The sequence below is a fragment of the Urbifossiella limnaea genome (genome assembly GCF_007747215.1).
GTDB lineage: Bacteria > Planctomycetota > Planctomycetia > Gemmatales > Gemmataceae > Urbifossiella > Urbifossiella limnaea.
Genome location: NZ_CP036273.1, coordinates 7,682,386 through 7,738,115, shown reverse-complemented (window position 1 = coordinate 7,738,115; position 55,730 = coordinate 7,682,386). Strand labels below are relative to the sequence as shown.

The window sequence follows — 55,730 nt, the reverse complement described above, 5'->3', positions numbered from 1 at the left end:
CGTCGTACCTCCCCGCGAACCGCGGCCGCAGCAGCACCCGGCGGACGAGGTCGGCGAGGAGCAGCGCGGCGGCGACGTGGGCGGCGAGGTTGGCGAGGTGGTAGCCGCGCGGGTTGGTGCCGTCGAGCCAGTAGTTCGCGGCCAGCGACCAGCCGATCACCGGCCGCGTCCACAGCGCCGACTTCCACGGCCGGCTGAGGTTCGGGTCGGCGAGGAAGACGTTGTCGTCGAACACGAACGCGCCGTGGAGCGAGTTGAAGTACGCGAACAGGGCGCAGAACGCGACCAGCGTGACGGCGCGGGCGAACCCGGGGGCGGCGGTCGGCGGGGCGGCGGACATGGCGACTCTCGATCTCGTTCCGGGTCGAAGCGCGGCGGCGTTCGGCCCCGCCGCTACAGCGGCTTCACCCGCACCGCCACCAGGTGGCGCGTCAGGGCGTTCGGCTTCGCCGCCGCGTCGCCCGTCTCGTCCACGACGATCTTCCAGCCCGGGGTCTTCCGCAGCTGCTCGCGCAGGCCGCCGGAGTACTCGGCCTCGACCACCAGCAGGTTCACCCGGTAGCGGTCCAGCACCTCCCACCAGCCCGGCGAGCCGCGGCCCACCACGCCCAGCTCCTCCCAGTAGTCCGGCGGGAACAGGTGCATGTGGGCGTACGTCACCGGGATCTCCGGCCCCACCTCCCACATCAGGTAGTCGCCCATCATCGGCGTCGCCATCACGGTGCCGACGAACCGCCCGCCCGGGTAGCCGCGCAGCACCGCCCCCAGCTCCGCGTTCCACTCCGCGGCCGGGTCGCCCGGGTGGCGCAGCTGCCGCGCCAGCTGCCACGGCGTACCCGCCGACACGGCGGTTTCCGGCGGCATCGGCGCCCCGCCCGTGGCCCACGCCCCCAGGCCGGTCCACATGAAGAACGCCCACGCCACCAGCACCGCCAGCGCCGTCTTCCGCAGCGACGGCACCGCCGGCTCCGCCGCCGGCCGGCCGGCCCGCCACTCCGCGATCAGCTCCGCCCAGCGCGGCACGAGCACGAACGGCACCAGCATCGCCCACCAGATCACGAACCGCGTCTGCAGCGACACGCCGAGCCCGAACGCCAGCAGCAGGAAGGTGTGGCCCGTGGGGAAGGCCCGCGGCGCCGCCAGCTGCGTGAGGCCGATCGCCACCAGCGACAGCATGAACACCCAGTGCCAGCCGGCGGCCCACTCGAACCCGAGCGGCCGCCACTCGCTCACGCCGCCGATCAGGGTCGGGTGCGAACTCAGCTCCAGCGTCCGCTTGAACAGCCCCGGCCCGTAGGGGTTCAGGAACGCCACCGCGGCCACGCACAACACCCAGGCCAGCGCCAGCCGGCGGACGCCGTCGTCGTTCCACGGCAGGACCCGCGGCGAGGCGGCGAGCGCGTCCACGACGCGGCCCGCGAGCAGTACCGCCGGCACCACCAGTCCGACGACGTAGCTGCCGTGGCTGTTCGCCCACACCGCCATCAGGAGCGGCAGCCCCACCAGCGCCGCGGTGCTCAGCTTCTCCCGCGCCAGCGGCAGCAGCAGCAGCGCGAAGTACAGCTCGGCAAAGGTTTGGGGCCGGAACACGGCCAGGTTCGACAGGCTCAGCGCCGTCACGAGGCCGATGCCGCCGAGGGCCAGCTTCCACGACTTCGTCTGCCGCAGGAACACGGCCAGCAGTACGACGTACCGCGCCGCGGTGAGGAAGCCGTGCTCGATGCGGAGGAACTCGACGCCGCCGGCGAGGCGGTTCACCTCGTCGCCGCCGGCGAGGTTGGCCCCGGCGGCGTAGGCGGCGTACATGGCCAGCTGGGTGAGCGTGTAGAACTGCGTGAACGGCTGGCGGCCGTCCCACCACGGGCTGAACGGCTCGCGGTCCGGGATGCGGCCGTGCTCCACCATCCACTGCCCGTACTTGAGGTGGCCCCACACGTCGGTGTGCCACAGCGGGAACAGCGCGGCGGCGGCGAAGACGGCGGCGATCGCGGCGACGGCGACGACGTGCGAGGTGCGGAGGTAGAACCGTGCCAGCGGCGAGTCGGGGTCGGAGAAGTCGAAGCCGGCCCCGACGTTATGGCCCTGCTGGGACTGCCCAGTGCCCAGTGCTCCACCAACGACCAAGGGCGGAGTCGCTTCGTCTTCCTTGGTCATTGGTGGGTCATCGGGCATCGGGCGTTCCCCGGGTCATTCCTCACGATCCGGCCGACCCATTCAGTTACTATACCCGCCCCGTCCCCCGCCGCCGCCGCACCCCGCGGAATCCGCGCCGCCGGCGCGTCGGTGGGGGGCGCCGCACCGCAATAAGTCGCCCGTTCGATACACATGATACAGGTGGGTGTTAAGTGGCGCCGGGTGAGCGAGTCGTGGCGGTTGGGAGGATCGTGTCGGTTAATCGGACGGTCGGTGATGGGGAATTTGGGAAACTCTTTCCGATTACGGTTGCTCCTGCGGGTTAAGACAGGTAGTTTGCCTGCGAAGTTTCTTCCGACTGCATCAGCTTTCGCACTGGAGCCTGGCTGCCGGCGGTCGGTCGATTGGCCCACTCCTGTCTCCTTTCAGAGAGGTACTCGCCGTGAGCAACCTGTTCGCCCGCCTGTGGGACGACGACCAAGGCGCCGTGATCTCGAGCGAGCTGGTGCTCGTGCTCGGGATCCTCATCTTCGGTCTGATCCCCGGCCTCGTGGCCCTGCGGAACTCGGTCAACTCGGCCCTGACCACGATCGGCAACTTCCTCGGTCGCATCACGCCCTCGTTCACGTACTCGGGCTACGCGGTCATCGCCAGCGGCGGCGGCAGCACCATCGCCCTCGTCGGCGGCCTGCAGATCAACTACACGACGGTCACCCAGCTGTCGGCCGCCCAGGTCACCCCGACCCTGGTCAACTACCTGGTGGTCCCGCCGGCTCCCTGATCCCCCTTCGTCCCCGGTCCGGACGGCGCCCGGCGCCGTCCGGTCCCACCCGTTCTCGCAGTTATTCCGGTCGTACGGCCTTGGCCGGCTCCGGGAGATGATCCGGTTGCGGTTTCTCGCGCGGTTGCGTGGACCCTGCCGGCGCTACCTGTTTACAGTGATCGCGGGGTTGTGCCGCGAATCCTGAAAGCACCGACGAGGTGACACCGTGACGACGCTTCTCTGCCGCCTGTGGGACGACGACCGCGGGGCGGTGATCTCCAGCGAACTGATCCTCGTGCTCGGCGTCCTCGTGATGGGTCTGATCCCGGGGCTGGTTGCCCTGCGGAACTCGACCAACTCGGCGCTGACCACCATCGGCAACTTCCTCGGCCGCATCACGCCCTCGTTCACCTACTCCGGCTACATGATCCTCCCCGAGGGCGGCATCAGCACCGTCGCCGTCGTCGGCGGGCTCCAGGTCGACTACACCACGGCGAACCAGCTGTCGGCCGCCCAGGTCGAGCCGGTCGACACCGACTTCGAATACCCCGGCCCGTTCGTCGTGTCGCCCGCGCCCTGACGGCCCGGTCGTGCCGCCCGGCGCGGATGCGCCGCGCGGCCGCGCCGTCGGCGTGCTCGTGCGGCCCGGCAGGACCGCCCCGGCCCCACCCTGATTGGCCCGGATTCGTTCACTTTCCCGCAAGTCGGGGGCGGCGCCGCCACGGGCCGCGGTCATAGTGACGGGTAGACACCACCGGCGCAACCCGCCGGGGGCGAGCCACCCGCGAGACCGCCCCGATGCCCCGACTCCTCCGCCGCCTCTGGGCGGACGACACCGCCGCCGTGATCTCCACCGAGCTGGTGCTCGTCCTCGCCATTCTGGTGTTCGGCCTGGTCCCGGGCCTCGTCGCGCTGCGGAACTCCGGCATCGCCGCGCTCACCAGCCTGGCCAACATCGTCCGCGTGATCTTTCCCAGTGTCACGTTCTCGCAGGTGAACCCCGGCAACGGCAACGGCAACGGCAACGGTACCGGCAACGGTATCGGCAACGGGTACGTGCTGGTGTTCAACCCGAACACGAACATCGTCCCGTATACCGCGGCGGCGGTGATGCCGACGGTGGTGACGGTGAACGCGGTCGCCCCGGCACCCTGAGCAGGCGACTATGACGTTCCCCGCCCCCGGATTCGCCTGGGCCTTCGCCGCCCTGCTGCTCGCCGGCCTGTCGGCCGCCTGCTGGCACGACCTGCGGACCCTCCGCGTCCCCAAGCCGGTGACGCTCGGGCTCCTCGCCGGCGGCGTGCTGATGAACCTGGTCCGCGGCGCCTGGGTCGGTGCCGACGGGGCGGAAGCCTGGAGCCTCGGCCCGAACGGGGCGGCGGTCGGGGCGCTCGACGGATTCCTGTTCGCGCTGGCCGGGTTCGCCGTCGGGTTCGGGGTGTTCTTCGTCTTGTGGGTGTTCGGCGTCGGCGGCGGCGGCGACGTGAAGCTGGCGGCCGCGGTCGGCGCGTGGGTGGGGCCGAAGCTGTTCCTGTTCGTGCTGGCGGTGGCCCTGGTCGCGGTGACCGTGCTGACGCTGGCCCGCATGGCCGGGGCGCTGCTGCGGGGCCGGCCGGGTCAGGGGCTGCGGGCGAAGGCGGCGCCGTGGCGGCTGCTGAGCTTCTCCCTGCCGATGACGCTCGGCGTGATCGTGCTGCTGGCGCTGCTGGTGCTGCCGGTTCAGGTGCGGCTGGTTCCGGCGGGCGGGTGACAGTTCCGTTGCCGCTCGCGGCGTCGCGCCGCGGGCGTACGTTCCACGGAGGGACGGGGTTCGACCGGGTTCGTGGCTCTCGGGGGGTCCGCCATGCGCGGGTCGCTGTTGGCGGTGGTGGCGATCGCCGTCGTTCTCGGGCTCGGGGTCGTGGCCCTGGTCCGCACCATGGGCTGGCTCAGCCCGCCGGCCGCCGTGGCGCCGCCGCCGGCCCCCGCGCCGGTCGTCGTCGTGCCGCCGCCGCCGCCGCAGGTCGTGGTCTACAACCTCCACCTCACCCCCGGCGACTCGCTGGACGGGCAGTACGTGAGCGTCCGCCCGCTGCGGGCCGACGAGCTGAAGGAGTACGACGCGAACAAGGCCGACTACCTGCCGCCGTCGCGGGCCACCGCGGCGTTCCGGTACGCGGCCAAGAGCGTCGTCGCCGACACGCCGCTGAAGGCGTCCGACCTGGCCGCGGTGAAGCGGCCGGAGCCGCTGGCCGCCCGCCTCGCCCCCGGCACCCGGGCCATCGACCTGGGCCTGCCGAAGGAACTGGCCGCCGGCGGTCTCATCGCCACCGGCGACTGGGTGGACGTGCTCGTCCTGACGGACGTGGCCCGGACCGACAGCCCGGCGAAGGTGCCGCAGATCGGCGTGCTGGTGCAGTCAGCGCCGGTCATCGCCAAGCGGTCGTCGCTGTTCACCATCTTCGCCCCGCCGCAGGACGGCCTGATCGGCCACACCCTGGCGGTTAACCCGTACCGCGCCGCCCTGCTGGACTACGCCCGCTCCGTCGGCACGCTCAGTCTGTCGCCGGTGTCCGCGGCCCAGAAGCAGCGGCTGGACGACCTGCGGGCGCGGGCGATGGAGGAGCCGACGAAGACGCTGCTGGCGATCCCGTTCGCCGAGCCCGGCAGCCCCGAGTACCGCGAGGAGCAGGACCGCATCGCCAAGTACGCCCGCGGCGAGCTGTCGGTCGGCCGGGCGGACCTGGCCCGGGTGCTGCAGCTGGCCCCGCCGGCCCCGAAAACCCCGGCCGTGCAGATCGAGCTGTTCCGCGGCACGGCCCGCGCCGGCAACGCCACGTTCTCCCCCGCCGACCCCGGGTTCGAGTACGTGTTCAGCAGCCCGACCGGCCCCGGCAACGCGCCCGCCCCGGGCACCACGGTGCGCCCGGTGGCGGCGCCGCCCAAGAATTGAAGGGGTGAAGGGGTGAAGGCGTGAAGGGGTGACGAGCCAGGGGTTCTTCTCACCCCTTCACCCCTTCACCCCTTCACCCCTTCACGCGGCCCCAGTCCCCTGTCCCCTGTCCCGGGTTTCCCGATGCCCGCCGCCGACACCCGGTTCCTCACCTTCAAGGACGAGCTCCACCGGGCCGTGGTGGACGTCGCCGACCTGTCCCGGCTCGACACCTGGGACCGCCCGCGCCTCCGCCGCGAGGTCGAGGGGCTGGCCCGCCGCCTCGCCCCGCAGGTGGACCGCGACATCCCCGCCGCCGACCGCGAGCGCGCCGTCGAGGAGGTGGTGGACGAGGTGTTCGGCCTCGGCCCGCTGGAGCCGCTGCTGGCCGACAAGAAGGTCACCGAAATCCTCGTGAACGCCCCCGACCAGGTGTACGTCGAGGTCGGCGGCAGGCTCCGCCAGACGCGCACCCGGTTCGTGGACAAGGCCCACCTCACCCGCGTCATCCAGCGCATCGCCTCCCGCGTCGGCCGCCGCGTGGACGAGTCCAGCCCGATGGTGGACGCGCGGCTGCCCGACGGGTCGCGCGTCAACGCCGTGCTGCCGCCGCTGACGCTCGACAGCCCGGTGCTGTCGATCCGCCGGTTCGGCGAGGCGTTCACCCCGGACGCGATGCTGGCGAACAGCACGCTGACGCCGGAAATCCTGAACTTCCTCGCCGCCGCCGTCGCCGCCAAGACGAACATCCTGATCTCCGGCGGCACCGGCGCCGGCAAGACCACGCTGCTGAACGTGCTGAGCCAGTACATCCCCCGCTCCGAGCGCCTCGTCACGATCGAGGACGCCGCGGAGCTGAAGCTGCGGCAGCCGCACGTCGTCCGCATGGAGACGCGCTCGGCGAACCTGGAGGGCGAGGGCCAGGTGACGCAGCGCGACCTGCTGCGGAACGCCCTCCGCATGCGGCCGGACCGCATCATCCTCGGCGAGGCCCGCGGCCCGGAAGCCGTGGACATGCTGCAAGCCATGAACACCGGTCACGAAGGCTCGCTCACCACCGTCCACGCCAACGACGCCCGCGACGCGCTGAGCCGCCTGGAGCTGATGATCGGCCTGGCCGGCGTGGACCTGCCGGCGGGCGTGACGCGCGGGTACATCGCGTCGGCGTTCAGCCTGATCGTCCACGTGTCGCGGCTCGCCGGCGGCGCCCGGCGGGTGACGCGCGTCGCCGAGCTGCGCGGGCTGAAGGGCGACAAGTACCGCGTCCGCGACATCTTCCGGTTCGAGCAGACGGGCGTGGTGGACGGCGACGCGGTCGGCTCGTTCCGCGCCACCGGGTACGCGCCGACGAAGCTGCTGGACCGCCTTGCGGCCGCGGGCAAGGGCGTGGACGGCCGGCTCTTCGACGACCGGCCGCTCCTGGAAATCCTGCCGACGGCCGGCGACAACGGGTTCCCCGACGACGTGGCCCCCGACATCGAGCTGACCCGCGAGGTGGAAGGTGAGTGACCTCGTCCGCCCGGTGTTCGTGCCGCTGAACGCCATGCCGCCGTGGGCCGCCGCCGCGCTCGTGGTGCTGGCCGTGGTGCTGCTCGCCGTCGTCGTCTACGTACTGCTGGCCGGCGCCGGCGGGCTGGTGCGGCGCCGCGAGCCCGACGACGGCCCGAGCCTCGCCGACATGGCCGAGCCGTACCTCCGCGCCCGCCGCGGCGTCGGCCGCACCGACGCCGACTTCGACCGCCTGGCCGAGGGGACGCAGCTCGGCCTCACCGGCGAGAGCGCGGCCGGCTGGATTCTGCTCGGCGGCGCCGCCGCCGCGGTGCTGGCCTACCTGCCGACGTTCGACGAGTTCTACGCCCTGATCGCGGCCCTGCTCGGCGGGCTGGCGGTGTTCCTCGTGCTGTGGACGATGAGCAACCGCCGCCGCCGCGCCATCCAGGAGCAGCTGCCGGACGGCCTCTTTCAGCTGTCGCGCTCGCTGCGGTCGGGCCTGAACCTGCCGGCGTCACTGCGGGAGACGGCGAGCTACATCCCGACCCCGCTGAGCGGCCTGTTCACCCGGCTGGCGGCGGCGCTGTCGCTGGGCGAATCGACGCGCCACGCGGTGCGGCGCGTCGCGGACACGGCGCGGGTGACGGAGTTCGACCTGTTCTCGGAGGTGCTGGCGCTGCACGCCGAGAGCGGCGGCAACCTGCCGGCGATGCTGGACCGGCTAGCGGCGTCGATCCGCGACCGCAACCAGTACCGCGGGTACTTCCGGTCGGTGACGACGCTGGCGCGGATCGGGGCGTACTTCGTGGCGCTGTCGGCGCCGGTCGCGTTCGTGCTGTACCTGGTGTTCCAGCCGGAGATGCTGGAGCGGTTCGTGAACGAGCCGGTGGGCCAGAACATGCTGATCGCGGCGGTGGTGCTGGAGGTGCTCGGGCTGGTGTGGATCACCCTGCTGTTGCGGCGGCAGGACGACTATTGAACCAGGAGTCCGGGGACAGGACACAGGAGACAGGAATCAGCCGCCCTGTCCCCTGTGTCCTGTCCCCGCGCTCCTGTCCCCTGACTCCTGGCTCCTCATGGCCGAATACGCCCTCCTCGGACTCGTCTTCGCCGTGACCGCCTCGGCCGCGCTGCTGGCGCTGGCCACGATGGCGCTGTTCCGGCGGCGCGAGGTGATGCCCGACGACCCGCCCGCGCCGCGCGTCTTCGGCCCGTTCACGCCCGTGGTCGCCGCCCTCCTGCCGCAGACCCGCGCCGGCCGCGACGCCGTCGCCGCCGACCTCGTCCGCGCCGGCTTCTTCGAGCCGACCGCGGAGGTGAACTTCACCGCCGTGCGGGCCGTGCTGACGTACCTGCCGATCCTCGGCGGGCTGGCCGGGGCGCTCCTGACCGACGGCGAAATCTCGCTGACGTACCTGCTGTTCGCGGCCGTGGCCGGCGTGCTCGGGTACGCCGTGCCGCGGCTGGCGCTGTCGATGGCCGCCGACGCCCGCAGCGAGCGCATCCGCCGCGGCCTGCCGATGCTGATGGACACCCTCGGCCTGACGCTGTCCACCGGCGCGACCCTCCCCGCGGCGCTAGCTTCCAGCGGCGAGGCCGTCCGCCGCGGCTACCCGGAACTGGCCCACGAGGTGCGCGTGGTGCTGGCGCAGGCGGAGCTGCGAAGCCTGTCCGACGCGCTGGACCGGTGGCGCCGCCGGCAGCCGATCCCGGAGCTGGGGAGCCTGGTGTTCCTGCTGAGCCAGGCGGACCGGCTCGGGGCCGACATCACGCGCGGCCTGTGGGAGCTGTCGGCGAGCCTGCAAGTCACCGCCCGGCAGCGGGCCGAGGCGGCGGCGAACCGGGCCAACTTCTACATGTCGTTCCCGACGGTGCTGTGCCTCCTGATCGCGGCGGCGCTGGTGATCGCGGGCCCTGGCGTGGTGCAGGTGATCGAGTCGAACCGGCTGGTGGACCGGTACATCGAGGACGCGCAGGAGCAGGAGCGGAAGCTACAGGCGGAAGCCAAGGCCGGCCGGCCGATCGTCCCCGCGCCGGCGCAGCCGAAGGAGCCGAGCCTGTAGCCGGTGCGGCTTCCCACCCGACTGGTGGGCGGGTAAACTGGCGGTGGACCGGGGACACCGCGAATGAACGCTTCCGCCACGCTCGACGCCGTCCGCGCCTGGCCGGTCGACGACCAACTCGACCTCCTGTTCCGGCTGTGGGACCACATCGCCGACGCCGGGTGGCGGCCGAGCCCGCCGCCCGAACTACTCGCCGAGCTCACCCGTCGGCTGGCGGCGCACGACGCCGACCCCTCCCGGGCGCGGACCTGGGAGCAGGTCGTCGCCCACGTCCAACGGCCGCGCGGATGACGCCGGTCGTCTTCCTTCCCGATGCCCAGGACGACATCGACACCGTCTACGCCGGGTACGAAGCCCGGTTAGTCGGCCTGGGCGGTCGCTTCCTCCGGGCGGTGAGTCGGACCGTCGCCTTGATCGAAGTGAACCCCCACCTGTATGGCGAGGTCGCGCCCGGCATCCGGGCCGCGCTAACGCGGCGGTTCCCGCTCGTCGTCTACTACCGGGCGGACCCGGCCGGCGTGGTCGTGATTGCCGTCCGCCACGGCCGCGACGACCCGGCGGCCTGGCAGGGCCGAGTCTGAACCGGGTACGACACGCGCCGGCGTTTCGCTACAACGGCCGGCATGACCGAACCGCCGCTCGTGCTCGTCACCGAGGACTCCGACGCCGCCCCGCTCGCGTGGCTGAAGCAAAACGCCCGCGTCGTCGAAGCCGCCCCCGACACCCCCGAATTCGACGCCGCCCTGCCCCACGCCCTCGGCCTGGTGGTGCGCACCTACACCCGCGTGAACGCGGCGATGCTGGCCCGCGCGCCGCAGCTCAAGGTCGTCGGCCGCGGCGGCGTCGGGCTCGAAAACATCGACGTGCCGGCCTGCCGCGCCCGCGGCGTCGAGGTCGTCTACACCCCGGACGCCAACACCCTCGCCGTCGGCGACTTCGTCGTCGGGTACATGCTGCAACTGCTGCGGCCGTGGGCGTTCTTCCGCGACAAGGCGTACACCCCGGCCGAGTTCAAGCGGGTGCGGAACGAGCAGCGCGGCGTGCAGCTGAACGAGCTGACGCTCGGCGTCCTCGGCATGGGCCGCGTCGGCCGGCGCGTCGGGCACGTCGTGGCGAACGGGTTCGGGATGCGCGTGATCTACCACGACCTGCTCGACGTGCGGCCGCACCTCACCTTCCCCGCCGAGGCCGTGGACCCGCCGACGCTGTTCCGCGAGGCCGACGTGCTGACGCTGCACACCGACATGCGGCCGGGCAACGAGCACCTCGTGGGCGCGCCGCAGCTGGCGCTGATGAAGCCGACGGCGATCCTCATCAACGCCAGCCGCGGCGAGGTGCTCGACGCCGCGGCGCTGGCGGCGGCACTGCGCGCGAAGAAGCTCGCCGGCGCCGCCGTCGACGTGTTCGACCCGGAGCCGCCGCCGGCCGACTTCCCGCTGTTGGGGATGGACAACGTGCTGCTGACCCCGCACATGGCGGCGCGGACGTACACGGCGGTGGAGAACATGAGCTGGGTGGTGCGCGACGTGCTCGGCGTGATCGCGGGCCGGCCGCCGCAGTTCCCCGCGCCGTGACCGGGGACCGACCACCGCCAAACCCCGACCCGTCCTATGCCCCCGCGGCTCCTGTTCGTCACCGGCAAGTTGGCCGAGCCGGCGCTGCGCCGCACGCTCGCCGACCTCGCCCCCCGCGCCGGGTTCGAGCCGCACGTCGCCGTCCTCAACATCACCGTCGCCGCGCTCATGACGACCGCCTGGGTCGCCCGCCGCCTCGCCGTGCCGGAGGGGACGGAGCGCGTGATCCTCCCCGGCTACTGCCGCGGCGACCTGGCCGACTTCGCGGCGCTGGGCGTCCCCGTCGAGCGCGGCCCGAAGGAGCTGCGCGACCTGCCCGAGTTCTTCGGCAAGGCGGCCGGCCCGCCGCCCGGCTACGGCGCGTTCGACACGCAGATTCTCGCCGAGATCAACCACGCGCCGCAGAAAGGGCTCGCCGCCGTGCTCGCGGAGGCGCGCCACTACCGGGACAGCGGCGCCGACGTGATCGACCTCGGCTGCGACCCCGGCGCCACCTGGGCCGGCGTCGGCGACTCCGTTCGCGCCTTGCGCGCCGAGGGCTTCCGCGTCTCGATCGACAGCTTCGACCCGGTCGAAGTCGAAGCCGCGCTCGCGGCCGGGGCCGAGCTGGTGCTGAGCGTCAACGGCACGAACCTGGAGCACGCCCGCCGCTGGCACGAGCACTTCCCCGGCGTCGAGGTCGTGGCGACGCCCGACACGCCGGCCGACTTCGACAGCCTGGAACGCACGGCGGCGCAGCTGTCCGCGTGGGGCGTGAAGCACCGGCTCGACCCGATCCTCGAGCCGATCGGCTTCGGGTTCGCGGCGTCGCTCGGCCGCTACCTGGAGGCCCGGCGCCGCTTCCCGGCCGCCGAGGTCATGATGGGCGTCGGCAACCTCACCGAGCTGACCGACGCCGACACCGCCGGCGTGAACGTGCTGCTGGCCGGCTTCTGTCAGGAGGCGGGCATCCGCAGCGTGCTGACGACGGAGGTGATTCCCTGGGCACGCTCCGCGGTGAAGGAGTTCGACCTGGCGCGGCGGCTGGTCTATCACGCGGTGCGCGAGAAGGTGCTGCCGAAGCGGCTGGAGCCGGGGCTGGTGATGCTGCGCGACCCGAAGGTGTACGAGCAGGGCGAGGCGGCGCTGGCCGAGCTGGCGGCGCGCGTCACCGACAAGAACTACCGCGTGTTCGCCGAGCGCGGCGAGATTCACGTCCTGAACGGCAGCGTGTACCTGCGCGGCTCCGACCCGTTCGACGTGTTCGAGAAGCTGCTCGCGGCCGACCCCGCGCTCGACGCGGCGCACGCCTTCTACCTCGGCTACGAGTTCGCGAAGGCGGTGACGGCGCTGACGCTCGGCAAGGGCTACACCCAGGACCAGGCGCTGCGCTGGGGCTTCCTCACGGTGGCGGAGAAGAGCCGGCATTAAAGCCATTTTTTGACGGGATAACAGGATGAAGCAGGATGGAAAACAAAGACTGAATTTGAATTGATTTCAGTCTTTGTTTTCCATCCTGCTTCGTCCTGTTATCCCGTCAATAATTCTTCGTCCTCACCGCAGCGCTTCGGCGACCGTCGCCGGGTCCGCGTCCACGACGCGCAGCGCGTCGGCGGCGCCGTGGCCCGCCCAGATGGGGCGCGTCGCCTCGTACCGCGCCCGCACCTGCTCCGTCGGCAGCGGCGCGCCGGTCGGCCCGACGCCGCCGCCGATCACGACGCGCCGCGGGGCCGACAGCGCCGCCAGGTGCGCCACGTCGCCGACGTCGCGGAGGATGCCGGGGGCGAACGTGCCGAGCCGCTGGTTCTGGTACGGCACGTCGGTCACGAAGCTCGCCAGCGTGCCGACGGCGGCGACCTTCGTGATGCGTGGGTCGGCCGCGGCCGCGGCGAGCGCCACGAGCCCGGCCGGGCCTTCGCCGACCACCACCACCTCGGGCGGCAGCTTGCCGCCCTGTTCGGCCACGTCGAGGAGGCGCCTCACGTCGTAGGCCCACTGCCCGAGCAGCGGTCGGCCGACCCACAACCCCCACTCGGCCGAGTTGTGGTCCGGGGATCGGCCGACGCGGTCGTTCCGCGGGGCGTCGTCGCCAGTGCCGCGGGGGGCAAGCACGGCGTAAATCGTATCCTTCGTGCGCAGCTCCCGCTCGAAGACGGGGCCGCCTGGCCCGCGGGCCTTCAGCCCGTCGAGTACCACCTCGACGACGAGGCGGGTCGCCTTCGGGTTCGGAGGCGTCCGCAGGTCGAAATCGGTGTGAACCCGGGCGGCCGGCTCCGACGCGAACGTGTGCGTGTCGGCCGCCGTCGCGGCGTTCACAACCGGCCCGCCCTTCGGGAAGCCGCCGAGCGTCTTCTCGACCAGCGTCTTGCGGCGGGCGTCGGCCCACGCCCGCCAGTTCACCTTCCCGTCCCCCGGGTCGTGCGCCGCGAGCAGCTTCTTCGCCTCGGCGGCGGCGAAGCGCGGGATCGTCACGAAGTCCTTCGGGCGGGTGTCGCCGGGCCAGCAGCGCAGCGCCTCGGGGTCTTCGGTCTTGTGCGCCGGCTCCGGGATCGGCGTGCCGTCGCCCTCGCCGCGGAGGTGCAGCGCCATCCAGCCGTACATCTCCTCGCGCATCGCCTTGCTGTAGTCGTGACCCGAGTCGAACACCGCGTGGCGGACCGACGCGCCCTTGCGGAACACGTCGAACACCGGCCGGGCGAACGCCAGCGACCGCCGGGCCGCGTCCACCGAGAACTGCGGGGCGTCCTTCGTGGCGCTCACCACCATCAGCGCCCGCGGGGCGACCAGCCCCAGCACGGCGCCCTCCTCGGTGAACCGCAGCGCCCCCGGCACCACCTCGCACAGGCAGCACGCGGCGCCGAGGTACGCCTGGTAGTTGCCGACGGAACACACCGGCACCACGGCCTTGAACCGCTCGTCCATCGCGCCGGCGTACATCGTCTGGTTGCCGCCGCCGCTGGCGCCGGTGATGCCGATTTTCGTGCCGTCCACCTGCGGGAGCGATTGCAGGTAATCGACGGCGCGCATGTTCTCGTACACCTGCAACCCCGACAGCGGCAGGCCGACCGGCAGCAGCGTCGCGGCGGTGGTGTCGCCGTGGTACTCGCCGAGCGCCGTGCCCACCGCGCGCTCGCCGGCGCCGAAGGCGTCCACGACCAGCACCACGAACCCGAGCTTCGCCGCGCCGATGCACCGCGCCTGCACCACGGGGTCCTGCTTCGCCCCCTTCCAGTGGCCGTGCACCATCAGGATCGCGGCGCGCTTGCCGCCGCCGGCCGGGAGGTACAGGTTCGCCGGCATCCGCACCCCGGGCCGCGTCTGGATGCTGACCTTCTTCACCGTGTAGCCGTCGCGCTGCAACTCGCCGTGGTCCTGCGGGTCGAGCGGGCACTTCTCCGCGGGGAAGCCCCCCCACGCGGCCGTGAGGTCGGCGCGGAGCTGCTTCGCGCGGCCGTCCCACTCGGCGGCGCTGTCGGGCGGCCGGTCGGCGGCGCGGAGGGTCGCCGCTTGCGCGCGGACGAAGTCGAGGTAGTCGGCGCGCGCGGCGGGGGCCGCGGCGACGAGAGCGAGGAGGGGCAGGACGTGGCGCATGGCGCGGCTCCGGGGGGCAGGCCGCCAGCATACCCGAGGGGTGAGCCGAAAGCGACCGCCTACGCGGGCGCGGCGGCGCGGGCCTGCGCCGGCCAGGTCACGTCCGCGACGGGCGTCGTCGTTCGGGTAGGTTTCATTGTGTGTACGGCTCCCCCCCGGGGGGTCGAGGCACGCATTGAGTCAAATACACAAATTGATGTCAGGAGCGACGCCGCGGCGTGCGGCACGGCGCGAAGCCTTGGCTGGTCGGGACTTGCGGCCGACGATGGCGCATTGACCCGGCGAGCCGGGCCGTGGATCACCCGCCGCGTGTCAGCGTCCGGGCCAGCGCCAGCCGCGTCACGTTCGCCAGGAAGTCGTAGTCGAGCGTGTCGGGCGTGTCCGTCGCGCGGTGGTAGTGGGGGTTGCGGAACTCGCTCGTGTCCGTCCACATCAGCGCCGGCAGGCCGGCCCGCCAGAACGGCGCGTGGTCGCTCCGGTGGAGGTGATCCACCCGCGTCTCGACGCCGAGGTACATCTTCAGTGCCAGCACCGGCAGGTCCGGCAGGTACGTCGCGGCCAGCCGCACCAGCTCCTCCGCCACCGCGTTCGAGTGGCGGTTGGCGAGCAGGCCGAGGAAGTCGCCCACGTCCGGTGCCAGGAACCCCGGCAGGCCCGGCGGCATCCGCTGGCTGTTCGGCGCCGTCGTGCAGAAGCCCACCATCTCGAACACGTGCGCCTCGCCCACCGCGCCCGCCGGCAGGTCGGCCACGTACTCGGTGCTGCCGAGCAGGCCGTCCTCCTCGCGGTTGAACAGCACGATCCGCACCGGCCCGATGTCGTGGTCCGTCAGCAGCCGGGCGCACTCCAGGCACGCGGCGACGGCGGAGGCGTTGTCGTCGGCGCCGGGCGTGCCGGCGACGGAGTCGTAGTGCGCCCCCAGCAGCAGAGCCGGGCCGTCGCCGCCGGCCGACGCGACGACGTTGTCGAACCGACCGTGCAGGGATGGGGTGTAGCCGAGGGTGCGGAGGTATTGGAGGAGCAGATCGCGGGCACGGGTGTTGGCGCGGCGGTCGGAGTAGGGCCGCGGGAACGACAGCAGATCGACGAGGCCGCGGAGGCGGTCCGGGGACACGGCCGCGAGCGCGGCGGCGACGGCGGCGTCGGCGAGGCGTGGGCGACGGTTCGCGGAGCTGGCGAGCATCATGGGGCGGCCTCCGGTGCGGGCGTGAGCGATTGTACGCCGCCCACACCGCGTCCAGCAGCAGTACGCCGTCCGTGCCCTCGTACACCCACGGCGGTGGCATCCCGGCCGTCGCGGCCCCGAACCGAGAGATTTGTCGAGCGAGTTTCGCCGGGTCGGCGCCCTGCCGGCGGCTCGGCGGGACGCGGAGTTCGCACGGGTCCACGTCGCGGAAGTCGGGCATTCGGGAAGTGCAGGAAACGGCGAGCGGCCCGCGTGAGCGGGCTGTTCCTGAGCACATTTGGTGCGCCCAGGAACAGCCCGCTCACGCGGGCCGCTCGCCTACCACTCGATGTCACACCGCCGCCATCACCAGCGCGCCGTTCTGGCCGCCGAACCCGAAGCTCGTGCTCAGCCCGTAGCGCACCCGGCCCTCGCGGGCCGTGTTCGGGATGTAGTCCAGGTCGCACGCCGGGTCGGGGTTCTTCAGGTTGATCGTCGGCGGGTACACCTGCGTGTGCAGGCTCATCGCCAGCGCCGCCGCCTCGATCGCGCCGCTGGCGCCGATCGAGTGGCCGATCATGCTCTTGATGCTCGACAGCTGCACCTCGCGCGACCGGTCGCCGAACACCCGCTTCACCGCCGCCGTCTCCATCGCGTCGTTCAGCTTCGTGCTCGTGCCGTGGGCGTTGATGTAGCCCACGTCGCGGTGGTCCACCTTCGCCTCGTCCAGCGCCGCCGCGATGGCCCGCGCGCCGCCGCGGCCGTCCGGGTCGGGCTTCGTCACCGAGTAGGCGTCGAAGGTGCTCCCCCAGCCCTTCACCTCGGCGTAGATCGGGGCGTTCCGCGCCTTGGCCCGCTCGTACTCCTCCAGCACCAGCACCGCGGCGCCCTCGGCGATCACGAACCCGTCGCGGAGGCGGTCGAACGGCCGGCTCCGTTCTTCCGGCGGCAGCGCCCCCTGCTTGCTCAGCGTGCCGAGCGCGGTGTAGGCCAGCAGCATCAGCGGGTCGATGCGGCTGTCGGCGCCGCCGCACAGCATCACGTCGGCGTCGCCGCGGCTCACGAGTCGGAAGCCCTCGCCCACGGCCTGCGTGCCGGCGACGCAGGCGGTGACGACGGTGTTGTTCGGCCCCTGGCAGTTGAACGCCATCGAGATGTGCGCCGCCGCCATGTTCGGCAGGTACTTCAGCAGCCACAGCGGGAACATCTGCGGGTCGCCGCCGGCGGCCGGGAGTTTCGTGGGGTCGAAGCCCTCGTCCTGGCAGGCGCGGGCCAGCAGCGGCGCGAGCTCGCCCAGGTCCATCGGGATGAGGCCCGCGCCCATGACGACGCCGAGCTTGGCGGGGTCTTCGTTGGGGATGTCGAGGCCGCTGTCGCGCACGGCGAGGCCGGCGGCGCCGATGCCGAAGCGGGCGGCGCGGCCCATCACCTTCACGCTCTTGCGGAAGGCGTGCGGGATGAACGGCTCGGGGTCGAAGTCGTGGACCTCCCCCGCCACCCGGATGGGGTGGTTCGAGGCGTCGAACGAGCGGATCGGCCCGATGCCGCTGTGCCCGTCGATACAGCCCTGCCAGAAGGCGTCTTTGCCGACCCCGTTGGGGGCGACGACGCCGACGCCGGAAATCACCACCCGACGCATGACGATACCTCGGTCGGCCGCCCTCGCTCGTCCGTGAGAGGGGCCGGCACGTCACGCTTCCCCGTCGCCCGCCGCGGCGTCCAGCCGCGCCCGTGGGGCGACTCGTTGTTGATCGGCATCCTCCGGGCCGACGCGTTACCAAAACCACCCAGCTTCCCCACTCCCTCCATATCTACCCCGTTCGGCGGAACCCTTCAATCCCCCAAACCTTTGCAGGGCCGAACGTGAGACACGACTGGCACGACCGGGGCCGGCACAACCCGCACAACCGGCCCCGGGCCGCGGTGCGTCCCGGTGCGGAGGTGCAACCCGCGGGCGCCGCACCCCGGGCCGGCGCACGGGTTTCCCGAAACCCCGCCCCCGGGCGCGGCGCGTCCGTTATAATCTGGGCAGGCGGGCGCCTCCGCCCCGCCGCGCGAAGGACGCCACCCCGATGACCCGCTCGGACCGCCTGCCGCTGTTGGCCGCCCTCGCCGCGGCCGCCGGCGGGCTCTTCAGCCCCCCCGCCCGCTCCCAGAACGCCGCCGACGTCCGCACCACCGAGGGGATGATCGTCGCCGTGCCGAGCCCGATCACGTCCGAGGGCGTGCAGCGGATCAAGAACCAGGTCGAGGCGCGCGTCAACAACCCCGCCCGGCCGGTGAAGACGGTCGTGTTCGAGTTCACGCCCGGCGGCAAGGAGGCCGCCAACACCAGCTTCGGCGCCTGCTACGAGCTGATGCAGGTGATCGACCGGTTCAAGGCCGGCACCACCACCGTCGCGTTCGTCACCGGCAAGGCCACCGGCCACACCGCGCTGCCGGTCCTGGCCTGCCGCGAGCTCGTGATGGCCCGCGGCGCCACGCTCGGCCCCGTCGCCGCCGACGGCGTCGCGGCGCCGGGGCCGGCCGAGCTCGCGGCGTACGACGCCATCACGAAGGACCGCAAACTGCCGGCCGCGGTGGTGCGCAAGTTCTTCGACAAGGACGTGCGGCTGGTCCGCGCCCAGGCCAAGCCCGGCGTCGAGCCCGGCGGCGTGCAGTACGTGGACGCCAACAACAAGGCCGAGATGGCGCGGGTGGTCGGCGGCGGGGAGGCAGTCGAGTTCGCACCCGACGGGCAGGTCGCTGCCTACTCGGCCGACCAGGCGCGGCAGCTGGGCCTCGCCGCCGGCGTGCTCGACACCCGCGCCGACGTGGCCGAGGCGTACAACCTGCCGCCGGGCGTCGTCGTCGAGACGACCCTCGACCGCGCCCCGGACGCCTACAAGTTCACCCTCACCGGCGACATCGACGGCGGCACCCGCGAGGCCGTCGGCCGCATCGTCCGCGACGTGAAGCGGAAGAAGGGGAACGTCCTGTTCCTCACCATCGCCGCGACCGGCGGCGACCTGTCGGCGGCGCGCGGCCTCGCCGACGACCTCCGCGACGCGGCCCAGGGCGAGGACGGCGTGCTCGTCGTCGGCTTCATCCCGGACGGCGCCCCGGACGCGGCCGCGTTCGTGGCGCTCGGGTGCGGCGACATCGTGATGAGCCGGCGCGTCGACGCCACCGACCCCGGTACCGAGCCCGGCGAGGCGACGCTCGGCGACTTCGGCGGCAGCATCAAGGGGAACAAGGCCGGCACCCTGGAGGCGCACCGCAAGAGCCTCCGCGACCTGGCCGAGAAGCGGAACGTGCCGCCGGTCCTGATCGACGGCCTGTTCGACCGCGACCTGGAAATCGTGCAGGTGCAGAACGCCGCGAAGCGGTCGCAGCGGCGGCTGATGAGCCGGGCCGAGGCCGACGCCGAGAAGGACAAGTGGGTCGTCACCCGCACGGTGAAGCCGGCGGGCCAGTACCTGAAGCTGACGGCGTCGCTGGCCGAGGAGCTGGGCGTGGCGCGGTTCACCGTGGACGGCCGCGACCCGGCGGCGGTGTACGGCCTGTACGGCGTCTCGCCGGACAAGGTGAAGGACGTGTCGGCCCACTGGGTGGACAAGTTCGCCGAGTTCCTCCGCAACCCGGCCGTGACGGTCATCCTCATCATCGTCGGGTTCACCGGCCTGATCCTGGAGCTGAAGGTGCCGGGCCTCACGGTGCCGGGCATCGTGGCGGCGCTGTGCTTCATCCTGGTGTTCTGGTCGCAGTCGCGGTTCAGCGGCGAGATGTTCGTGCTCGCGCTGCTGCTGTTCCTCCTGGGGCTGGCGCTGCTGGGGCTGGAAATCTTCGTGCTGCCCGGGTTCGGGGCGCCCGGCGTCGTCGGCATCCTGTGCATGCTGGCGGGGCTGGGCCTGCTGACGTTCGAGAAGGTGCCGGACACCGCCGACCAGTGGGGGATGCTGGGGTACCGCATGGTGACGTACTTCGGCGGCGTGATGGGCTCGGTGGCGCTGGCGTTCGTGATCGCGCGGTTCCTGCCGAACGTGCCGTACGCCAACCGCATGGTGCTGATGGCGCCGGGCGACGGGCCGAACACGGCGGCGCTGCCGGGGGTCGCGGAGGCGGCGGCGCTGATGGGGGCGATCGGCACGGCCAACACGCCGCTGCGGCCGGCCGGCGTGGTGCGGTTCGCCGACCGGTTCGTGGACGTGGTGTCGGACGGCGGGTTCATCGGGGCCGGCGCGCGCGTCCAGGTCGTCGCCGTCGAGGGGACGCGGATCGTGGTGAAAGAGGTCTAGCCCGGTCAAGAATTTAGACAGGATAACAGGATGAACAGGATGGAAACCCAAGACAGGGCTCGGTGATCCTGTTCATCCTGTTATCCTGTCCATTGCTTGGTTCGTTTTTCCCCCGCACTCCGCACCCCTCCGATGGACTACCTCACCGTCGCCCTGCTGCTGGTCCTGGTCGGCGTCGTGCTCCTCGGCGCGGAAATCCTCCTGCCGACCGGCGGGCTCCTCGTCGTCGGCGCGTTGTTGTGCTTCGCCGTCGCGGTCGGTACGATCCTCTACTACGGGACCGCGCTGGAGGCGACCGTGGCCATGGCCGGCCTCGCCGTCGGGCTGCCGGCCGCGGGCTTCGTCGCCGTCGCGGCGTGGCGGCGGCTGTCGATCGGCCGGGCCCTCGACGCCGACGGCGGCGACCGGGCCGTGGACGTGCCGCAGTTGATGAAGCTGGACGAGCTCCGCGGCCGGGTCGGCCGGACGGCCACGCCGATGCGGCCGAGCGGGGCGGTGGTGTTCGACGGCCAGCGGGTGGACGCCCTCACCGAGGGCATGATGCTGGACGCCGGCGTGTGGGTGCGGTGCGTCGAGGCCAAGGCCGGCCGCGTGGTGGTGCGGCAGATCGACCCGCCGGGCGACCTGAGCGACGTGAACCCGGACGCGCCCGCGCGGAAGTCGGACTTCGACCTCAACCTGGACTGAACAAGGCGGGAAGGCCCGCCCGCCGCGGCGGGCGGGATTCGCCCCTGAAAGGACGACCCTCGTGACCTGGTCCGTCGCCAACCTCGCCCTGTTCGCGCAAGCCGCCGCCAAGAACGCCGGCGGCGCCGGCGCGTCGCCCACCGGCCCCACCCCCGGGCAGTGGGTGATGATCGTCGTCGGCATGATCGCCGCGCTGCTGTTCCTGGTCTTCCTGTTCGTGTTCTTCAGCTTCATCCGCCTGTGGATCCAGGCGCTGCTGACCCGCGCCGACATCAGCATCTTCAACCTCATCGGCATGAAGCTGCGGAACGTCGACTACGGCATGATCGTCCGCCAGAAGATCGCCCTGGTGCAGGCCGGCGTGAAGGTCACCACCGAAGACCTGGAGAGCCACTTCCTCGCCCGCGGCAACGTGCCCAAGACCGCCACGGCCGTGATCGCCGCGCACAAGGCCGGGCTCGACCTGCCGTGGCGGACCGCCGCCGCCATCGACCTCGCCGGCCGCGACGTGCTCGAGGCCGTCCGCACGTCGGTCAACCCGAAGGTCATCGACTGCCCCGACCCGGCGAAGGGGAAGCAGTTCCTCGACGCCGTGTGCAAGAACGGCATTCAGCTGCTGGCGAAGGCCCGGGTGACGGTGCGGACGAAGCTCGACCGGCTGGTCGGCGGGGCGACCGAGGAGACGATCATCGCCCGCGTCGGGCAGGGGATCGTGAAGGCCATCGGGTCGGCGCACGACCACAAGGAGGTGCTCGCCAACCCCGGGCTCATCTCCGAGGAGGTGCTCAACTCCGGGCTCGACGCGCAGACGGCGTTCGAGATCGTGTCGATCGACATCGCCAACCTGGAGCCGGGCGAGAACATCGGGGCGAAGCTGGCCGGCGACCAGGCCGCGTCCGACCTGCGGGTGGCGCAGGCCGAGGCCGAGAAGCGCCGCGCCGCCGCCGTGGCCCGCGAGCAGGAGATGCGAGCCCTGGTGGAGGAGAACCGGGCCAAGGTGGTGGAGGCCGAGGCCCAGGTGCCGCAGGCGATTTCGGAGGCGTTCCGCAACGGGCACATGGGCGTGATGGACTTCTACAACATGAAGAACGTCATGTCCGACACGACGATGCGGAACAACATCGCCACCATGACCGGCGGTAGCGACAGCGGCACGAACCGCAACTGAGAAAGACGGGGTGACGGGGTAACGGGGGAGAGGGTGACGAACCCAACCCCGGACGCGCCTTCTCACCCCTTCACCCCTTCACCCCTTCACCCCTTCACCCCTTCACCGACATGGCCTTCCTGTTCCTCGTCGTGGCGGTGCTGGTCATCTCCGTCGTGGTCGGGGTGATCGCCCAGTTCCTCAACAAGCTGAACGAGGCGGCCGCGCAGCCCGCGGCCCGGCCGAACGGCCCCCGGCCCCCGGCCGGCGGGGCGCCGGCCAAGGACATGGACCGGTTCCTCGCCGAGATCGACCGCCTCCGCCGCAAGGCTGCTGCGGAAGCCGCCGGCGAGCAACCGCCGCCGAAGCCGGCGGCCGCCCCCCGCCCCGCGCCGGTGACGCCGGCGGGCGTGCGGCCGCAGGACGCCGGCCGCGGCCGCGACCCGGACCGCGAGCGGGAGCAGAAGCGCGAGCGGTACCAGGAGCGCGAGCAGGAGCGGAACCAGGACCGGTCGCAGGACCGGCCGAAGGCCCGGCCGGCGGATCGGGCGAAGGCCCGGCCCGCGGCCCGCACCGAGCCGGCCCCGGCGAAGTCGCGGCGGATCGAGCAGCCCGGGGCGCCGCTGGCGACGCCGGTCGCGCCGGGGACGCTGTCGCCGGGCCGCGTCGAGGAGCTGCCGGTCGCGCCGGTGGTGAGCGGCCCGGCCAGTGCGACCGGCGCCGCCGCCGCGACACGGGTGACGCGGATCGCCGAGCGGCCGCGGCCGGTGGCCAAGACGGACTTCGCCAAGAACCTGACGGCGCTGCTCGGCTCCGGTCAGGGCGCCGCCGCGGCCGTGGTGCTGGGCGAGATCTTCGGGCCGCCCAAGAGCAGGCGGCGCGGGTGACCGGGCGAACGGCCGGCGTGAGCTTGTAGTAGTCCGTCTACCGATCGATGTCGGGTGCGTGTTAGGCCGGGGCGCAAGCCCCGTTGCGGTCCAGGACCCCGACGGGGCTTGCGCCCCGGCCTAACGGCTCGCCGGTCCTCCCAGCGACGACGCCCGACATCGATCGGTAGCCGGACTACTACAAGCCCCGGGCCACCAGCCCGCCGCCGCCGGCCGTTCGCCCGCTAACACTTTCACGTCTCACCCGAATCCCGTGAGCTATGCTTCCGGCGCCCCCGAGGAGCGTCCGGACATGCGGTTCATCATCGCGGAAGAGTTCTACCACCAGATGCTCCAGGTGCCGTACCACACCCCGGACTGCTACGTCCGCCCGGGGGAGTACCTGCACCACATGTACATCGAGGGCGTCAAGTACGCCATCGCCCCCGCCGTGCTCGACGGCCTCGCCCAGGCCGAGGCCCGCAACGACGCCGAAGCCATCGCCCACCTCCGCCTCCACAAGCTCCACTACGAAGCCCTCCTCGCCGACGCCCAGCGGCACGGCGACCTGGACGGCGTCACCCTCATCGGCGACCCGCCGCCGACCGACGAGGAGGCCGTGCCGGTCACGGCGGGCCACTACTCGCCGCGCGTCCCGACCCGGTGGGAAGACCTCGGCCTCGACCTGTCGTTCCTCTTCGACCTGACGCTGCGGACGATCTTCGCCCGCGGGCAGCTCACCGGCGCCGAGCTGGCCCGCGAGATGGCCCTGCCGTTCGCCGTGCTCAACCCCGCGCTGCAGGCCATGCGGAAGCAGACGCTCATCGACATCGTCGGCCAGCGCGGGTCCAGCGGCGACGCCAGCTTCGTGTACGAGCTGAAGCCGCCGAAGGGCACGGCCGCGGTCCACGAGGCGATGGACAAGACGACCTACGTCGGCCCGGCCCCCGTGCCGTTCGGCGACTACGTGGAGAGCGTGCTGGCGCAGACGGTCAAGAAGATGGTGGTGACGCGCCGCAGCATCCGCAAGGCGTTCGAGGACCTGGTCATCACCGACGAGGTGCTCAACGAGATCGGCCCGGCCATCAACTCCGCGCAGTCGATCTTCTTCTTCGGCTACCCCGGCAACGGCAAGACGAGCGTGGCCGAGCGGATCACCCGGCTGATGGGCGACGCCATCTACGTCCCGCACGCGATCGAGGTGAGCGGGCAGATCATCAAGGTGTACGACCCGGTGCAGCACACCCAGGTCGGCGACGCCGACGCCGGCGACGACCTGTCGCAGACGTCGTTCATGAAGAAGGCGGCGAGCCACGACCAGCGGTACGTGCGGGTGAAGCGGCCGACGATCGTGGTGGGCGGCGAGCTGACGATGGGGATGCTCGACCTGAAGTACAACGCGACGAGCAAGTTCTACGAGGCGCCGCTGCAGATGAAGGCGAACGGCGGCATCTTCATGATCGACGACTTCGGCCGCCAGCAGGTCCGCGCCATGGACCTGCTGAACCGCTGGATCGTGCCGCTGGAGAAGAAGTACGACTACCTCAACACCGTGACCGGCACGAAGGTGGAGGTGCCGTTCGACCAGATCCTGATTTTCAGCACGAACCTCGACCCGCACCAGCTGGCGGACGAGGCGTTCCTGCGGCGGATCAAGTTCAAGATCGAGATCCGCGACCCCGAGGAGGCGCAGTTCCGCCGCATCTGGGAGCTGGTGTGCGGGGCGAAGCGGGTGGAGTACGACGAGCGCGGCGTGGACTACCTGATCCAGAAGTGGTACCGGCCGACGAAGCGGCCGTTCCGCATGTGCCAGCCGCGCGACATCCTGGACCAGATGTCGAGCATCGCCAAGTACAACATGGAGCGGATCAACTTCAGCCCGGACCTCATCGACGCCGCGTGCGCGACGTACTTCATCAGCGAGGAGCAGAAGAGCTTCGGGGCGAAGGTGACGCTGCAGTAGGGCGGCTCGCCTGCGTACAGTGGACGGATGGGCGCACTCGTCACGCAACTCAAGGCCCGCGCCGCCGAGCTCGGGTTCGCGCTGTCCGGGGTCGCCCCGGCCACCGCGGCCGACGGCTTCGCGCACTTCGCCGCGTGGCTCGACCGCGGCTTCGCCGGCGAGATGGGCTACCTCCACAAGCACCGCGCCGAGCGCCGCCACCCCGACAGCATTCTCGACGGCGTCCGCTCGGTGCTGATGCTCGGCATGGAGTACGGCGCGGCCGAGAGCCCCGGCCCGGCGCGGGTGGCGAAGTACGCCGCCGGCCCCGACTACCACCGCTACCTGTGGGACCGGCTGAACGACCTCGCGGCGTGGCTCGTGGCCGCGGCCCCCGGCAGCGCCGCCGAGGCCGTCGCGGACACGGCCCCGCTGCTGGAGCGCGACTTCGCCCGCCGCGCCGGCCTCGGGTGGGTCGGCAAGAACACGATGCTCATCCACCCGCGCCGCGGCAGCTTCTTCTTCCTCGGCGCGCTCCTCACCACGCTCGACCTGCCGGCCGACGCGCCGTTCACGGGCTCGCACTGCGGCACCTGCACCGCGTGCCTGACGGCGTGCCCGACCGGCGCGTTCGCGGCCCCGCACGTCCTCGACGCCACGAAGTGCATCAGCTACCTGACGATCGAGCTGCGCGGCGCGGTGCCGCTCGACCTGCGCGAGCCGCTGGGGAACTGGCTGTACGGGTGCGACGTGTGCCAGGACGTGTGCCCGTGGAACCGCAAGGCTGCCGGCCCCGCCGCGTTCCCGCACGACCCGGAACTGGCGCGGCTGGACCCGGTCGAGTTGCTGGGGCTGGACGAGGCGGCGTTCCGCGAGCGGTTCAAGCGCACGTCGCTGTGGCGGAACCGCCGGCCGGGGCTGCTGCGGAACGCGGCGCTGGTTCTCGGCAATACCGGCGACGAGCGGGCGCTGCCGGCGCTGGAGCGCGCCGCGGCGACGGAGGCCGACCCGATCCGCGAGGCGGCGGCGTGGGCGGTCGGGCGGATCCGCCAGCGGGTCTCGAACTCGTAGCTCGGGCCGCGGCATACAACACCGCTACCCCCCGGAGGCCCACCCGTGCCGCGCCTTCTCCTCGCCGCCGCGTGTCTGTGCTTCGCCGCCCCCGCCGCCCGCGCCGACGAGCCGCGGCGCCCGCCGAACGTCGTCTTCATCCTCGCCGACGACCTCGGCTCGGCCGAACTCGGCTGCTACGGCCAGACGCGCATCCGCACCCCGCACGTCGATCAACTGGCCAAGGACGGCACGCGCTTCACCCGCTTCTACGCCGGCAACGCCGTGTGCGCCCCGAGCCGGTGCGCCCTCCTCACCGGCCGGCACATGGGCCACGCCGCCGTCCGCAACAACCGCGAGGCGCAGCCCGAAGGGCAGTTCCCCATGTCGGCCGACGCCGTGACCGTCGCCACGCTGCTGCGGCAGCGCGGGTACGTCACCGCGGCGATGGGGAAGTGGGGGCTCGGCATGTTCGACACCACCGGCAGCCCGCTGCGGCACGGGTTCGAGCGGTTCTTCGGGTACAACTGCCAGCGCCACGCCCACACCCACTACCCGACGTACCTGTACCGCAACGCCGAACGCTTCACCCTGCCGGGCAACAACGGCGCGACCGGCGACAGCTACACCGGCGACCTGTTCGAGCGCGAGGCCCTGGCGTTCCTGGACGAGAAGCACGCCCGGCCGTTCTTCCTGTTCCTGCCGTTCGTGGTGCCGCACGCGGCGGTGCAGGTGCCCGAGGACTCGCTCGCCGAGTACCGCGGCAAGCTCGGCGACGACCCGGCCTACGACGGCAAGAAGGGCTACCGCCCGCACCCGGCCCCGCACGCCGCGTACGCCGCGATGGTCACCCGCATGGACCGCACCGTGGGCCGCATCGTGGCGAAGCTGAAGGCGCGCGGGCTGACCAACGACACGCTCGTGATCTTCACCAGCGACAACGGCCCGACGCACAACGTCGGCGGCGCCGACTCGACGTTCTTCCGCTCGGCGGGGTCGCTGCGCGGCCTGAAGGGGAGCCTGTACGAGGGCGGCATCCGGGTGCCGTTCGTGGCGTCGTGGCCGGGGACGATCCCCACGGGCGCCACGCACGGCACCCGCCTCTACTTCCCCGACGTGCTGCCGACGCTGTGCGAACTCGCCGGGGCGCCGGTGCCGCCGGGGGTGGACGGCATCAGCTTCGCGCCGGCGCTGCGCGGCGAGCGACAGCCGCCGCACCCGTTCCTGTACTGGGAGTTCGGCGGGTACGGCGGCCAGCAGGCGGTGACCGTGGACGACTGGAAGGCGGTGCGGCAGAACCTGAACGCCGGCCGCGCGGTGACGGAGCTGTACGACCTGGCCGCCGACCCGAACGAGGCGACGGACGTGGCCGCGGCGAACCCGGCGGTGGTGGCGCGGCTCGAACGCCTGCTGGCGGAGCAGCACGTCCGCAACGCCGACTTCCCGTTGCCGACGATCGACGGCCCGCCGGCGAAGAAGAAGTGACGCGCCGGGTTTTCACCCCGAAGGGGTGAGAGCCCTCAGCCCAGGGTAAGGGCCGAAGGCCCGCCGCCCTGGGTTCGGGGTGAGAATGGCCGTGCAGGCTGAAGGCCTGCGAGCCGGCTCGCAGGCCTTCAGCCTGCGGGGTGATTCGTGTCGCTTACCCAGGGCGGCGGGTGCTGCGCACCCTTGCCCTGGGCTGAGGGCTGTCAGGCCTTCGGCCTGAAAACCGGTGATTCGCCCGCGAGGTGCCCCGCCCGTGCCGCGCCTCACCCCCACCCGTGTTCGCCTCGGCATCCTGGCCGGCGGGGTGCTGCTCCTCGTCCTGTACGACCTCTCGGGCATGGTGATCGCCGACGGGCGCATCATCTACCGCGTCCGTCTGACGAGCGCGGTCCCAATCCGCGAGGCCGGGGCCGAAGTGTACAGCCGCCCGGAACGGGCCGAAGACGACGCCCACGATCGATCCCCGGCCGGGCTGGAGTACCGACTGCCGCCAGAGGCCCTGGCCGGCGAACCGTTCGAGGTCCGCGCCTGGTTCACCATCCGGGTCGGCTCTCTCGGCATCCGGCACTCACGGGTTCAGCAAACCGGCCTCCTCATCGTCGCGGTCCAGTCCGACGGCCGGCGGGTGGCGAAAGTGGTCGAGCTGCCCGAACCCGACCCGCACCGGAAGTCCGACCCGGAGGTCACGGTCGCGCTCGACTGACCGGCGTATACCACCCCCATGCCCCCCGCGATCCTCGGCGGCGCGCCCGCCTTCCCCGACGGCCCGCCGCGCTGGCCGCGCCCCGACCCCGCCACCGCCGCGGTGCTCGCCGCCGCGGCCGCCGACGGCTCGTGGGGCCGCTACCACGGGCCGCACGTCCCCGCGCTCGAAGCCGACCTCGCCGCCCTCCACGGCGTCCCCCACGCCCTCACCTGCGCCAGCGGCACCCTCGCCGTCGAAACCGCCCTCCGCGCCCTCCGCGTCGGCCCCGGCGACGAGGTGATCCTCGCCGGCTACGACTACGAGCCGAACTTCCTCACCGTCCACGCGGTCGGGGCGCTGCCGGTGCTCGCCGACGTGGCGCCGCACAACTGGAACCTCGACCCCGCCGCGCTCGACGCCGCCGCGTCGCCGCGCACGAAGGCCGTGCTGTGCTCGCACCTCCACGGCGGACTGGTGCCCATGCCCGCGGTGTGCGCCTGGGCCGCGGCGCGCACCGTCGGCGTCGTCGAAGACGCGTCGCAAGCCACGGGCGCGACGATCGCCGGCAAACCTGCCGGCACGTGGGGCGACGTGGGGACGCTGAGCTTCGGCGGCACGAAGCTCGTCACCGCCGGCCGCGGCGGGGCGCTGTTGTTCCGGGAGCGCGCCCCCTTCCAGCGGGCGCGGCTGTGGCTCCACCGCGGTACACAGGCGTGGGCGCCGCTCGGCGAGTTGGCCGCGGCGCTGGTCCGCCCGCAGCTCGCCGCGCTGGCCGAGGGCACGGTCCGGCGCGCCGGGCGGGTGGCTCGGCTGCTGCGCGAACTGGCGGGCGTGCCGGGCCTGACGCCGTTCGAGAACGTGGTGGACGGCGTGCCGGCGTTCTACCGGGTGGGCTTCCGCTTCGACCCGGGGGCGTTCGGGCTGACGCGGGCGGTGTTCGTGGCGGCGCTGCGCGCGGAGGGGGTGGCGTTCGACGCGGGGTTCACGAGCCTGCACCTGGGTCGGTCGCCGTCGCGCTTCCGCGCCGCGGGCGAGCGGCCGGAGGTGACCGCGGCGGGGCTCGGCTGCGTGGGGCTGCACCACCCGGTGCTGTGGGGGGATGAAGAGGACGTGCTTCGCGTCGCGGCCGCGGTGCGGAAGGTGTACGCGGCGCGGGAGGAGGTTCGGGGGAAGCTGTAGGTCCGCCGCTTGCGGCGTAGCGCCGCGGCGCTACGCCGCAAGCGGCGGGGGCGGTCAGTGATGGCCTTCCTTGACCTGGTTGCGGTTCCACTTCGGGATCAGCACCACGAGGTCGGCGCTGCCGTCCGGCACGCACTGGCAGCTCAGCCGCGAGTCCGGCGTCAGCGCCGGCGCCTTGTCCAGCTCGTCCTCCTCGTCGTCGGTCGCGCGGCTGCACGACGTCCCGCCCGCCTGCACGTACACGTGGCACGTCGAGCACGCGCACACGCCGCCGCACGAGTGGTTGATCTGCACGCCGGCCTCTTCCGCGATGTCGAGGAGGCTGCCGTCCTGGCCGAGCTTGCCGAACGGGAAGGTGGCCGGGTCCACGCGCACCTCCGTGCGCGCGCCGGTCTCCTCGTCGACGTAGGTGACGGTGAACGGGGTGCGGGCCTTCGCGGCCTCGGCCTTCTGGATGTACGGGTTGACGCCGGCCATCGGCGGGGAGTCCTCGGGGTGCTGGTACTCCTATGGTACGCGCACCGGGCGGAGGCGGTACGAGAACGCCCCGAGCAAATCACCCCGCTCGCCGCCGTGACACTTCACACACGCCTCGGCGCTGCGGACGGCGCCGACGTAGCGCACCTCGTCGCCGCGGCGGCCGACGAACCCCGCCTCGCCGCGGCGGACGGCGTCGATGCCGGCGGCCTCGAAGGCGTCCGGGGCGCGGGTGGGGGCGTCCTTCAGGTCGGCCATCGCCGGCAGCCGGTCGGACGGGTACACGACCGGCTCCGCGTGCTTCAGCAGGCCGACCAGTTCGACGCGCACCGCCCGCCACTCGCGCCCCTCCGGTACCCGGCTGAAGGCGTGCGGCAGGAACCCGGCGACCTCCCGACGCGAGCGGACGTAACCCGAGCCGTCGGGATTCACGAAATCGAGGAGGCCATCAGCGTGCAGGCGGGACGCGGCCGTGTGGTCGTGCAACGGCACCGCGAACTGCACCTCGCCGAGCGACCACGCCGGCCCCGGCGACTCCGGCTGCGGCGGCGGGTCGGGGCGTGGCTCCGCCTTCAAGTTGTCCTCGGACGGCTTCGTGAAGTGCCCGATGCGGCCGATCCCGAAGCCCGGCCGGTTCACGAAATCCAACACCGTTTCGTCGTGGAGTTGCCACAGCAGACGCACACGCTGCGAGGATCGCAGGTAGGGGCGATCCAGATCGGTGAGCGGTTCGCCGGCCGGGTTGCCGCCGCGCGGCTCGGGCACCCGGTCGACCATCGACTCGAACCGGTATCGCTCGCGGAGCGGGGTCAGTGCGTCGTGGTCCTGCCAGGCCCACCAGAAGGACAGGCCGTAGGCGACGGCGACCGCGGCGAGCGAGTACGGCAGGAACCAGCGGACACGGCGGCGGGTGAGCTGCCAGGCGACGAGCGCGACCGCGAGGAGGACGAACAGCCGGGCGACGACCGGGGTGGACAGGCAGAACAGGGACATTGGCAGGGCGAAGGCGCTCCAGCCCCCGAAGCGGAGCCAGCGGACCGGTTGCGGGATCGGCCGCGCCGCGGCGTGGGCACCGGCCAGGAGCAGTGCGGCCGGGATGAAGGAGAAGTACAGCACGGGCAGCCCCCGGGGTGGCGTGGGTTCACTCATCAGACAACGCCGGCCGGCCGCGGGCAAGTCGGATCAGCCGTTAGGCCGGGGCGCAAGCCCCGTCGGGCGTCTGAACCCCGACGGGGCTTGCGCCCCGGCCTAACGGCGCACCCCGCGCCGCGTAAGATGCCCCCACAACCCCTGCACGGAGGCTTCCCGCGTGAGCACCGCCGACACCCCCGCCGGCCGCTGGCCGGTCCGCGCCTGGCCCGCCGTCGTCATCCTCGCCGCCGTCGCCGCGGCGTGGATCGTGCCGCCGCTCGTCGCGCCGAAGACCATGTTCCACTTCATGGGCTGGTTCGCCGCGCCGATCCTCGGCACCGTCGCCGCCGTCGTCTGGTGGACGTTCCTCGCCCGCGTCCGCGGGCCGCTCCGGTGGCTCGTGCCGGCCCTCGTGCTCGTCCCCGCCGTGGCGCTGGCTCTCACCCTCCACAAGGGGAACGAGATGGCCGTCGCCATCTTCGGGCTCATGGCCGTGCTCGTCGTCTGGCTCGGCTGGGTGCTCGTCAGCACGCCGCTCCACGCCACCCCCCGCCAGGCCGGCGTCGTCGTCGGCATCCTCGGCGTGTGGGCGCTCGCCAGCGCCGTCACCGTGGACGGCCTCGGCGGCGACATGTGGCCCGACCTGCGCTGGCGGTGGACGATGTCCGACGAGGAGCAGTTCGCCGCCGAGCGCAAGCCCGCCCCGGCGCCGGTGACGGACGCCAAGCCGGTCGAGGTCGGCCCCGGCGACTGGCCCGGGTTCCGCGGCGCCGGCCGCGACGGCCTCGTCACCGGCGTCAAGCTCGACGCCGACTGGGCGGCCCACCCGCCCGAACTCGTGTGGAAGCACCGCGTCGGGCCGGGCTGGGGCTCGGTGTCGGTCGCCGGCGGCAAGCTGTTCACGCAGGAGCAGCGCGGCGACGACGAGGCGGTCGTGTGCTACGACGCCGCGACCGGCGTGGAGGTGTGGGAGTGGAAGACGCCGGGCCGGTTCACCGAGACGATCGCCGGGCCGGGGCCGCGGGCCACGCCCACCATCCACGGCGGCAAGGCGTACGTGCAGGGCGCGACCGGCAGGCTGGCCCGCCTCGACGCCGCCACCGGCAAGCAGGAGTGGGTGCGCGACCTGGTGGCCGACGGCGGCGTGCTGGTGCAGTGGGGCTTCGCCGGGTCGCCGCTGGTGACCGACGGCGTGGTCATCGCCACGGCCAACGGCGGCGGCGGCAAGGGCGTCCTCGCCTACCGGGCGGACACGGGCGAGCGGGCGTGGGCGGCCGGCAACGGCAAGCACAGCTACGCCTCGCCGCACCCCGCCACGTTCGGCGGCGTGCCGCAGGTGCTCGTGCTGTCCGACTACGGTCTGGAGTCGTTCCGCCCCGCCGACGGCACGAAGCTGTGGGAGCACGCCTGGACGATCCCGGACGTGAACCGCTCGACGCAGCCGGCGGTGGTGTCGGACACGGACGTGGTGATCGGCACCGGCGTGGGCAACGACCAGGGCATCCGCCGGCTGCGCGTGTCGAAGACGAGCGACGGGTGGGACGTGAAGCAGCAGTGGGCGACGCGCGGGATGAAGCCGTACTTCAACGACGCCGTGGTGGTCGGCAAGCACCTGTACGGCTTCGACGACGACCGCTTCGCCTGCGTGGACCTGGAGAGCGGCAAGCAGGTGTGGAAGGAGACGGCGTACGGCCACGGCCAGGTGCTGGGCCTGCCGGACCAGGGGCTGCTGGTCGTGCAGGACGTGAAGGGGAAGGTGGCGCTGGTGCGGGCGGACGCGGCGGACCTGGACGAGCTGGCGAAGGTGCCGGCGCTGACGGGGAAGACGTGGAACCACCCGGTGGTGGCGAACGGCCGGCTGTACGTCAGGAACGGCACGGAGCTGGCGTGCCTGCGGCTGCCGGTGCGGTAGGGGGGCGAAGGCAATTTTTGACAGGATAACAGGATGAAGCAGGATGGAAGACAGAGACAGAAATCAATTTAATTCTTGTCTTCGTCTTCCATCCTGCTTCATCCTGTTATCCTGTCAAAAATTGCCTTCCCGCCGGGTTACACGCCCTTCGTCTGGTCGCGCACCTCGCCCTTGGGGAGGTTCGGCACCGCCTTCAGGTGCCGCGTCATGTTCGCCTTGTACGCCTCCACCCCGGGCTGGCCGTAGGGGTTGATCCCCATCAGCCGGCCCTCCACCACCGTCGCCAGCATCAGCATCTGCATCAGCTGCCCGACCGTGTGCTCGCTCAGCGCCGGCAGGACGATGTCGGCGCTCGGCCGGGCCGCGTCGGCGTAGGCCTCGTTCGTCCCCTTCAGCGCCGCGTCTAGCAGGTCGGGGTAGCCCTTGCGGCTGAACTGGTTCAGGTCGTCCTCGTTGCGGTCGGCCATGCCCACCTGCACCGGCGGGTGCTTCGGCGTCCGCACCACCAGGTTGTTGATGGTCTTGTCCCGCGCCCCGTCCTGGTGCTGCTGGCCGCGGCTGTGCAGGTCGCGGCTGTACACGGCCGTCAGCGGCGTCGGCCCGCGGCCGAACTTCCCCAGGCTCTCGCTCAGCAGCTGGTCGTACCACCAGCCGATCGCTTCGAGCTTCTTCGACCAGCAGGCCATCACCCGGGTCGTCTTCTTGTTCTCCTCCGCCAGCAGGTAGTTGACCGCGGCGAACTGGAGCACCGGGTTCTTCTCGGCGGGCTCTTCGAGGAACCGCTTCGTCATCGTGGCGGCGCCGAGCAGCAGCGCCCGCACGTCGAGCCCCATCACCGCCGCCGGCAGCAAGCCGACCGGGGTGAACACGCTGAACCGGCCGCCGACGTCGTCGGGGATGGTGAGGATGTCGTCGTCGGCGTAGCCGTCGGCCTTGCACAGGTCGCGCAGCTTCCCCTTCGGGCCGGTGACCGGCACCACCACCTGCTTCAGGATGGGGTCCTTGGGGCCGTAGTACTTCTGGGCCTCGGCCCGCAGCGCCCGGAAGGCGGCGGCCGTCTCGATGGTGCCGCCCGACTTGCTGACGACGACCACGCCCCACCGCTCCTCGGCGATGTCCGGGTCGACGCAGGTGTTCTCCAGGAGCTCCAGCAGCTCCTGCAGCGCGTCGTTGTCGAGGGCGTTCCCCTCGAAGTAGACGCGCGGCTTCCCCATCCGCAGCTTCGCCGGCATCTCGTTGTGGTGGGCGTGGCACAGGGCGTCGAACAGCGCCTTCGCCCCGAGGTAGCTGCCGCCGATGCCCAGCACCACGACGCGGTCCACGTTCTCCTTCAGCCGGTTGGCGACCCGCAGCACCTTGCCGAGGTCGCTGGCGTCCTGCTTGCGGCGGAAGCCGTCGAGGAGCTGCTGCGGCAGGTTGATGAACCCGGGCTGCAGCGGCTGGTCCTTCGCCGGGACCGAGTTCAGCTCGCGCTCGGCGGCGACGCGGCCGCGGACCTGGTTGAGCAGCGGCTTGAGGGCGTCGAGGCGGTCGGGGCTGACGAAGTGCTGGGCCTGGAGCTCGGCGAGCGGCGTCCACGCCTCCGGGGGCTTGGTGACGAGCCGGCCGAACTCGAAGGTGATGTTTTCGTCGGGCAGCTGCATGGGAGTCGTCCCGGGGCACCCGGGCGCAAGCCCCGGGCCGGTCGGTCATTGCGTACAGTCCGCTCCCGCTAACTGTACGTCACTAATCCGTGGGCGTAAACTCGTTCATTATGAACACTCACGAACTGATTCAGACCCTGCGCGAACCCGCGACCACGAAAATCGTGCTGCTGGTGGCCGACGGCCTCGGCGGGCTCCCCGTGGAAAAAGGCGGAAAAACCGAGCTCGAAACCGCGAACACGCCGAACTTCGACGCCCTGGTGAAGGACGGCGTGTGCGGCCTGAGCACGCCGGTGCTGCCGGGCATCACCCCCGGCAGCGGCCCCGGCCACCTGTCGCTGTTCGGCTACGACCCGCTGGAGTACCGCATCGGCCGCGGCATCCTGGAGGCGCTCGGCATCAACTTCGCCGTCGGCCCGAAGGACGTGTGCATCCGCGGCAACTTCTGCACCCTTGGGGCCGACGGCAAGATCACCGACCGCCGCGCCGGCCGCCCGAGCAACGAGAAGAACGCCGCCGCCGTGGCCCGCCTCCGCACGATCCAGATTCCCGGCGTCGAGCTGTTCGTGGAGCCGGTGCGGGAGCACCGGTTCGTGCTGGTGATCCGCGGCGACGGCCTCGGCGACGCCGTCAACGACACCGACCCGCAGCAGGTCGGCGTGGCGCCGCTGAAGGCGGAGGGCGCCGACCCGGCGAGCGCGAAGACGGCCGCGGTGGTGAACGAGTTCATCGCCAAGGCGGTGGAGGTGCTGGCCCCCGAGGCGCCGACGAACGGCGCCACGCTGCGCGGCTTCGCCCGGATGCCGAACATCGCCACGTTCGAGCAGGTGTACGGCCTGAAGGCCGCGGCGATCGCGGTCTACCCGATGTACAAGGGGCTGGCCCGGCTGGTGGGGATGGACATCCTCGACCCCGGCCAGACGCTCCAGGGGCAGGTCGACACGCTGAAGAGTGTGTGGGACAAGTACGACTTCTTCTTCCTGCACTACAAGTACACCGACAGCACCGGCGAGGACGGCAACTTCCCCGCGAAGGTGGAGATGATCGAGAAGCTGGACAAGGTGGTGCCGCAGATCCGCGCCCTGAACCCGGACGTGTTCATCGTGACGGGCGACCACAGCACGCCGAGCCGGATGAAGAGCCACAGCTGGCACCCGGTGCCGACGGTCCTGGCGGCCGACGCCACCTGCCGCCCCGACGACGTGGCGACGTTCGGCGAGCGCGACTGCCTGCGCGGCGGGCTGGGGCAGTTCCAGGGGGCGCACCTGATGCTGCTGGCGATGGCGCACGCCGGCCGGCTGGGGAAGTACGGGGCTTAAACTGATGGCCACGCACGTCGCCCTCCCCAACCCCGCCGCGTTTCTCCCGGGGGAGGGCGACTTCCTCGCCGGCGTCCTCGGGGCGCTCTCCGACGACACGCCGAGGTTGGTCTACGCGGACTGGCTGGACGACCAAGACGACCCGCGCGGGCCGTTCCTGCGGGACTTCGTGGCTGCGCTCCGGTCGGGCGACCCGCTCCCGCCGTCGGCCGCGTTCCACCGGCCGTGGCGCGACCTCGTAGGGGTGACGCTGGTCGAACTGGCCCGCGGCAGCGCGCTCGCCGCCCGGGCAAGTGACCTCCTCGGAGTCGCCCTGCCGGCGCTCTCGGTCCACCCCTCGCCGGAGGCGGTCACGGGATTGCCGGTCGGGGTCAGCCGGTATGGCGGTGAGCCAGACCTGCCGGCGGAGGTGCCCTGGCCCACGCGCGCGAGCGGCGCGCCGCTACCGTTCGTCGGTCAGTACAACCTCGCCGACCTCGTCGCCAGCCCCGCCGCCCGCGGGTACGCCCTGTCCGGTATGCTCTCGGTCTTTTACGCCCTCGGCGACCCCGAGCGCGACGACGGCGGCGAGCCCTATGACGGGACCGAACCCGAGGGGTGGCGCCCTATCGTCGTGCCGCCCGGTGGCCCCCTGAGCCCCCGGGCATTCCCGGCCGGGCTGTCGCCCGCCAACCGCTGGCCGGCCCACCCGATTACGTTCGAGGAAGCCCTGTCGCTCCCGGACCCAGAGTCGTCGGCCGGGACGGCCGCGGGAATCACGCACGACTTCTGGTGGCACTACCACGGCATGGTGTTCAACGGCGGGGAGGATCAACTCCTCGGCCACCCCACAATGCCCGACAACTGGTACAAGGCCCAGCAGGACGGCACCCACCACCTGCTCGCCTTCGCCAGCGGGTCGCCACCGTTCGCCATGACCGGCGACGGCTGGTTCCGCGTGATCCGGTTGTTCGTCCCCGCCGACGACCTCCGCATCGGCCGTCTCGACCGGGTGGTGCAGGATACCGAGCCCCGCTGACCTCCCGCCACAAACGCAAGCGGCCCACCCGTTCGGGTGGGCCGCGTCGCTTCGGCTTCCGCCGCGCTCAGACCGTGGTGACGGTCGCGTCGTCCGGGGTGACGTTGACCCGCTTGCCGCCCTGGTCGAAGTACACCTTGCCGGCGGTGGTGGCGTACAGGAAGTCGTTGCTGGCCCGGCGGACGAACCGGCCGGGGGCGTACTTCGTGCCGCACTGCACCACGATGATGCCGCTCTGCTTCACCGCCTGGCCGCCGTAGATCTTCACCCCGCGGCGCTTCGGCTTCGAGTCGCGGCCGTTCTTGACCGACCCCTGACCCTTCTTGTGTGCCATGACACGGACTCCTTCGAGGCGCAGTGAAAGCGCTTAGTCTAGGGCGCCGGAAAGGGGTGTCCAGGGATCGAGCCGCGGCTCGGGCCTTGAGCCCCGGAGGGGCGGCCGTGTGTAGCCCGGGGTGGAAACCCCGGGCGGGCGGCGACGCGAATCGTGGGAGCGACGCACTCGAGACACCGCCGAGGCCGCCCCGGGCTATGAACGGACGCCCTCCGGGCTCAAGCCCCGAGCCATTCAGGCGGTGGCGTCCTTCTGCCGGTAGCCCGCCACCTTCACCGGCACCACGTTCGTCGCCAGCCCCACCAGCGCCAGGGCGCGCACGAAGGTGAACGTCAGGTCGATCTCCCACCACCGGTGCCCCTGCGAGCACGCCCGCGGCGCGGCGTGGTGGTTGTTGTGCCACCCCTCGCCGTTCGTCAGCAGCGCCACCCACCAGTTGTTCCGGCTGTTGTCGGGCGTGTCGTAGCTCTTGTAGCCCCAGCGGTGCGCCGCCGAGTTCACGAACCACGTGATGTGCCACACGTACACCGTCCGCACCAGCACGCCCCACACGAACACCTGCGTCCCCAGTTGCACCGCGGCCTCAGTCGTGTCCGTGACCGCGAAGCCGACCGCGAAGCCGACCGCGGCGATGACCAGCGCGTGCGCCAGGTACACCAGCGTCCACCTCTGGCCGCGGTGGAGCCAGCGGAGGTACGGGTCGGTCATCAGGTCGGGGACGTACTTCTCGTACGTGCTGAGCCGGTTCCGCTCGGCGTCGCTGGTGTAGATCCAGCCCATGTGCCCCCAGAAGAAGCCGTCGCGCGGCGAGTGCGGGTCGCCCGCGGCGTCGGACTTCTGGTGGTGGATGCGGTGGTTCAGCACCCACCACAGCGGCGACCCCTCCAGGCTGCACACCCCGCAGGTGATGAACACCCGCCGCAGCCACGTCGGGAACTGCACCGCGTCGTGCGTCAGCATCCGGTGGTACGCCAGGTTGATCCCGATGCTGCCGAACACAAAGTTCCCAACCAGCAGCGCCACGACGCCCCACCAGGTGAAGACGTACGGCAGCAGCGCCGTGAGCGCGAGGAGGTGAACCACGATCAGCATCACGTAGAACCCGCGGATCAGCTTCGGCCGCGGGCGGGGGGCGGCAGGACCGACGGCGGCGGTGGCGGGAACGACGGCACTCACGGGCGGACCCCGGGACTCGGGTGGTTTGGGTAGGTGCGGGCGGGTGGGGCGTTAATCTTACGGTTGCGGTCGGCCCGCGGCGACGGAAGAATACCCTTACCCGTTATCGGATGCCACTCCGGTCCGCGGCGATTCGACCCGCCGTCCGGAATTCCTCCCCCGGTGCCCCGTGCCGTACACGCCGACCGAGTTGATGATCTGCGCCGCCGCCCGCGAGCTGGAGGACGGCACCACCGTGGCCGTCGGCACCGGGGTGCCGTGCGCCGCGGCGATGCTGGCGCAGCGGACGCACGCCCCGAACCTGGTGATCATGTTCGAGTCGGGCAGCCTCGCGCCGCAGCTGCCGACGATGCCGGTAAGCGTCGGCGACAGCACGACGCAGCAGCGCGCCCTGATGGTGACGAGCATGGCCGACGTGATGCAGTTCTGCCAGCGCGGCATGGTGGACGCCACGTTCCTGAGCGGCGCCCAGATCGACCCCTACGGCAACCTCAACTCGACGATGATCGGCACCGACTACGCCCGCCCGAAGGTGCGCCTGCCGGGCAGCGGCGGCGCCAACGACCTGGCCAGCTTCTGCTGGAAGACGCTGATCCTGCTGAAGCACGACGCCAAGAAGTTCGTGCCGAAGCTCGACTTCCTGACGACGCCCGGCTACCTGACCGGCCCCGGCGCCCGCGAGGCGGCGGGCCTGCCGGCGAACACCGGCCCGGCGCGGGTGATCACGGACCTGTGCGTGCTGGACTTCGCCGACGACACGAAGCGGATGCGCGTCCGCAGCCTCCACCCGGGGGTGACGCTGGAGCAGGTTCGCGCCGCGACCGGCTTCGAACTGCCGGCGTGCGACCCCCTCGGCACGACGCCGGCGCCGACGGACCGCGAGCTGACGCTCTTGCGGACGGAGGTGGACCCGAACCGCTACATCCTCGGCCGCGCGGGGTGATACGATGGGAGAGCCCCGAACCCCCGGTGCCGCGATGACCGAGACCGAACCGGCGTTCGCCCCGAACCCGACGATCCAGGCCCAGCTCGCCGAGCTGAAGGAACTGGAGGCGCTCTACCCCGTGCCGACCTGGGCGGAGGTGATGCCGGATTGGAAGTGGCTCCACGAGTCCCAGGCCGCCGGCACGTTCGACCCCGAGTACAAGTACGGCGGCCTGTGCGTGGCAATCTACAACCGGCGGGTAGTCGGGACCGACACCGACCGCCTTCAACTCCGCATCGACGCGTCCCGCGAACTCGGCATCCACCCCGAACGCCTCGTCGTGACCGACTTCTACCCGAACGAGCCGCACCAGGAGTCGTGACCGTGCCGAGCGTCCGGTTGTCCGTCCAAGCGACCGGCCCCGTCCTGCCGGCCGTGTCGCCCACCGTTGGGCTGGTGGACGTTCACCGCCCACAGTTCCGGTGTCTGCTCCGCCTGCCGAACACGCTCCTGCCCCGCGACGCGGTGATCGACACCGGCGCGCCGCTGATCTGCTTCCCGGAAGACTTGTGGCGCCCGTTCCGCGTCGGGGTCGATTTCGAGTGGCTGCCGTTCGCGCCCGGCCCCGCCCCGCCAGCCGGCCGGCTCGTCGGCTGGCAGTTCACCTTCCGGATGGCCCGGTTCCTCGCCCCGGTTACGCTCCTCGACTACTCCACGGAAGTCGAACGCCCCAACGTGGTCGCCCAGTTCGCCACCGGTAACCCGCCCGCGCCACCGGGCCGCCATTCGCTCCCGCCGGTGATTGTCGGCCTGTGGGGCGGGCTGCTCGAGGGCGGCACCCTCGCCGTCGGCCGCGACCCGGCCAGCGGCCACGTTACCGGGGGGCTGGCGTTCCCGTAGTCGTCACGCCCCCTCCCCGACCAGCCGGTCGCCGAACCGCTCCCGCAGCGGGGCGTACACCGTCCGGCCCGGGTCACCGGGGACGAACAGCCTCTCCAACCCGTCCAGGTGCCTCGAATCCGCCAGCGCGGCCACCGCACCACCCGGCAGTGGCTTGCCGCCGATCCGCAGAACTCGGAGTTGCGCCGTCTGCGGGCAGGCGGCAATCACCCGGATTGACGCCCGGACCTCGTCCGGCTCGCGCCACCCGCCGACATCGACCCACAGTTCCAGTTCCACGATGCTCGGTGGCCACGGCTTCGCCACGAACACCCGGGCCGCCTCGCCGAAGAACCGCGTCAGACACAAGTCGCGGAGCAGCGGGAGCGTCGCCACCTTCCGGTATCGGTTGAGCAGCAGCTGGGTCACGGCCTCCAGCCGCTCGGGGAAGCCGCGGTGGAAGCTCCAGCGCAGGCCCGGCCCGGTCGGCACGTCCGCCAGCCAGCGGATGCGGTGCTGGTTCTCCAACTCGTCGGCGCGCTCGGCCGCGGCGGGGTCGTCCAGATCGTCCCGGGCCAGCACGCATTGCAGGCGGATGAACTCGGCGCGCTCGCCCTGCCCGTGGTCGTCCAGCCAGTCGGCGTAGACGAGGCGCGGGGTGTCGTCGTCAGGGCGGGCGGCGATCGCGGCCAGCAGCGCCGGTTCGTCGGTCATGCCGGCATTCTACCCCTCCGTAAACTGACCACCGGGGTCGCGCCGCCGCGGCCCCGCCCACGGACTACGGGCGGTTCCATGCTCCTGCTCAGCTGCACCAACCTGTCCCGCGGGTACGGCGCCACGCCGCTGTTCGACGGCGTCACCTTCGAGGTCCACGCCGGCGAGCGGATCGGCTTCGTCGGCCCCAACGGCGCCGGCAAGTCCACCCTCCTCCGCTGCCTCACCCACCCCGACGAAGCGGATTCGGGAATCGTCACGCTCCACGCCGGCGCCCGCCTCGGCACGCTGCAACAGGTCGCCGAGTTCGCCCCCGGCCGAACGCTGTTCGCGGAGGCGAAGTCGGCGTTTGACGAGCTCCTCGCCACGCAGAAGGAGTTCGAGCGCGTCGCCGAACAACTCGCGGCCACGACCGACGACACGCAGCGCCGCCTCCTGTCGCAGAAGTTCGACCGCCTCGCCGAACTGCTCCGCCACCACGACGCCTACGAGCTCGACCACAAGGTCGAATCGGTGCTGAGCGGGCTCGGCTTCCGCGAGCCCGACTTCACCCGCGACGTGGTCACCTTCTCTGGCGGCCAGCAGCGGCGGCTCCTGCTGGCGAAGTTGCTGCTGAGCGCCCCGGACGTGATGCTCCTCGACGAGCCGAGCAACCACCTCGACATCGACACCACCCGCTGGCTCGAAGACTACCTCGCCCGGCAGCCCGAGGGCATGATCGTGGTCAGCCACGACCGCTACTTCCTGGACAAGGTGGTGAACAAGATCTTCGAGCTGCACGACCGCAAGATCACGAGCTACCCCGGCAACTACCACCAGTACGTGCGGCTCCGCGACGAGCGGTACGAGCGGCAGCTGAAGGAGTACGAGGCCCGCAGGGAGTACGTCGAGAAGCAGGAGGAGTACATCCGCAAGAACCACTACGGCCAGCTCGCCAAGCAGGCGCAGTCGCGGATGAAGGCGCTCGACAAGCTCGACGACGTGGAAAAGCCGACGCGCGTGTCCGGCCCGCGGATCGCGTTCCAGAGCGTCAGCCGCTCCGGCGACGTGGTGTTCACCGCGGAGGAACTCACGAAGCGGTACGGCGACAAGGTGCTGTTCGACGAGCTGAACTTCGACCTGCCGCGCGGCAAGCGGCTGGCCATCATGGGGCCGAACGGCAGCGGCAAGACCACGCTGCTGCGCATCCTCCTCGGCGACGAGGAGCCCACCTCGGGGAAGGTGCGCCGCGGGCACCTCGTGTTCCCCGGCTACCTCGACCAGCACCTCAAGGTGCTCGACGAGGAGAAGACGGTGATGCGCGCCGTGTGGCCGGACGACGAGCCGGACCACACCGAGCAGAAGATGCGCGACCTGCTCGGCCACTTCGGCCTGCACGGCGAGACGGTGGAGCAGCCGGTGAAGTCGCTGTCGGGCGGCGAGCGGAGCCGGGCGGCGCTGGCGAAGCTGACCGTCAACGGCGTGAACCTGCTGATCCTGGACGAGCCGACGAACCACCTCGACCTGTGGGCGTGCGACGCGCTCGAGGAGGCGCTGAAGGCGTTCGGCGGCACCGTCATCGTGGTGACGCACGACCGCTACTTCCTCAACCGCGTCGCCGACCTGCTGATCGTGCTGGACGGCGCCGGCGGCAGCGAGCTGGTGTACGGCAACTACGACACGTTCGAGCTGCTGCGGCAGGCCCGCGAGAAGGCGGACGCGGCGAGCGGCCGACGTGAGTCGGCTGTTTCTTCTTCACCAACAACGGACGCCAAGCCCGCGAAGCGGAAGCGCGTCTACCCGTACCGGAAGGTGCCGGACCTGGAGGCGGACATCGCCGCGACGGAGGCGAAGGTGGCGGCGCTGGAGGCGGCGCTGCAGTCGCCGGACGTGTACCGCGACGCCCCGAAGCTGAAGCAGACGACGACCGACCTGGAGGCCGCGAAGGCGGCGCTGGCGCGGCTGTACCTGCACTGGGAAGAGGCGGTAGAATTGAACGGCTGACCCCGGAGGTGCCCCGTGAGCGAACCCGCGAACCCGACGCCCGCCCCGGACCCGGTGCCGCCGACCGTCGAGGCGCTGCAGCGCCAGATCGAGGAGCTGCGCTGGCAGCTCGCCCGCAAGACGACCGAGGCCGACATCCACCGTGCGGCCGTGTACGACTTCTACCGCGACAAGTTGGCCGAGCCGCCGCTGACGGAGGACGAAATCCGGGAGCTGCTGGCCGCCCCGCAAAGCGAAGAGTCGTTGCTCGACATTCTTGAGGAGTACGAACGCCGGACCGGGGGGTGACTTGATGCCGCCGGTCAACTACGCAGTCACGCAGCTCGGGATCGCGAAGGACGCGTTCCGGGCCGTCCTCAACCGGGCGGCGGCCGAGGGCCGGTTGCCGCTCGTGGTCGCCGCGGCCCGCTACGTTCTGGACGAACTCGCCTACGACCCCACGCGGCTCGGCGAGTCGCGGGCGCGGCTCGAGTTCCTGGACCAGGACTACCGGATCACGTTCGCCCTGCCGCTCGCATTCGAGTTCATCATCCACGAACCGACCCGGACGGTGACCGTCGTCCGGGTCCGGCTCCTCGACTGACGCCCCGTTACGGGTCGTCCGGGTCCTCCGGCTCGTCGTCGGGCATCACGCCCGCCCCCGGCCCGCTCCCCCGGTCGCGCCACGTCTGTCCGGACCCGGACCCGCCGCCGTCGTCCAGGTCGACCTTGCCGCCCGACTTGGCGACGATGATCGCCACCACCACGATGACCAGCCACTTCAGCAGGAACGACACCACGTTGATGGCGCCCATCGACGTGTTCGTCTCGCCGTTGTCCAGGTCGAACATCGTCTTGAACAGGCCGAACGCCGCCGCGCACCCGATCGGGCCGGCGATGAAGATCGGCACCTTGAACCACTCGCACAGGAAGTACACGCCGTTGACGACGAACGTCACCGCCGCGATCTTCAGGATCGCCGGGCCGAACCGGCCGTAGTTGATGCCGCACACCAGCCCCACACCCATCAGCGTGGCGATGCTCACCGGGATCGAGAAGAACAGGCCGGCGATGACGAGGATCACGCTCAGCGCGCCCTCCCCCCCGCCCGAGCCGATCGCGCCGGTGACGGCCATGCCGACCCCCAGCACCAGGAACACCGTCGGCCACGTGTACTCGAACTCGCGCAGCCGCTGCTCGCGCACCTCGTCCGCGTAATCGTCGCCGGTCCTGGCCCCGCCGCCCTTCTTCGCCTTCTTCTTCCGCGGCCGGTCGTCGTCGTCGTCCGCGCGCGCGGCGCGGGCCGGCTTGCGGACCTCCGCCGTCCTGGACTTCGCCGACACCTCGACCTCGGTGTCGTCGACGACCTCGAACGCGGGCTTGGCGGCCGGCCTGGGCGCGGGCTTCGGCGCCGCCCTGGCGACGGGGAGGGGAGCCTTCGCCGCGGGCGGCGCGGGCCTGGGCGCGGGCTTCGCGGCGGGCTGGCCGGGGAGCGGCGGCAGCGGCCGGGCGGGCTTCGGCGGCGGCGCCTCGTCCACGACCTCGAAGTCGTCGTCGTCGGACGGGCGGGGCCGCGGCGGGTTGGGTGGGGGCATGCGAGTTTCCCACGGATGTCGGGACTATTTTCCCCGCGTCCGGGCGGCGTGTCCAGCCCGGCCGGGCGGGTTTGCGGGAACTTCATCCGCGGCCCTACAATACCCGCCGACCCCCGACCTGCGCGGAGCCCGCCCGGTGTCCACCGACCGCTTCACCGAGTACCTGAACCAGTTCGCCGCCGACCGCACCCAGATGCTCGACCAGCTCCGCAAGGTCGTCGTCGGCCAGGGCGAGGTGATCGAGCAGGTGCTCGCCGCCATCTTCACCCGCGGCCACTGCCTCCTCGTCGGCGTGCCGGGCCTCGCCAAGACGCTCATGGTCTCCAGCGTCAGCCAGATCCTCAGCACCACCTTCAAGCGCGTCCAGTTCACCCCGGACCTGATGCCGTCGGACATCACCGGCACCACCGTGCTGGACGAGAACGAGGACGGGAAGCGCGAGTTCCGCTTCGTCCGCGGGCCGATCTTCGCCAACGTCGTGCTCGCCGACGAGATCAACCGCACCCCGCCGAAGACGCAGGCGGCGCTGCTCGAAGCCATGCAGGAGCGGCAGGTGACCGTCGGCCAGGAGACGATGAAGCTGCCGGAGCCGTTCTTCGTCATCGCCACGCAGAACCCGATCGAGCAGGAGGGCACGTACCCGCTCCCCGAGGCGCAGCTCGACCGGTTCATGTTCAACATCAAGGTGGACTACCCCGGGGCCGACGACGAGCGGCAGATCGTGGCCCGCAGCGCCCGCGACGACACGCCGGAGCTCACGAAGGTGCTCACCGCCGAGCGGATCATCGCCTGGCAGAAGCTGGTGCGGAAGATCGAGGTGCCGGGGTTCGTGATCGACTTCATCGTCAAGCTGGTGCGGGCGACGCGGCCCAAAGACCCGAGCGCGCCGGAGCTGGTGAAGCGACTCGTGGACTGGGGCGCGGGGCCGCGCGCGGGCCAGTTCCTGGTGCGCGCCGGGCAGGCGTTCGCGGCGATGGACGGCCGGCCGAGCGTGGCGCTGGACGACATCAAGAAGGCGGCGATCCCCGTGCTGCGGCACCGCGTCAGCGCCAACTTCCAGGCGCAGGCCGAGGGGAAGGACAGCGACGACATCGTGGCCGAGTTGCTGCGGGTGGTGAGCGACCCGGAGCCGCAGAAGTACCTGCCCCGCAAAGCCGGGAAATGACGAATGACGAATGACCCACCACTGACGACGGAAGACCGTGGTTCTCTTCCGTCGTCAGTGGTGGGTCATTCGTCATTCGTCATTATTGCCGGTTCACCACTCCCCGATCCGGTCCTTGAGCGTCGCCACCGCGGCGTCGCGCCAGCGCTGCACGGTGCGGACGCTCACCTGGAACAGGTTGGCGATGTCGGCCAGCGGCCAGTTCTGGTAGTAGATCAGGCCGATCACCTCGCGCTCCTCCGGCGGCAGCTCGGCGACCGCCTCGTGGAACGCCGCCGCTCGCTCCAGGTCGGCGTCGGCCGCGGCCGGGTCGGGGGCGCCGTCGCCGACCGTTACGTCGGCCAGGTTCGTGCCGGCGCCGCACGGGCCGAAGTAGTGCTTCACCAGGTCGAGCAGCTCGCGGCGGATGAGCTCGTTGGCCAGGGCGTAGAAGTGGTGCCGCGACTGCGGCCGGACCTCACGCAGCGCCCGCAGCAGCCGCACCAGGCAGTTCTGCACCACGTCGTCGACGGCCACGAACCGGCCGACGCGGGGGAACTTGCGGAACATGTCGCCGGCCAGCGCCTCGACCCGGGCGACGATCTTGCGGAACGTCGGCTCGGCGGCGTTCGGCCGCCCGGCCCGCAGCTCGGTCACCCAGAACCACAGCTCATTGGTACTCAGCGTCGGGGAGTCGTCCGCCATGCCGACCAGCGTACCCGACGGCCCCGGGGCGGGGAATGACGAATGACGAATGACGAATGACGAAGGGAAAGCCTCGGCCGCCTTCCGTCGTCATTGGTGGGTCATTCGTCATTCGTCATTCCCCGAGTCATTCCGACCTCCATCGCCACCACGGTCACGTCGTCGCCGAGGGGCTGCGCGCCGCAAAAGCGGCGGTGGTCGGCCACCAGCGCCGCCACGACCTCGTCCGCCGGCTCGGCCGCGTGCGCGCGGAACGCCGCCGTCAGCCGCGCCGCGTCGTACGTCTCGCCGATCTCGTTGCGGGCCTCGATCAGACCGTCGGTGTAGAACAGCAGCCGGTCGCCGGGTTCGAGCTGCACCTGGCGCTCGCGGTACACCTCCTCCGGCATGATCCCCAGCAGGAACCCCTGCCCCGTCAGCGGCCTCACCTCGCCGGTGCGGGCCTCGAACCGCAGCGGCGGCGGGTGGCCGGCCACGGCGTACGTGAACACCCGCGTGCGGCGGTCCAGCACGCCGTAGAACGCCGTCACGAACCGGTCGTCGGCCAGCGCCAGGAGGCGCGTGTTCATCGCCGCCAGCACCTCGCCGGGGCGCGGCGTGCGGGCCGCGGCGTCGGTGAACGCCGTCCGCGACAGGATGGCCACCATCATCGCGGCGATGCTGTGCCCGCTGGCGTCGGCGATCAGCACGCCGAGGTGGTCGGGGGCGGGAAGCGCGGTGTCGTAGTAGTCGCCGCCGAGGTGGTTGAGCGGCGCGTAGTGCGTGCCCCAGCGCAGCTCCGGCCAGTCGGGCGGTCGCGGCGGCAGGAGTAATCGCGTTTGGAACCGTGCCGCGGCACGCATGTTGTACGTCAGCTCGGCGTCGCGGCCCAGCAGGTGCTCGTTCGCCTGCCGCAGGGCGCGGGTGCGCTCCTCGACCACGCGGTTGAGGTACTCCTCGCGGCGGGACACGAGCACCCGCGGCGAGATGATGCCGATCACCTTGCCGTTCTCGACGACGGGCAGGTGCCGGACGCGGAAGCGTTCTAGAGTTGCGAGCGCCTCCTCCCAGCCGACCTCGGGGCCGATGGTGTGCGGGTCGGCGGTCATCCACTCGGACACGGGGCGCTCCTGCCACCCGGCCGGGGCCACGGCGACGCGGCGGAGCAGGTCGCGGTCGGTGAACACGCCGGCCGCCGAGCGGTCGGGGCGGACCACGACCAGGGCGCCGATGCGGTACAGGTTCATCAGCCCGATCGCCACGTCGAGCGGCGTGTCGGGGGCGACGGTGACGACCTCGGCGGCCATCACCTGGCGCACGGTCAGCGGCGGGCGCGTCATGCGGCCTCTCGGGCGGGTGGCGTGAGGTTCCCGTGAAGGACGGGGGTTGTCCTTGACCCGGACCCGCGGGTCCGTGATAGGTAGAGGTAGGTTTTACGCGGGGGTGCCTTGATGAGCGATCCGGTCCGCCAGTCCGCCGTCCTCGCCGTGTCCGACGACCGGGTGTGTCTGGTGACGGCGCGGAGCGGGCGGCGGTGGGTGATCCCCAAGGGCCAGATCGACCCGGGCCACACGGCCGGCGAGGCGGCGCTGATCGAGGCGTGGGAGGAGGCCGGGTTGGCCGGCACGCTCGACGGGGAGCCGGTCGGGAGTTTCGTGTACGAGAAGCTCGGCCGGGCGCACCACGTCCTCGTGTACCGGATGACCGTGACCGCGGTCCACGACCGCTACCCCGAAATGGGCTCCCGCCAGCGCGCCTGGGTGACCGTCGACGAGGCCATCGACCGGGTGGACGAGCCCGGCCTGCGCGACCTGCTGCGGCGCCTGTTCGAGGCGCCGCACCCCGACCAGCTGAGCGTGGGGTGAGTGCGCCTCACGCGCCCGTCTGGATCAGCGGCAGGATCACCCGGTCCACGTCGTCCTCGGTGCGGAACTCGGGCACGCCGCCGTGCAGCTCCCACGACTCGGCCAGCTCCGCCGACGCCCCCGGCGCCAGCGTCGTCAGCTCGCCGACCGTCTCCATCTCCAGCATCTCCTGGTAGCTGAACGTCTGGTAGCGGGTGCCGCGGTCGGGGTACACCGCCCCCTCGCGGTAGTCGAACCGCTTCACGAACAGCACGCCGCTGTTCAGGTACGCCACCCACCCCATCCGGTGCGCCAGCCCGATCTTCGTCGGCCCCTTCGTCACGTCCTGGCGCAGGAAGATGTACTTCTTCCCGAACGTCCAGCGGGTGTCGGCGAAGTCGAAGTACGGCCACAGGATGAGTTCCTGGTTCGGGCCGAAGTCGTCGGGGCTCTTGGCGTGCTTCGGGTGGCCCGGGTGCGGGGCCTTCGGCGGCAGCGGGATCACCTCCACGCCGCCCGGGGCCATCACCGTCGGCCCCCACGGGGCGAGCGTCGTCGGCTGCTTGCCGGTGTTGGTCACCTTCAGGAGCACGTCCACGCGCGTGCCCTTCGGCGCGAGGCGCAGCTCCATCGTCTTCTGAACGCCGTACTCCTCCTCCGGCGGGGCGACGATGCGGGCGCCGTGTGCGCCGAGCGGCTCGGCCGTCACCGGGCGGTTGTCGGGGAAGTAGGTGCGCGTCAGGTCTTCGGGGGCGAGCCAGAAGCGGTGGCCGCCGCGGATCTGCCACTCGGCCTCGCCGGTGCCGCCCATGTGCTCGGCGTAGTTCTTCATCACGTTGAACCCGCCCGGCAGCGCGTAGCTGATGACCCGCGGGCCGACGTCCAGCGTGGCGATCAGCTCGACGTCGCCGTTGGAGAGGCGGAGGTTGTTCTTCCAGCCGCGGTACTCGACGGTGTCCACCGGGATGGGCTCCGGGAAGGGGAGAAGAGTTTTGCCGCTTGCGGCGTAGCGGCGTCGACGCCGCTACGCCGCAAGCGGCCGAAGAGGGGCGCCTAGAACTCCACCTCGCCCTTCGCGTTCGTGCCGCCCGGCTCCGTGGGCGCGGGCGCGGCCGCGGGTGCCGCCGGCTCCGCCGCCGCGGCCGGCGCGTCCGCGGCCGGCGCCCCGGGCAGTTCCTTGCTCCCCACGAGCGTCAGGTTCAGGCCGATCTGCACCTTCGCGGGGACGCCGTCGATGGTGATGTCGATCTTGTCGTTGAGGTACCACCCGAGCGAGCCGGTGGAGAACTCCTTCCGCGGCACCTGGTACTCCTTGCCGTTGATGACGACGGTCATCGGCTGGGCGTGGGTGCGGAACTGCTCGCGGGTGAGGGCGAGGACGGTCTTCTGGGCCTTGGCCATCCGGCGGCCCTCCGGGAGAGGCGGGGGAAAAACGAGCGGGCGGCCGGCATCTTATTCTGCCGGCCGCCCGCGGGTAGTGACCAGTTGTAGACTACTTCTTCGTGCGCATCAGCGCACGCCGGCCGGCCAGGGCCAGCGCCGCGATGCCGCCCAGCAGCAACCCGCCCGGCCCCGGCACCGGGTTCGGGGGCGGCGAACCTGGGGGCGGCGAACCCGGCGGCGGCGAACCCGGGGGCGGCGGCGAACCCGGGGGCGGGCTGTCCGGGGGCGGCGGCGATCCCGGCGGCGGTGGGTTCAGCGGCGGCGGCGGCGGCGGCGGCGAGTTAATCGGCGGCGGCACGAACGGAATCGTCGGCGTGACCGTCGGCGGGGTGGTGGGCGGCGACTGGATCGAGCTGCCCGGGGGCGACGTGACGAACCCGCCGCCCGAACCGCCGCCGAACCCGCCGCCCGAACCGCCGCCGACCCCGCCGACCGGGGAACCGAAGCCGGAGCCGCCGCCGCCGGAGCCGCCGAGGCCGGAGCCGCCGAGGCCGGAGCCGCCGCCGCCCCCGGCCACCCCGCCGCCGGCCAGGGCCGGGACGGTGCGGAGGGCGTACTGGTCCTGGGCGATGGCGCCGGCCGCGTTGGTCAGGCCGTTCATCCGCACCAGCTCGCGGCCGGCGAGGCCCGGGTTGGAGTAGAACACGTTGTCGTCGCCGGTCAGCGACTTCAGCATGTCCTCGGCGACGGGCACGAACGCCGGGGCCGGGTTGGCCGCGTCCGGGTAGTCGGACTGGAAGGTGCCGGTGCCGAGGCTGAAGCGGTTGGCTGCGACCTTCTCGCCCTGCGGCAGCTCGCGCTCGTAGGCCAGCTCCCACAGCGCGGCCTGGAAGGCGCGGGCGCTGTCGGGGCTCTGGAAGTTCAGCGACGTGAGGTAGTGCCGGCCGAACAGCTCGCGGATGTACGTGCCGCGGAGCTTGGCCTCGGCGATGCCGGCGTCGGTGACCGGAAGGCCGTACGACGCCGGGTCTTCCGGCGACTGCACGTCGAACCGGTAGGTGTTGCCGGCGGTGACGCCGACGAGCGGCTCGGCGCAGAAGGCGGTGAAGTTGCGGTCGAGGCCGGCGGCGGTGAGCCGGTCCGCGGGCACGTCCCAGCGGAGGGCGCCGACCGACTTCGTGTACTGCTTCCCGTCCATCTTGAACGTGAAGGAGCCCTTCGCGGTCAGCTCCGAGTAGTACGCCCACACGTCGCCGGGGGCGGCCGGCTGGGCGGCGGCGGGCGTTCCGTCGAGGACGGCGACGACGCCGGCGGCGGCGGCGAACCGCCGGGCGCGCGACGGGCGGTTGCTGTTTTTGGGGGTCATGGCGACGGTTTCCCGCGGCGGGTGCCACGATGCTGGAGTAGCCGCACGCCGGGGTAGGGGCCGGGCGGGTGGCATAGGGGTAGAGAGTAGCCCGCGGGTCAACCGTTTGAAAGCCCGAATTGCGTAAGTTTGGGGTATTTGCGCCCGAACGTTCCGCTCCGGCCTGAAATCAGGAACACGTGTAAATCGCGGGTAACGGTTGTATCGGCAATTCGGGGCCGGGCGCGAGCTCAACCCCCTGCTACAATGGGACTTCGCCCCTGCGCTCGGCCCCGAGGCGGTTTTGATGTCGGCTCCGTCGTCCCCGCGTCCGACCGGCGGCCGGTTGTCGCTCCCCCTGTGGCGCGAGCGCTACGCCGCCCCGCTCGCGCCCACCACCCGCGCCGAGATGCTCGCCCGCGGGTGGGACGCCGTGGACGTGGTGTTCGTCTCCGGCGACGCCTACGTCGATCACCCCAGCTTCGCCGCCGCGATCCTGCACCGCTCGCTGGAGGCGGCCGGGTTCCGCGTCGGGGTCGTGAGCCAGCCGCCGTGGCAGACGTGCGAGCCGTGGCGCGAGTTCGGCCGGCCGCGGCTGTTCTTCGCCGTCAGCGCGGGGAACATGGACTCGCTCATCAACCACTACACGGCGAACAAGAAGGTCCGCAACGACGACGCCTACTCGCCCGGCGGCCGCATCGGGCTGCGGCCCGACCGCGCCACGCTGGTGTACTGCCAGCGCGCCCGCGAGGCGTTCCCCGGGGTGCCGGTGATCGCCGGCGGCGTCGAGGCCTCGCTGCGGCGGCTGGCCCACTACGACTACTGGAGCGACACCGTCAAGCGCTCCATCGTGCTGGACAGCAAGGCCGACCTGGTGTGCTACGGGATGGGCGAGAAGACCATCGTGGAGGTGGCGCGCCGCCTCGCCGCCGGCGGCACGGTGAAGGAACTGCGCGACCTGCGCGGCGTGACCTACGCGCTGGGCGCGAAGGAGAGCGAGGCGCTGGCGAGCCGGGAGCGTGAGCGACCGGAGGCTTCGCACCTCGTTCCGCCTCCGGTCGCTCACGCTCCCGGCTCGCCGGTCGAGTTCCTGCCCTCCTACGAGGCCGTGCGCGCCGACAAGCTCGCGTTCGCCGAGGCGACGCGCGTCATCCACACGAACACGAACCCGTTCAACGCCGCCACCCTCGTCCAGTTCCACGACCGCCAGGCGGTGGTGCAGACGCCGCCCGCCCTGCCCCTCTCGCAGGAGGAGATGGACGCCGCCTACGACCTGCCGTTCACCCGCCGGCCGCACCCGAGCTACACCGAGCCGGTGCCGGCGCACGAGATGATCAAGGACTCGGTGACGATCATGCGCGGCTGCTTCGGCGGCTGCACGTTCTGCAGCATCACCGCGCACCAGGGCCGCATCATCCAGAGCCGCTCGCAAGAATCGATCATGAAGGAGGTGGAGAAACTCGCGGCCGACCCCGAGTTCAAGGGGCACGTCTCGGACGTGGGCGGCGCGACGGCGAACATGTACCGGATGCGCTGCACCCGCCCCGACGTGGAGGCGAAGTGCAAGCGCCTCTCGTGCGTCCACCCCGGCATCTGCAAGCTCCTCGGCACCGACCACGGCCCGACGGTGGAGCTGCTGCGGAAGGTGCGCGAGGTGCCCGGCATCAAGAAGGTGTCCGTGTCGAGCGGCATCCGGATGGATTTGGCGCAACTCTCCCCCGAGTACGTCCGGGAGCTGGCCGAGCACCACACCGGCGGCCGGCTGAAGGTGGCCCCCGAGCACGCCAGCCCGACCGTGCTGGAGCTGATGAAGAAGCCGAGCATCGACAACTTCGACGTGTTCGCCGAGCAGTTCGTGGCGGCGAGCGCGGCGGCGGGGAAGCCGAAGCAGCAGATCGTCCCGTACTTCATCGCCGGCCACCCGGGCTCGGACCTGGGCGAGATGATCGAGCTGGCGCTGTACCTGAAGCGGACGGGCTACCGCCCGGACCAGGTGCAGGACTTCATCCCGGCGCCGTTCGACATCGCCACGGCACTTTACTACACGGGGATCGATCCGTTCACCAAGAAGGAAGTCCACGTCTCCCGCGGCTTGAAAGACCGGAAAATGCAGCGTGCCCTCATGCAGTTCTTCAAGCCCGAAAACTACTTCACGGTCCGCGAGGCGCTCATTGAGGCCGGCCGGGCCGACCTGATCGGCGGGTGCGACGGGCTGATCCCGGCCCACCCGCCGAAGGAGGCGATTGAGGCGAAGCGCCGGCAGGCGAACGAAGCCTTCAAGGGCGACCATTACCACACCGTCGCGAATCCGGCGAAGGGCGAGCCGCCCGGCGAGCGCGGGGCGGAACCGCCCAAGCCGACCGGGTACCGGCCGGGGCGGAAGACGCAGCAGCGACGCCCGGGGAAGAAGTCCGGTGGGCCGAAGGCGTGACCCGGGGCGGGCCGCACCCGCCCGGTGGTGAGGAGAACCCGAGTGATGGCCGACTTCACTCCGACCCAGGGCCGGTACCTGGCGTTCATTCACGCCTACGCCGGCCTGCACGGCCGCCCGCCCGCCGAAGCCGAGATCGCCGCGGCCCTGTGCGTTTCGCCGCCGTCGGTGAATCAGATGGTGAAGACGTTGGAAAAGAAGGGCCTGGTCCTGCGCCACCCGGGCCAGCCCCGGTCGCTCCGAATCCTGGTCCCGGAAGACGAGATTCCGCCGTGGAAGCGGCGCAGGTCGGCGACGAGCCCCGAACGTCCCGGTAACCCGCCGAGACGCGTTGACGCGACGACGGCGGCACCCCCGGCGAACCTGTACGTCGTGTCGGTCTTCCTGACGGGGGCCGGTCAGCGAGAAGTTCGCCAACAAGGTGATTAGCCGCACCATCGAGGTCCGCGGCGACCAGACGCTCGAACAACTTCACCGAGCCATCTTCGCGGCGTTCGACCGGTCCGACGAACACCTTTACGAGTTCCAGTTCGGCAAGCGGCCGTTCGATCCCAAGGGGCCCAACTACGGCATCCCCGACCCGCACGAGCGCAAGAAGGGATACGGCGACGCCCGCAAGACCACGATGGACGCCGTTGGTTTGACGTCGGATCGCGTCTTCGGCTACCTGTTCGACTTCGGCGACGAGTGGTTTCATCAGGTTCAGGTGGAGCGGATCGAGCACGCCATTCCGACCGTCACCTACCCGCGTGTTACCAAGCGAGTAGGCCAATCTCCGCCACAGTATGCTGAGGAATAAGGGAGCCAGCGATGTCGAAGGCGCGGAAGAAACGCGACACCGGTACCACGCAACTGGACTGGCTCGCGGCCGCGATCGGGCAGGCCACGCGGGCGGCGAAGTTCGTCGTGGACGGCGCGCTGCCCGTGGCCGATCCCGGGCTGGTCGTCGAAGGGATCGGGCCGGTGCCGGTGCCGCTGCGGCGCGGGGCCGCGAAGGCGCTGATCGCGGCCTGCCACGTCGCACCGTTCGGGAAGGGCACGGAGACGCTCGTCGACGAACGGGTCCGCAAGACGTTCGAACTCGATCCGCAGAAATTCCGCCTCGGCGACGAGTGGACCTCGGCAATTGCGGCCGCGACGCGAACGACCGCGGCCGCGCTGGGTTTGCCCGCCGACCGGCTCGAAGCCAAACTCTACAAGCTGCTCGTGTACGAGAAGGGCGGGTTCTTCCGGCCCCACCGCGACAGCGAAAAGCACGACCGGATGGTGGCGAGTTTGATCGCCGTCCTCCCCAACCCGTTCGAGGGCGGACGGCTGGTCGTGCGGCACGGCCCCGCCGAGCGGGAAATCCCGTTCCGGGAAGCCGCCGCCGGGAACGGTGCCTGGTTCGCCGCGTTCTACGCCGACTGCGAACACGAAGTCGAGCGCGTCACGCACGGCCAACGCCTCGCCCTGGCCTACAACCTGGTCCTGGCGCCGGAGCGGGCGGTTCGGCCCGCGAAACCGGCGCCTGCCGACGCACTGGTCGCGGCGATCGGCGGGTGGGTCGCCCGTCACCCGGCGGAACCGCTCGTGTTCGCGCTGGACCACCACTACACGCAGCGCGGCCTGTCCTTCGACCTGCTCAAAGGGGCGGACCGGACGCGCGCCGAGGAAGTCGCAGCCGCGGCCGATCACGCCGGGTGCCTCGTGCATCTGGCGCAGGTGTCGCGCCACCTCACGAATTCCGCGTTCGACGAGGACGACGAGTACGGCTACTACGGCGACGACGAGGACGAGGACGACCGGGAATCGCGCGCCGACGGCGTGGAAGTCGGCGAGGTCATCGACGAGGAGCTGTACGGCGAGGAGTGGGCCGACCGCGACGGCCGCAAGCAGCCGTGGGGGGCCGTCGCCTTCGACCCCGCGGCCGTCGTTTCCTCCGTCCCCCTCGACGACTGGAAGCCGACGTCCGAGGAGTACGAGGGCTACACGGGCAACGCCGGCAACACGCTCGACCGGTGGTACCACCGCTCGGCCGTCGTCGTCTGGCCCCGCGAGCGGCACTACGACGTGGTCACCCGAGGCAACGCGACCGCGAGCATCCCGCAGTTCTGCTCGCTGGTGAAGAAGCTGGCGAAGACGCCGAAGGCGAAGCTCGAACCGGCCCGCGGCGAGTGCCTCCGCTTCGCCCGCGCCCTCGTGGCGAACTGGCCCCACCGGCATTCCCACTCTCACGCCGCCCCCTCGCCCTGCGATCAATTCCCGGCCTCCGTCCTGGCGCTGCACGACCGGGACGCCGTCGCGGCCTTCCTGACGGTCCTGGCGGAGCGGGACGACGTGACGCCGCTCACGACGTTCGTCGTCGCCGCGTGCCGCGAGTTCGGGTGGGACGCGTTCGGGCGGGAACTGAAGCTGCTGATGTCCCCCCCGGCGAACCAGTACGGGCACCGGCGCGAGCTGGCGCCACGCGACCTGGACTGGCTGGCCGAGGTCTGCGGCGAGCGGACGCACGACCCCGAGTGGCGGCTCCTCGCCGGGGAGCTGTGCAAGGCCGCCGTCACCCGCTTCTGCGAACGTGCGAGCCAGCCGCGGTGGGCGCCGCCGGACCGCACGACGGCGACCGCCGCCGAAGCCTCGCTCCCGGCCCTACTCCGGGCATTGGCTGCGGCCGGCCGCGACGACGACCTGGCCCGGGTGGTCCGGTTCGTTCGGGAATCGCCGAGCGAATTCACGCTGGACTGCGGCCAGGTTCCCGCGCTGAAGGCGCTGGTGCCGTGGTCGCGGGAGCGGTTTGGGTCGGTCCCCCCGCCGCTCCGGGCGTGGCTCGATGCGGTGCGGACCGAG

Annotated in this window: 53 protein-coding genes (2 of these 53 only partly in view); 36 read left to right on the top strand and 17 right to left on the bottom strand. The window is 71.7% G+C overall.

Features of this window, described 5'->3' with window-relative positions; all coding sequences use genetic code 11:
* Together ETAA1_RS32600 and ETAA1_RS31035 are read right to left on the bottom strand one after the other, a co-directional pair.
* Positions 1–340: the start of a tetratricopeptide repeat protein gene (locus tag ETAA1_RS32600; protein ID WP_202920543.1), read on the bottom strand. The gene continues 1,637 nt to the left of window position 1, outside the view; the window shows 340 of its 1,977 coding nt (coding positions 1–340); the start codon lies at positions 338–340; its stop codon lies off the left edge, out of view.
* Between the two features lie 53 nt (positions 341–393).
* Positions 394–2,154: a hypothetical protein gene (locus tag ETAA1_RS31035; RefSeq protein ID WP_145244466.1), complete on the bottom strand. Its 1,761-nt coding sequence runs from the start codon at positions 2,152–2,154 to the stop codon at positions 394–396.
* 421 nt (positions 2,155–2,575) lie between these two features.
* Here ETAA1_RS31035 and ETAA1_RS31030 point away from each other — a divergent pair, with 421 nt between their 5' ends.
* From ETAA1_RS31030 to ETAA1_RS30975, 12 genes are all read left to right on the top strand, one after another.
* Positions 2,576–2,914, top strand: a complete 339-nt coding sequence (locus tag ETAA1_RS31030; protein ID WP_145244465.1) for a hypothetical protein — start codon at positions 2,576–2,578, stop codon at positions 2,912–2,914.
* 208 nt (positions 2,915–3,122) lie between these two features.
* Positions 3,123–3,476 carry a Flp family type IVb pilin gene (locus tag ETAA1_RS31025; RefSeq protein ID WP_145244464.1) on the top strand — a complete coding sequence of 118 codons (354 nt, stop codon included), beginning with the start codon at positions 3,123–3,125 and terminating at the stop codon, positions 3,474–3,476.
* Positions 3,477–3,694: 218 nt separating this feature from the next.
* Positions 3,695–4,051, top strand: coding sequence for a hypothetical protein (locus ETAA1_RS31020; RefSeq protein ID WP_145244463.1), 357 nt, complete (start codon positions 3,695–3,697; stop codon positions 4,049–4,051).
* A 10-nt stretch (positions 4,052–4,061) separates the two neighbouring features.
* Positions 4,062–4,646 carry a prepilin peptidase gene (locus tag ETAA1_RS31015; protein WP_145244462.1) on the top strand — a complete coding sequence of 195 codons (585 nt, stop codon included), beginning with the start codon at positions 4,062–4,064 and terminating at the stop codon, positions 4,644–4,646.
* A 93-nt stretch (positions 4,647–4,739) separates the two neighbouring features.
* Positions 4,740–5,828 carry a Flp pilus assembly protein CpaB gene (gene cpaB, locus ETAA1_RS31010; protein ID WP_145244461.1) on the top strand — a complete coding sequence of 363 codons (1,089 nt, stop codon included), beginning with the start codon at positions 4,740–4,742 and terminating at the stop codon, positions 5,826–5,828.
* Positions 5,829–5,951: 123 nt separating this feature from the next.
* Entirely contained in the window at positions 5,952–7,316 is a 1,365-nt protein-coding gene (locus ETAA1_RS31005) for a CpaF family protein (protein WP_145244460.1), read from the top strand.
* Entirely contained in the window at positions 7,309–8,277 is a 969-nt protein-coding gene (locus ETAA1_RS31000; protein WP_145244459.1) for a type II secretion system F family protein, read from the top strand. The genes ETAA1_RS31005 and ETAA1_RS31000 overlap by 8 nt, the downstream gene beginning before the upstream one ends.
* 97 nt (positions 8,278–8,374) lie before the next feature.
* Positions 8,375–9,361, top strand: coding sequence for a type II secretion system F family protein (locus tag ETAA1_RS30995; RefSeq protein WP_145244458.1), 987 nt, complete (start codon positions 8,375–8,377; stop codon positions 9,359–9,361).
* A gap of 63 nt (positions 9,362–9,424) precedes the next feature.
* Positions 9,425–9,652, top strand: a complete 228-nt coding sequence (locus ETAA1_RS30990; protein WP_145244457.1) for an addiction module protein — start codon at positions 9,425–9,427, stop codon at positions 9,650–9,652.
* Complete coding sequence (locus ETAA1_RS30985) at positions 9,649–9,942, top strand: type II toxin-antitoxin system RelE/ParE family toxin (RefSeq protein WP_145244456.1); 294 nt, start codon at positions 9,649–9,651, stop codon at positions 9,940–9,942. The genes ETAA1_RS30990 and ETAA1_RS30985 overlap by 4 nt, the downstream gene beginning before the upstream one ends.
* 42 nt (positions 9,943–9,984) lie before the next feature.
* Positions 9,985–10,935: an NAD(P)-dependent oxidoreductase gene (locus tag ETAA1_RS30980; protein ID WP_145244455.1), complete on the top strand. Its 951-nt coding sequence runs from the start codon at positions 9,985–9,987 to the stop codon at positions 10,933–10,935.
* Between the two features lie 36 nt (positions 10,936–10,971).
* Positions 10,972–12,345, top strand: coding sequence for a DUF6513 domain-containing protein (locus tag ETAA1_RS30975; protein WP_145244454.1), 1,374 nt, complete (start codon positions 10,972–10,974; stop codon positions 12,343–12,345).
* A 123-nt stretch (positions 12,346–12,468) separates the two neighbouring features.
* Here ETAA1_RS30975 and ETAA1_RS30970 read toward each other — a convergent pair whose 3' ends face one another.
* The 3 genes from ETAA1_RS30970 to ETAA1_RS30960 all read right to left on the bottom strand — a co-directional run bounded on the left by ETAA1_RS30970 (position 12,469) and on the right by ETAA1_RS30960 (position 17,309).
* Positions 12,469–14,505 (bottom strand): alpha/beta hydrolase family protein, encoded by a 2,037-nt coding sequence (locus ETAA1_RS30970; RefSeq protein ID WP_145244453.1) that lies wholly within the window; start codon positions 14,503–14,505, stop codon positions 12,469–12,471.
* 298 nt (positions 14,506–14,803) lie between these two features.
* The gene (locus tag ETAA1_RS30965; protein WP_145244452.1) at positions 14,804–15,691 is read right to left on the bottom strand and encodes a M28 family peptidase; all 888 of its coding nucleotides are present in this window, start codon (positions 15,689–15,691) and stop codon (positions 14,804–14,806) included.
* Between the two features lie 331 nt (positions 15,692–16,022).
* Positions 16,023–17,309, bottom strand: coding sequence for a beta-ketoacyl-[acyl-carrier-protein] synthase family protein (locus ETAA1_RS30960; RefSeq protein ID WP_145244451.1), 1,287 nt, complete (start codon positions 17,307–17,309; stop codon positions 16,023–16,025).
* Between the two features lie 433 nt (positions 17,310–17,742).
* Here ETAA1_RS30960 and ETAA1_RS30955 point away from each other — a divergent pair, with 433 nt between their 5' ends.
* The 9 genes from ETAA1_RS30955 (at position 17,743) to ETAA1_RS30915 (ending at position 28,988) form a co-directional block, all read left to right on the top strand.
* On the top strand, positions 17,743–19,947 hold the full coding sequence (locus tag ETAA1_RS30955; RefSeq protein ID WP_145244450.1) for an NfeD family protein: 2,205 nt from the start codon (positions 17,743–17,745) through the stop codon (positions 19,945–19,947).
* A 132-nt stretch (positions 19,948–20,079) separates the two neighbouring features.
* Entirely contained in the window at positions 20,080–20,634 is a 555-nt protein-coding gene (locus ETAA1_RS30950) for an NfeD family protein (RefSeq protein WP_145244449.1), read from the top strand.
* Positions 20,635–20,800: 166 nt separating this feature from the next.
* Positions 20,801–21,802, top strand: coding sequence for a flotillin-like protein FloA (gene floA, locus ETAA1_RS30945; protein WP_145244822.1), 1,002 nt, complete (start codon positions 20,801–20,803; stop codon positions 21,800–21,802).
* A gap of 110 nt (positions 21,803–21,912) precedes the next feature.
* Positions 21,913–22,668 (top strand): hypothetical protein, encoded by a 756-nt coding sequence (locus ETAA1_RS30940; RefSeq protein ID WP_145244448.1) that lies wholly within the window; start codon positions 21,913–21,915, stop codon positions 22,666–22,668.
* A gap of 292 nt (positions 22,669–22,960) precedes the next feature.
* Positions 22,961–24,610, top strand: coding sequence for an ATP-binding protein (locus ETAA1_RS30935; protein WP_145244447.1), 1,650 nt, complete (start codon positions 22,961–22,963; stop codon positions 24,608–24,610).
* Positions 24,611–24,637: 27 nt separating this feature from the next.
* A complete protein-coding gene (gene queG / locus ETAA1_RS30930) occupies positions 24,638–25,660 on the top strand; it encodes a tRNA epoxyqueuosine(34) reductase QueG (RefSeq protein WP_145244446.1) in 1,023 nt (340 codons plus the stop codon).
* 45 nt (positions 25,661–25,705) lie between these two features.
* Positions 25,706–27,124, top strand: coding sequence for an arylsulfatase (locus ETAA1_RS30925; protein WP_145244445.1), 1,419 nt, complete (start codon positions 25,706–25,708; stop codon positions 27,122–27,124).
* 253 nt (positions 27,125–27,377) lie between these two features.
* The gene (locus tag ETAA1_RS30920) at positions 27,378–27,827 is read left to right on the top strand and encodes a hypothetical protein (protein ID WP_145244444.1); all 450 of its coding nucleotides are present in this window, start codon (positions 27,378–27,380) and stop codon (positions 27,825–27,827) included.
* 18 nt (positions 27,828–27,845) lie between these two features.
* Positions 27,846–28,988, top strand: coding sequence for a DegT/DnrJ/EryC1/StrS family aminotransferase (locus ETAA1_RS30915; protein ID WP_145244443.1), 1,143 nt, complete (start codon positions 27,846–27,848; stop codon positions 28,986–28,988).
* A 54-nt stretch (positions 28,989–29,042) separates the two neighbouring features.
* Here the strand turns inward: ETAA1_RS30915 and ETAA1_RS30910 are convergent, their stop codons facing one another.
* Entirely contained in the window at positions 29,043–29,465 is a 423-nt protein-coding gene (locus ETAA1_RS30910; protein WP_145244442.1) for a 2Fe-2S iron-sulfur cluster-binding protein, read from the bottom strand.
* 30 nt (positions 29,466–29,495) lie between these two features.
* A complete protein-coding gene (locus ETAA1_RS30905) occupies positions 29,496–30,581 on the bottom strand; it encodes a DUF3365 domain-containing protein (protein ID WP_145244441.1) in 1,086 nt (361 codons plus the stop codon).
* Between the two features lie 193 nt (positions 30,582–30,774).
* Here ETAA1_RS30905 and ETAA1_RS30900 point away from each other — a divergent pair, with 193 nt between their 5' ends.
* Positions 30,775–32,508 carry an outer membrane protein assembly factor BamB family protein gene (locus ETAA1_RS30900; protein ID WP_145244440.1) on the top strand — a complete coding sequence of 578 codons (1,734 nt, stop codon included), beginning with the start codon at positions 30,775–30,777 and terminating at the stop codon, positions 32,506–32,508.
* 137 nt (positions 32,509–32,645) lie between these two features.
* Here the strand turns inward: ETAA1_RS30900 and ETAA1_RS30895 are convergent, their stop codons facing one another.
* Entirely contained in the window at positions 32,646–34,151 is a 1,506-nt protein-coding gene (locus ETAA1_RS30895; protein WP_145244439.1) for a glucose-6-phosphate isomerase, read from the bottom strand.
* Positions 34,152–34,261: 110 nt separating this feature from the next.
* On the opposite strand from ETAA1_RS30895, the gene ETAA1_RS30890 reads away from it, so the two are divergent.
* On the top strand, positions 34,262–35,470 hold the full coding sequence (locus tag ETAA1_RS30890) for a 2,3-bisphosphoglycerate-independent phosphoglycerate mutase (protein ID WP_145244438.1): 1,209 nt from the start codon (positions 34,262–34,264) through the stop codon (positions 35,468–35,470).
* A gap of 4 nt (positions 35,471–35,474) precedes the next feature.
* On the top strand, positions 35,475–36,488 hold the full coding sequence (locus ETAA1_RS30885) for a TIGR02996 domain-containing protein (protein WP_145244437.1): 1,014 nt from the start codon (positions 35,475–35,477) through the stop codon (positions 36,486–36,488).
* Positions 36,489–36,555: 67 nt separating this feature from the next.
* Here the strand turns inward: ETAA1_RS30885 and ETAA1_RS30880 are convergent, their stop codons facing one another.
* Both ETAA1_RS30880 and ETAA1_RS30875 read right to left on the bottom strand, forming a co-directional pair.
* A complete protein-coding gene (locus ETAA1_RS30880) occupies positions 36,556–36,822 on the bottom strand; it encodes a 50S ribosomal protein L27 (protein WP_145244436.1) in 267 nt (88 codons plus the stop codon).
* Positions 36,823–37,056: 234 nt separating this feature from the next.
* Positions 37,057–37,998, bottom strand: a complete 942-nt coding sequence (locus tag ETAA1_RS30875) for an acyl-CoA desaturase (protein ID WP_238389331.1) — start codon at positions 37,996–37,998, stop codon at positions 37,057–37,059.
* A gap of 169 nt (positions 37,999–38,167) precedes the next feature.
* On the opposite strand from ETAA1_RS30875, the gene ETAA1_RS30870 reads away from it, so the two are divergent.
* The 3 genes from ETAA1_RS30870 to ETAA1_RS30860 are packed head-to-tail and all read left to right on the top strand — an operon-like array spanning position 38,168 to position 39,823.
* Positions 38,168–38,941: a CoA-transferase subunit beta gene (locus ETAA1_RS30870; RefSeq protein ID WP_202920542.1), complete on the top strand. Its 774-nt coding sequence runs from the start codon at positions 38,168–38,170 to the stop codon at positions 38,939–38,941.
* A 34-nt stretch (positions 38,942–38,975) separates the two neighbouring features.
* Positions 38,976–39,305 carry a hypothetical protein gene (locus tag ETAA1_RS30865; protein WP_145244435.1) on the top strand — a complete coding sequence of 110 codons (330 nt, stop codon included), beginning with the start codon at positions 38,976–38,978 and terminating at the stop codon, positions 39,303–39,305.
* 2 nt (positions 39,306–39,307) lie between these two features.
* Complete coding sequence (locus ETAA1_RS30860; protein WP_145244434.1) at positions 39,308–39,823, top strand: hypothetical protein; 516 nt, start codon at positions 39,308–39,310, stop codon at positions 39,821–39,823.
* Positions 39,824–39,826: 3 nt separating this feature from the next.
* On the opposite strand, the gene ETAA1_RS30855 is transcribed toward ETAA1_RS30860, so the two are convergent.
* Positions 39,827–40,516, bottom strand: coding sequence for a TIGR02996 domain-containing protein (locus ETAA1_RS30855; RefSeq protein WP_145244433.1), 690 nt, complete (start codon positions 40,514–40,516; stop codon positions 39,827–39,829).
* Between the two features lie 78 nt (positions 40,517–40,594).
* Between ETAA1_RS30855 and ETAA1_RS30850 the strand changes: the two genes are divergently transcribed.
* From ETAA1_RS30850 to ETAA1_RS30840, 3 genes are read left to right on the top strand one after another with little or no spacing between them, the layout of a single operon-like run.
* The gene (locus ETAA1_RS30850) at positions 40,595–42,499 is read left to right on the top strand and encodes an ABC-F family ATP-binding cassette domain-containing protein (RefSeq protein WP_145244432.1); all 1,905 of its coding nucleotides are present in this window, start codon (positions 40,595–40,597) and stop codon (positions 42,497–42,499) included.
* Between the two features lie 15 nt (positions 42,500–42,514).
* Complete coding sequence (locus ETAA1_RS30845; RefSeq protein ID WP_145244431.1) at positions 42,515–42,787, top strand: hypothetical protein; 273 nt, start codon at positions 42,515–42,517, stop codon at positions 42,785–42,787.
* Positions 42,788–42,791: 4 nt separating this feature from the next.
* Positions 42,792–43,082, top strand: a complete 291-nt coding sequence (locus tag ETAA1_RS30840; protein WP_145244430.1) for a hypothetical protein — start codon at positions 42,792–42,794, stop codon at positions 43,080–43,082.
* Between the two features lie 7 nt (positions 43,083–43,089).
* Here ETAA1_RS30840 and ETAA1_RS30835 read toward each other — a convergent pair whose 3' ends face one another.
* On the bottom strand, positions 43,090–44,073 hold the full coding sequence (locus ETAA1_RS30835) for a hypothetical protein (RefSeq protein WP_145244429.1): 984 nt from the start codon (positions 44,071–44,073) through the stop codon (positions 43,090–43,092).
* Positions 44,074–44,209: 136 nt separating this feature from the next.
* Between ETAA1_RS30835 and ETAA1_RS30830 the strand changes: the two genes are divergently transcribed.
* Positions 44,210–45,238 carry an AAA family ATPase gene (locus tag ETAA1_RS30830; protein WP_145244428.1) on the top strand — a complete coding sequence of 343 codons (1,029 nt, stop codon included), beginning with the start codon at positions 44,210–44,212 and terminating at the stop codon, positions 45,236–45,238.
* A 93-nt stretch (positions 45,239–45,331) separates the two neighbouring features.
* On the opposite strand, the gene ETAA1_RS30825 is transcribed toward ETAA1_RS30830, so the two are convergent.
* Complete coding sequence (locus ETAA1_RS30825) at positions 45,332–45,922, bottom strand: sigma-70 family RNA polymerase sigma factor (protein ID WP_145244427.1); 591 nt, start codon at positions 45,920–45,922, stop codon at positions 45,332–45,334.
* Between the two features lie 101 nt (positions 45,923–46,023).
* Positions 46,024–47,241 (bottom strand): PP2C family protein-serine/threonine phosphatase, encoded by a 1,218-nt coding sequence (locus tag ETAA1_RS30820; RefSeq protein WP_238389330.1) that lies wholly within the window; start codon positions 47,239–47,241, stop codon positions 46,024–46,026.
* A 111-nt stretch (positions 47,242–47,352) separates the two neighbouring features.
* Between ETAA1_RS30820 and ETAA1_RS30815 the strand changes: the two genes are divergently transcribed.
* Positions 47,353–47,766, top strand: coding sequence for an NUDIX hydrolase (locus ETAA1_RS30815; protein WP_145244426.1), 414 nt, complete (start codon positions 47,353–47,355; stop codon positions 47,764–47,766).
* Positions 47,767–47,773: 7 nt separating this feature from the next.
* Here ETAA1_RS30815 and ETAA1_RS30810 read toward each other — a convergent pair whose 3' ends face one another.
* The 3 genes from ETAA1_RS30810 to ETAA1_RS30800 form a co-directional block, all read right to left on the bottom strand.
* Complete coding sequence (locus ETAA1_RS30810) at positions 47,774–48,706, bottom strand: hypothetical protein (RefSeq protein ID WP_145244425.1); 933 nt, start codon at positions 48,704–48,706, stop codon at positions 47,774–47,776.
* Between the two features lie 92 nt (positions 48,707–48,798).
* Positions 48,799–49,146: a hypothetical protein gene (locus ETAA1_RS30805; protein ID WP_202920541.1), complete on the bottom strand. Its 348-nt coding sequence runs from the start codon at positions 49,144–49,146 to the stop codon at positions 48,799–48,801.
* Between the two features lie 91 nt (positions 49,147–49,237).
* The gene (locus tag ETAA1_RS30800; RefSeq protein ID WP_145244424.1) at positions 49,238–50,494 is read right to left on the bottom strand and encodes a hypothetical protein; all 1,257 of its coding nucleotides are present in this window, start codon (positions 50,492–50,494) and stop codon (positions 49,238–49,240) included.
* A 388-nt stretch (positions 50,495–50,882) separates the two neighbouring features.
* On the opposite strand from ETAA1_RS30800, the gene ETAA1_RS30795 reads away from it, so the two are divergent.
* The 4 genes in view from ETAA1_RS30795 to ETAA1_RS30780 are tightly spaced (at most 45 nt apart) and all read left to right on the top strand, a layout consistent with a single transcriptional unit that may run on beyond the window.
* Positions 50,883–52,904, top strand: coding sequence for a YgiQ family radical SAM protein (locus tag ETAA1_RS30795; RefSeq protein WP_390621260.1), 2,022 nt, complete (start codon positions 50,883–50,885; stop codon positions 52,902–52,904).
* Positions 52,905–52,949: 45 nt separating this feature from the next.
* On the top strand, positions 52,950–53,333 hold the full coding sequence (locus ETAA1_RS30790; protein ID WP_145244422.1) for a LexA family protein: 384 nt from the start codon (positions 52,950–52,952) through the stop codon (positions 53,331–53,333).
* On the top strand, positions 53,326–53,703 hold the full coding sequence (locus ETAA1_RS30785) for a plasmid pRiA4b ORF-3 family protein (RefSeq protein ID WP_145244421.1): 378 nt from the start codon (positions 53,326–53,328) through the stop codon (positions 53,701–53,703). Before ETAA1_RS30790 ends, ETAA1_RS30785 begins: the two co-directional genes overlap by 8 nt.
* An 11-nt stretch (positions 53,704–53,714) precedes the next feature.
* A protein-coding gene (locus tag ETAA1_RS30780) for a 2OG-Fe(II) oxygenase (RefSeq protein WP_145244420.1) crosses the window boundary here: on the top strand, positions 53,715–55,730 show its 5' portion. Its footprint extends 330 nt past the window's final position; the window shows 2,016 of its 2,346 coding nt (coding positions 1–2,016); it begins with the start codon at positions 53,715–53,717; the stop codon falls past the right edge of the window.

What these genes read in the sequence shown, in the direction of transcription:
- ETAA1_RS31035 (WP_145244466.1), bottom strand. Translation starts at nt 2,154, where the DNA reads ATGACCAAGGAAGACGAAGCGACTCCGCCCTTGGTCGTTGGTGGAGCA.
- ETAA1_RS31020 (WP_145244463.1), top strand. Translation starts at nt 3,695, where the DNA reads ATGCCCCGACTCCTCCGCCGCCTCTGGGCGGACGACACCGCCGCCGTG.
- ETAA1_RS31015 (WP_145244462.1), top strand. Translation starts at nt 4,062, where the DNA reads ATGACGTTCCCCGCCCCCGGATTCGCCTGGGCCTTCGCCGCCCTGCTG.
- cpaB (WP_145244461.1), top strand. Translation starts at nt 4,740, where the DNA reads ATGCGCGGGTCGCTGTTGGCGGTGGTGGCGATCGCCGTCGTTCTCGGG.
- ETAA1_RS31005 (WP_145244460.1), top strand. Translation starts at nt 5,952, where the DNA reads ATGCCCGCCGCCGACACCCGGTTCCTCACCTTCAAGGACGAGCTCCAC.
- ETAA1_RS30995 (WP_145244458.1), top strand. Translation starts at nt 8,375, where the DNA reads ATGGCCGAATACGCCCTCCTCGGACTCGTCTTCGCCGTGACCGCCTCG.
- ETAA1_RS30990 (WP_145244457.1), top strand. Translation starts at nt 9,425, where the DNA reads ATGAACGCTTCCGCCACGCTCGACGCCGTCCGCGCCTGGCCGGTCGAC.
- ETAA1_RS30985 (WP_145244456.1), top strand. Translation starts at nt 9,649, where the DNA reads ATGACGCCGGTCGTCTTCCTTCCCGATGCCCAGGACGACATCGACACC.
- ETAA1_RS30980 (WP_145244455.1), top strand. Translation starts at nt 9,985, where the DNA reads ATGACCGAACCGCCGCTCGTGCTCGTCACCGAGGACTCCGACGCCGCC.
- ETAA1_RS30975 (WP_145244454.1), top strand. Translation starts at nt 10,972, where the DNA reads ATGCCCCCGCGGCTCCTGTTCGTCACCGGCAAGTTGGCCGAGCCGGCG.
- ETAA1_RS30970 (WP_145244453.1), bottom strand. Translation starts at nt 14,505, where the DNA reads ATGCGCCACGTCCTGCCCCTCCTCGCTCTCGTCGCCGCGGCCCCCGCC.
- ETAA1_RS30965 (WP_145244452.1), bottom strand. Translation starts at nt 15,691, where the DNA reads ATGATGCTCGCCAGCTCCGCGAACCGTCGCCCACGCCTCGCCGACGCC.
- ETAA1_RS30960 (WP_145244451.1), bottom strand. Translation starts at nt 17,309, where the DNA reads ATGCGTCGGGTGGTGATTTCCGGCGTCGGCGTCGTCGCCCCCAACGGG.
- ETAA1_RS30955 (WP_145244450.1), top strand. Translation starts at nt 17,743, where the DNA reads ATGACCCGCTCGGACCGCCTGCCGCTGTTGGCCGCCCTCGCCGCGGCC.
- ETAA1_RS30950 (WP_145244449.1), top strand. Translation starts at nt 20,080, where the DNA reads ATGGACTACCTCACCGTCGCCCTGCTGCTGGTCCTGGTCGGCGTCGTG.
- floA (WP_145244822.1), top strand. Translation starts at nt 20,801, where the DNA reads ATGATCGTCGTCGGCATGATCGCCGCGCTGCTGTTCCTGGTCTTCCTG.
- ETAA1_RS30940 (WP_145244448.1), top strand. Translation starts at nt 21,913, where the DNA reads ATGGCCTTCCTGTTCCTCGTCGTGGCGGTGCTGGTCATCTCCGTCGTG.
- ETAA1_RS30935 (WP_145244447.1), top strand. Translation starts at nt 22,961, where the DNA reads ATGCGGTTCATCATCGCGGAAGAGTTCTACCACCAGATGCTCCAGGTG.
- queG (WP_145244446.1), top strand. Translation starts at nt 24,638, where the DNA reads ATGGGCGCACTCGTCACGCAACTCAAGGCCCGCGCCGCCGAGCTCGGG.
- ETAA1_RS30915 (WP_145244443.1), top strand. Translation starts at nt 27,846, where the DNA reads ATGCCCCCCGCGATCCTCGGCGGCGCGCCCGCCTTCCCCGACGGCCCG.
- ETAA1_RS30910 (WP_145244442.1), bottom strand. Translation starts at nt 29,465, where the DNA reads ATGGCCGGCGTCAACCCGTACATCCAGAAGGCCGAGGCCGCGAAGGCC.
- ETAA1_RS30895 (WP_145244439.1), bottom strand. Translation starts at nt 34,151, where the DNA reads ATGCAGCTGCCCGACGAAAACATCACCTTCGAGTTCGGCCGGCTCGTC.
- ETAA1_RS30890 (WP_145244438.1), top strand. Translation starts at nt 34,262, where the DNA reads ATGAACACTCACGAACTGATTCAGACCCTGCGCGAACCCGCGACCACG.
- ETAA1_RS30885 (WP_145244437.1), top strand. Translation starts at nt 35,475, where the DNA reads ATGGCCACGCACGTCGCCCTCCCCAACCCCGCCGCGTTTCTCCCGGGG.
- ETAA1_RS30880 (WP_145244436.1), bottom strand. Translation starts at nt 36,822, where the DNA reads ATGGCACACAAGAAGGGTCAGGGGTCGGTCAAGAACGGCCGCGACTCG.
- ETAA1_RS30865 (WP_145244435.1), top strand. Translation starts at nt 38,976, where the DNA reads ATGACCGAGACCGAACCGGCGTTCGCCCCGAACCCGACGATCCAGGCC.
- ETAA1_RS30855 (WP_145244433.1), bottom strand. Translation starts at nt 40,516, where the DNA reads ATGACCGACGAACCGGCGCTGCTGGCCGCGATCGCCGCCCGCCCTGAC.
- ETAA1_RS30850 (WP_145244432.1), top strand. Translation starts at nt 40,595, where the DNA reads ATGCTCCTGCTCAGCTGCACCAACCTGTCCCGCGGGTACGGCGCCACG.
- ETAA1_RS30840 (WP_145244430.1), top strand. Translation starts at nt 42,792, where the DNA reads ATGCCGCCGGTCAACTACGCAGTCACGCAGCTCGGGATCGCGAAGGAC.
- ETAA1_RS30835 (WP_145244429.1), bottom strand. Translation starts at nt 44,073, where the DNA reads ATGCCCCCACCCAACCCGCCGCGGCCCCGCCCGTCCGACGACGACGAC.
- ETAA1_RS30825 (WP_145244427.1), bottom strand. Translation starts at nt 45,922, where the DNA reads ATGGCGGACGACTCCCCGACGCTGAGTACCAATGAGCTGTGGTTCTGG.
- ETAA1_RS30820 (WP_238389330.1), bottom strand. Translation starts at nt 47,241, where the DNA reads ATGACGCGCCCGCCGCTGACCGTGCGCCAGGTGATGGCCGCCGAGGTC.
- ETAA1_RS30815 (WP_145244426.1), top strand. Translation starts at nt 47,353, where the DNA reads ATGAGCGATCCGGTCCGCCAGTCCGCCGTCCTCGCCGTGTCCGACGAC.
- ETAA1_RS30805 (WP_202920541.1), bottom strand. Translation starts at nt 49,146, where the DNA reads ATGGCCAAGGCCCAGAAGACCGTCCTCGCCCTCACCCGCGAGCAGTTC.
- ETAA1_RS30800 (WP_145244424.1), bottom strand. Translation starts at nt 50,494, where the DNA reads ATGACCCCCAAAAACAGCAACCGCCCGTCGCGCGCCCGGCGGTTCGCC.
- ETAA1_RS30795 (WP_390621260.1), top strand. Translation starts at nt 50,883, where the DNA reads ATGCTCGCCCGCGGGTGGGACGCCGTGGACGTGGTGTTCGTCTCCGGC.
- ETAA1_RS30790 (WP_145244422.1), top strand. Translation starts at nt 52,950, where the DNA reads ATGGCCGACTTCACTCCGACCCAGGGCCGGTACCTGGCGTTCATTCAC.